Source organism: Natrinema sp. H-ect1, assembly GCF_041821105.1.
GTDB classification, from domain to species: Archaea; Halobacteriota; Halobacteria; order Halobacteriales; family Natrialbaceae; genus Natrinema; species Natrinema thermotolerans.
On record NZ_JBGUBA010000003.1, the window covers coordinates 1 to 54,385 of the forward strand.

The window sequence follows — 54,385 nt, forward strand, 5'->3', positions numbered from 1 at the left end:
CCGAACCGCTCACGGGTCGCTACGCTCCCCGTTCACGTTCTCGCGGTTCTCACTCGCTCCGCTCGTTCCGAACCGCGCACCGCTCACTCGCCGACGATACGAGTGGGGTTAGTTCCGCTTTCCGACACTATTCACTATCGCCGGCACCGATACCGCTCAAGGACGAGACAGATCGCTCCGACTGACTGTCGGCCGACACAGAAGACTTATTCGGTCGTTGTGCATCGACCCGCGCATGAAATGCAGCCGGCGGCGAGTACTCGGCGGTATCGGGGCCGGTGCTGTGGCCGGGCTGGTCGGCACGCCCGCGTCGGCTACGGAGTTCGAACCCGACACCGAGCGGGTGTTCGTCCACCCCGAAGCGGGGCTGCTCGACGGACTCGGCGACCTATTCGACCTCGTCGATGCCGTCGGCGGAACCACGCTCCTCGAGTTCGACAACTTCGAGTTCGTGGTCGCGGAGGTCCCGTCGGCCGGACTAGAGGAGTTGCGTCGCGACGACCGGGTAGCGTTCGTCGAAGACGACGACGAGACCGGAATCCCCGGTGACTGGTCGCCGTCCCTGCCGGACCTCCTGAATCCCCCTGACGGCTCCGACTGTGCCACCCACCCCGACCAGCGACCGTCGTGGGGGGTAGAACGCATCGGTGCCGACGGCGTCGACCCGAACGGAGCGGGCGTCGACGTGGGGATCCTCGACACGGGGATCCAGTCAGGACACTGCAGTCTGTCGGTCGCCGGCGGGCGGAACTTCACCGGCGACGGGCCGCCCGGGGACTACGAGGATCGCCACGGCCACGGGACACACGTCGCCGGGATCGTCGGCGCGCTGGACAACGACCGCGGCGTCGTCGGCGTCGCCCCCGACGTGAACCTGCACGCGGTGAAGGTCCTCAACGACGACGGCTCCGGCCGCTACAGCCAACTGGTCGCCGGGATCGACTGGTGCATGTCGAACGACATCGAACTGATCTCGATGAGCCTCGGCGGTGAGTCCGAGAGTTCCTCGCTGGCTCGGGCCATCGACAAAGCACACTCGGCGGGACACCTCCTGCTCTGTGCGGCCGGCAACGAGGGCAACGACGGGCCCAACTCCTGTGGCGCGGAGACGATGACCTTCCCGGCGACCCACGAGAACGTCGTCGCGGTTACCGCGATGGACGAGGACGACCGGCTGGCATCCTACAGTAGCGTCGGATCGGCCGTCGACCTGCTGGCACCGGGAACGAACGTCAACTCGACGACCGTCGACAACCGGTACGCGCAGGCGAGCGGGACGAGCATGGCCTGTCCGTTCGTCACCGGCGTCGCGGCGCTCGTCTGGGAGACCCGCGAGGAGGCGGGACCGGGACCGAACGCGTCAGTCAGCGCCGCCCTCACCGAGTCGGCGGAGACGGTACTCGGCACGTGTGCGGAGGGCGACGGACTCGTCAACGCCCCGCGGGCGCTCGGTGCCGACCCCACGGTCGCCGGCGACGGCGGCCTCCTCGGTGGCGGGGGGCCGCTGGCGATACTCGAGCGGATCGTGGACCTGATCGTGGGCTTTTTCGAGTGGCTCTGGGGGCTGTTTGCTTGACCCTCGCCTCCCTCGACGGAGAGAGACGAAATCGAAGTCGCGCGGACCGTTGTGCTGCGTGCCCCCTCGGCTCTCGAGGGACGGTCTCGTCCCCGAGACTGCGCGGTTCGTGGGACTCGAGCAGGTTTCCGCTACGTTTTGGGACCCCGTCCGTCTCTCGTCGATGCGTATCGGAAGCCCTCCGGTCGGGGCGTATCACGTCAATCGGGGCTCATTCGGTCATTTTCGGGGATAGCGGCAGCGAAACGCTTGATACCGTTCGTCGCCTCTAGTACTCGATGATCGACGAAGTGTACCGGACAGAAATCAGTGAGGAGTTGGCTACCGGAATCGTAAGCGCCGCGCACACCGGCCTCGGCGATACACTCCGGAGCATCGTGTATTTCACGCCGTTGGCGTTCGACGTTCTCTACCTCCGGCAAGATCTCTACGACTCGCGGGAGGCTGCTCGAGCTGTCAAGGGAACGCTGGTCGAACTCGAGCGGGTCGGGTTCGCGGAGGGTCCGGTCCGGACGAGGGTCACGGACCCGACGGACGGCTCGGGTATCGGACCGTACGAGTTCACCGTCCGGTTCCACGACGACGGGTTCGTCGTCAGGGTGCTACAGGGCGATGCCGGCACGCTCATGACGACTGACGGGATGGATGTCAACGCGTTCGAAGACGCGGCGACCGCGGTTCGACGGCTGCTCGCCGACGGCGAATAGGGACTGGGGGCGTGACGACCGTTCGAACGACGTTCCCGAATCGGGTTCAGAGCCCGGCGACGTCTTCGATCGCGTCGGTCAGCTCTTTGATCGACTCGAGGTCGTGTTCACCCATGTGGCCGATGCGGAAGGTCTGCTCGCCGAGTTGCGAGCCGTAGCCGTTCGAGAAGACGAAGTCGTACTCCTCGGAGACGGCCTCGATCGTCGCGGCGACGTCGATGTCCTGCGTGTTCTCGATGCAACTCACGGTCTGGGACTCGTACCCGTCCTCGGGGAACATATCGAAGTGGTCGCGCGCCCACTCGCGGGTGTACTCGGCCATCTCGCGGTGGCGCTCGTCACGGGCGTCGTGGCCCTCGGAGAGCATGTGTTTCATCTGTTTCCGGTACGCGAGCATGATCGGGATCGCCGGCGTCGAGTGGGTCTGGCCCTTCCGCTCGTAGTAGTCGATCGTCCGCTGGAAGCCACCGTACCACGACGCGGAGTCCTTCTCGAGTTCGCGCTCGTAGGCCTCGTCACTGACGACACAGACCGCCAGCCCCGGCGGCATCGCGAACGCCTTCTGGGTCGACGCGAAGATGACGTCGATATTGTGTTCGTCGATGTCGACGTAGTCCCCGCCCAGCGAGGAGACGGCGTCGACGACGAAGTAGGTGTCCGGATACTCGGCGACGACGTCGCCGATCTCCTCGATGGGGTTGCGCACGCCCGTCGAGGACTCGTTCATGACGGTCGCGACGACGTCGTAGTGTTTGTCGCTTGCCTCGAGTTCCTCGCGGATGTCCGCGGGTTTGATCGCTTGGCCCCAGTCGTACTCGAGGCGGTCGACGTTCTTGCCCAGTCGCTCGGCCACGTTGGCGTGGCGCTCGCTGAAGCTACCACAGGTCGGGACGAGGATGTTCTCGTCGACGAGGTTGAGCGTCGACGCCTCCCAGAACTCCGTGCCCGATCCCGTCAGGATGACGACCTCGTTGTCGGTACCGAGGAACTCCTTGGTGTCCTCGACGATGGTCGTATAGAGGTCGGTCATCCGGTCCATGCGATGGCCGAACATCGGCTCGCACATCGCCTCGATGACGTCCTCGCGCACCTCGGTCGGGCCCGGAATATACAGCGTCTTGTCGGGGTAGTCGCCCGTGTATTCGCGTTTTTCGGTCACGGATATCACCTGATACGGGCTACTGCGGAACGAGGCGGTATGGTACTTTTGATGCCCGATCGCCGCCGGCGTCACTGCTCGGGTCGGACCTCGGTACTACCCCGCATCCCGGCGCTGGAGGGGGATGACAGACATGTCGGGTTCGCTACCCCATCGATCGCGGACGGCTCGAGGCCGCCCCATTCGGTGGTCGCCCCGCTGAACAGGATCTCCGTTCCGGGTTGATCTCGTACTCGCAACCGGTCTCGGTCGGTTCAGTTTCTCCGGCCTCGGAATCAGTATCCGAATCGTCGTCGATGGTTCCGTCGTTGTCGTCCGACGCTGCGTCACCGTCAGCGCCGACTGCGCTCGACCTGTCATCGTCGTCAGCCCCGTCTCCGCTCCCAGAATCATCGTCGTCATCCTCGCCATCGGTCGGTCCGTCGGTACCAGCGTTGGTCGTACTCTCGTCCAGACAACCCGAAAGTGCGCCGGTCGCAACCGTCAGTCCGGCCGCTCGAAGCAGCCGGCGACGGGTGTGATCGCCATCAGTGTTCATACGCTAAAACGACAGTCAGTATACGAAGATTTTCCGACAGATCCAGACGAAAAACCCGTCGATGAGAGCGGCGAGATCCAAAGAGAAGCGGAGAACGACAAGAGTCGACCCAGATCGCGGTTACCGCCGACTGAGTCAAACGGCGGTATTCGCTGTCGGCGTCGCGATTATTCGACCTTAATTTCGCCTTCCATCCCAGCGTGGGGATTGCAGCGGTACACTGCCATCTCCGTGGAGGCCTCGAAGGTCAGCTTCTGGTCCTCGCCGGGCTCGGCAGTCAGTTCGGTCTTGAGGTCGTTGACGACGTTCCCGTCGCTGTCGCGGATCTCGATGTTGTGTTGTGTGCCGTTGCCCTCGCTCCAGCCGAACGTGTACTCCTCGCCCTCCGACAGAATGATCGTCGGGTTGGACTCGCCCTCGATGTCGGACGGCTTGACGCCCGTCCATTCGGTGGTCTCGCCGCTAAACATGATCTCCTCGCCGGCTTCGGCCTCGTATCCGTCGGAACCATCGCCGTTGCCGTTACCGTTGCCGCTGTCGTCGCCACCGCTACAACCGGCGAGGAGCGCGGTCGTCGCCGCCGCGCCCGTTACCTTCAGCGCTGTCCGCCGTGAAACCGGATTATCTCGTGCCATCACCGGGAATAGGGACTGAGAGCATAAAAGTTGATACCTTCTCCTACCACAATGATATGAGTATACATGCCACAATATATGTATTTTCGGATGGCGTAGGGCATCGGGCCTGCGCCGCCATCAGGTGTCGCCCCGGTCGCCGAATCTCAACCGCTCGGTCGGCTCGAGCGAGAGCCGGAGAAACGCCGGGATCGTGACGACGGCGATCGCGATCTCGAAGCCGCCGACGACGAGGAAGGCCAGGTCGTAGCCGTGGTTGCTGGCGACGGTGCCGCCGACAAGGAAGCCGCCGAGGAAGCCGAGGCTTCCGGCGAGGTTGAACCCGGCCATGGCGACGCCGCGTTCGCTCTCGTCGGCGAGGTCGGTAACCAGCGCCATCGTCGCGGGGGAGACGAGCGCACCGAGGATCCCGACGCCGATCATCGCGATGGCGGCGGTGGCGACCGACGGGGACGCCCCGACGAGGAGGATGCCGCCGCCGTAGCAGGCCGAGCCGACGACGATGGGGACGGTTCGTCCGATCCGGTCCGAGAGCGCGCCCATGGGGTACTGCAACAGAGCGAACGGACCGAAGAAACACGCCAGCATGAGACCGGTCGCCCCGGCGTCGAGTCCGAACGTCTCCTGGAAGTACAGCGTGCCGACGAGCGCGAAAAACCCCGCGGTGAGCCGGTCGACGAAGCCGAAGGCGTACGGGATCGACAGGACCGGTTGCCGTCGGAGACCGTCGACGAGGGCGCGAGCGCTCCGCCCACGGTCGGGCGTTCGGTCCTCGACGCGGGTCACGAGCGCCCCGACGCAGACGAGGAGCCCGGCGGCGACCAGCAGCGGCGCGAGCGGATCGACCTCGGTCAACTGGCCGCCGATCGGCGCACCCAGCGCCGCGCCGGTCCCGATGGCGATCCCCGCCGCGCCCATGTTTCGTCCGTGGCCCCCCTCGAGGTCCATCAGCATGGTCATCGTCAGCGAGAACGCGCCGATGGTCATCGCACCCTGGAGGACCCGGAGGGCGAGGATGCCTTCGAAGGGAATCGAACCGACCGCCGGCACCGCGGCGAGGGACGCGTAGCCGACCGCGCCGGCGAACGAGCCCGCGACGATGAACGGGACCCGTCGTCCGGTCGCGTCGCTCGCGACCCCCCAGACGCCGACGAAGCCGACGTAGGCGGCGAACTCGGCCACGAGGAACCACATGCTCGCGTCGAGTGGCGTCGCCGCGAACGCCGACGTCGCCGCGTCGGCCCCCAGCGCCTCGACGAGCGTCGCGACGCCCGGATAAAGCAGCAGCTGGGAGAACATCACTGCGAAGACGAGGGCTGCCAGCACGACCCGATCACGGTCACTCGAGTGCACGGGCGGCCCTTGGTACTACGGGGGTATCAAGTCGTCCGTCTCCGACGACGCCTTCGGCCGCGTCCCCCGTGTAGCCGAAACCGACGCGCTTTCGTCGGCGAACGACCTGTATCGATCGATGGCACTCACGCGTCGCCGACTGCTCGCCACGGGTATGACCGCCGGGACCGCGACCGTCGCCGGCTGTGCCGGGGTCCTCGAGGACGAACTGGCCTCGGAGGCGGCGACCGTCGCCCCGGCCGCGCTCGAGGAGACCGGGTACGAGGAACGCACCGTCGAGGAAGTGCCCGTCGAACGGACCGTGAGCCGGTTCGGGATCGAACGGACGATCGAGGCCCGGAACTGGTACGCCGAGTACGACCGCTCGATTTCACTCGCTGCCGTCGGACTGACGCGCGTCCAGGCGGCGGTCGTCGCCGTCCTCTCGACGCCGCAGGTGTCGGTCCTCGGGAAGACGTTCAACCCCGTCGGTGACTACTCGACGGACGAACTCGTCGCGTTGCTCCAGGACCGATACGACCGACTCGAGAACGTCGAGCGCGTCGGATCGGAGTCGGTGTCGGTCCTGGGGACCGAGACGACGCTCGCACGGTACGAGGCGCGCGCACGACTCGTCAGCGCCGGCGCATCGCTCGAGGTCTTCCTGCTGGTCGGCGAACCGGTGACCCACGGCGACGATTTCGTGATTCCCGTCGCGGTCTTCCCCCGGGTTCACGGGTTCGAGACCGAGTCCGGGGCCGTTCGGACGATGCTCGAGTCGCTCGAACACGCGTAGCGACGCCCGAGCCGAGGCCGTGCGGAGGCGGGCTACGGACGAATATAAGCGTAGCCTTCGTTCTGTAGTCGCGTGAGTTCGCCGCCGCCCGAGGGGACGGTCTCGACGCCCTCGACGAGGTCCGATTCCGCGAGGTCTTTCAGGTCCAGCGTGTTCCCGCAGGCCTTGACCGCGACACCCGTCTCGAGCAGCGATTCGACCATTCCGCTGCCGTCGCCGCCGGCCGTCAACGGTTCGATGCCGTCGGCCTGTGCGACGATAGCGATGTCGTCCACATCGACGGAGTCGTCCTCGGTGAGGTTCTGGGCGATCGTGAGTGCGGTCGCTCGCTGTGCCGACTCGTCGGCGATGAGGTGAAACACTGTCTGCACGGCTCGAGGGTAGCGGCCCCCGCGGATAGCGATTGAGCCTGCAGGTGACGTGGAGTCGTCGACGGAGCCCGTGCATGTGAATGTCTAGGCTGCTATTTTTGCCGTTACTGCGGTGCATATGAATGTGGAGAAGTATGCATATGAAACATGAGCGACGACGCCAGCGACGGGTACGACGCCGACGGTGAGACACCGGAGGTGTCCCGGGATGGAGGCGGTGACACCGCCGATGGCGAGGAGCGCGGGCTCGGCACCCGTAGCGTCCACGCCGGCCAGTCTCCCGATCCGGAAACCGGTGCGATGGCACCGCCGATCTACCAGACGACCTCCTACGTCTTCGAGGACGCCGACACCGCCGCCGACCGATACGCCCTCGAGGACGACGGCTACATCTACTCGCGGATGGCCAACCCCACGGTCACCACGCTCGAGGACCGCCTCGCCGACCTCGAGGGGGGTGCGGGCGCGGTCGCGACCGGCAGCGGCATGGCCGCCCTTGACGCCGCCGTCCTGATCCTCGCCGAGGCGGGCGACAACGTGGTCTGTTCGACCGACACCTACGGCGGGACGACGGCCTACTTCTCGAAAACCGCAACTCGGCGGGACATCGAACCGACGTTCGTCCCCACGCTCGAGTACGACGCCTACGCCGAGGCCATCGACGAGGACACCGCTTTCGTCCACGTCGAGACGATCGGCAACCCCTCGCTGGTGACGCCGGACTTCGAACGGGTCGCCGAGATCGCCCACGACAACGGCGTCCCCCTCGTCGTCGATAATACGTTCGCGACGCCGGCGCTGTGTCGCCCGCTGGAACACGGGGCCGACGTCGTCTGGGAGTCGACGACCAAGTGGCTCCACGGCTCCGGGACCACGGTCGGCGGCGTCCTCGTCGATGGCGGCTCGTTTCCCTGGGGCGACCACGGCTACGACGAGATCGCGGGCCAGAACCATGCCTATCACGACGTCGACTTCTCGCGGGACTTCCCCGAGGCTCCCTTCGCCGCCGCGGCCAGGTTCCGCTCGCTGCGCAGCCTCGGCAACCAGCAGTCGCCGTTCGACGCCTGGCAGACCCTGCAAGGACTGGAGTCGATGCCGCTGCGCGTCGGGAAACACTGCGAGAACGCCCGGATCGTCGCCGACTACCTCGACGATCACGAGGACGTGGCCTGGGTCACCCATCCCGGCCTCGCGGACCACCCGACCCACGACAACGCCGAGCGATATCTCGAGGACTACGGCGGGATGGTCGCGTTCGGCCTCGAGAAGGGGTACGAGGCGGGCAAGGCCTTCTGCGAGAACGTCGAGTTGGCCTCGTTCCTCGCGAACATCGGCGACGCGAAGACGCTGGTGATCCACCCAGCCAGCACCACCCACGGCCAACTCACGCCCGAAGAGCGCGAGGAGGCCGGCGTCACCGACGATCTGGTCCGAATGTCGGTGGGTATCGAGGACCCCGAAGACATCCTCGCGGACCTCGAGAGTGCGATCGCCGCCGCGACGCAAGCGGCGGGTGAGACGGCGTGACGACGAAAGAGACGGCCGACCTCGGGGAGTTCCAGTTCCTCTCGGGGGAGTCGATCCCGACCCTCGAGGTGGCCTACGAGACCTACGGCGAGTTCACCGGCGATAACGCGGTGCTGATCTGTCACGCGCTGACCGGCAGCGCCCACGTCGCCCGCCGGCCGGACGCCGGCGACGAGACCGCAGGACAGGCCCGAGCCTGGTGGGGCGACGTGGTCGGCCCCGGGAAGGCCATCGACACGACGGAGTACTACGTCGTCTGTGCGAACGTGCCGGGATCGTGCTACGGGACGACCGGCCCAGCCAGCGAGAACCCCGAGACGGGCAAACCCTACGGCACCGACTTCCCGCCGGTCACGGTCGGCGACTGGACCCGCGCCCAGCGGAAACTGCTCGACGAACTCGGCGTCGGCCGGCTCCGCGCAGTCGTCGGCGGCAGCGTCGGCGGGATGAACGTCCTGGACTGGCTCCGGCGCTATCCGGACGACGTCGAACGCGCCGGTGCGGTCGCGACCGCCGCCCGCCTCGATCCGCAGTGTCTCGCGCTCGATACCGTCGCCCGCCGGGCCATCACGAGCGATCCCAACTGGAACGGCGGCCACTACTACGGCGCCTCCGAGAGCGACGCGAACGGAGGGTCGTCGGACTCGTCCGACGGGAGGGCCGAACCCGAGGAGGGGCTGGCTCGAGCCCGCCAGATCGGCCACATCATGTACCTCTCGAAGGCCTCGATGGGCCGGAAGTTCGGCCGGCGGTCGGCGGGCCGGGAGACGGTCCGCGAGGAACAGCCAGACCCCGCGGCCGCCTTCTTCCCGTATCGGGAGGTCGAGTCCTATCTGGACTATCAGGCCGACAAGTTCGTCGACCGGTTCGACGCCAACAGCTACCTCTACATGACCCGCGCGATGGACGACTTCGATCTGTCGGCGGGCTACGAGGGAGACGCCGATGCGCTGGCGGCCTTCGAGGGCGAACTCCTCTTGCTCTCCTTTACCGGCGACTGGCACTTCACCACCGAGCAGGCCGAAGCGCTGGCCGAGGCCGCCCGCGCGGCCGACGTCGACGTCGCTCATCACGTCGTCGAATCCGATCACGGCCACGACGCCTTCCTCGTCGAACCCGAGAAGGTCGGCCCGCCGCTGTCGGACCTGCTCGCAAGCGGGCTCGAGGGGCGGGCGATCACCGACACCGAACCGGAATCCGAGTCCGACGACTCCGGTGAGTTCGCGCCGGTCCACACGAGCCTGTTTTCCGAGTGAGATCGTGCCAGCACCGATACCAGACGGAAAGTCGACAGGTAGTTGGGACGATTCACACGGTATTTCGCCAGCCAATATCGGTATCAGCGGGAAACAGTGCCGTAAATTATAATACCTGTCTGTCTGATGTATTGGTGATGTCAGACGGGAAGCAACTCGATTACGAGGATGAATCGGATGTACAGCGGCAGGTCCCGCAGGGCAGCGGGAACGAACTGCCGGTCAAAGAGGGGGCGGTGTTCGGGGCCATCGCCGTCGTCGCGACGTATCTCACGCACCTGCTCCTGACGATGATCGCGACGGCACAGTCATCGCCGATCGCCGAGGCGGTCGGAACGGGTGAGGACTCGTTGGTCATCACGGAGATGGTTCCTTCCTGGAAGGCTGCCGGGTGGAGTTACCTCAGCGTGTTCGGGACGGGATTCGAAGTCGACGGCGAAGCCGCGGCGCTCGGCGATGCCCCGAATCACGCTGCCGCGTTCGGCAGCGGCCCGGGTAGCCCATTTTTCCTGTCGGCGCTGTTTCTCTTCCTCGTGACGGTCGGGGGGATCGTTGCTGCCGGGTACGCGGTCGCCAAGTACACCAACGCCGACGATACCGTCGACGCCGCGAAGGCGGGTGTCACCGTCGCGCTCCCCTACGTTGCGTTCGCCGCCATCGCGGCGTTCCTGATGAGCCACAGCTACTCCGAAGTGCCCACCGTCGCGAGCCTCATCGGTTCCGAGGGCAGCGGTGTGCTGGGCCTTGAGGTCACCGAGTACCTCAACGACGCGGGCGATTCGGTCACCACTAACGCCAAATTCGGTCCGTCGATGACCGACGCGCTCCTCTTCGCTGGGATCATCGTGCCGGCGATCCTTGGTGCCGTCGGCGGCCTGCTCACCCAGCCCCGCGACGCCCTCGAAACGGTGATGGCGAAGATCCAGTAACGATCGGTCCGCATCGACGCACGGAGCCGACTCGCTCAATAGACCGAATCAATCGGTTTCTCACCCGGTCGAGACGAACACAAACGGACTGTCACGACCGTGGGATGGTAGAATGGCGGGTTCAGCACGAGACTATAGTCGAAGGAGTCAGTACTGTTGTTCGCGACCCTGCTCGAGCGCGAGGTACTGTTCAGCGTGAGAATCGGCCGATCGGCGGCGCGCGAGCCAGTACTGGAGATCGGAGACGAACAGCGCGAGGTTCTCCCGGGCGAACAACTTCATCGAGATGCCCTGGGGCGATCGGAACAGCGCGATCAGCGACCACATCGAGCCGGCGGCGAACGCGCCCATCGCCGAAAAAGTCATCCCGAGCGTGAAAAACGTCGTCGCGTAGACGAAGCCGATCCCCATCGACGGGAGACTCGTGCCCAGCGGAACCCGTGCGCTCGAGTCGCGCAGGGTGGGCGCGAGGAAGACGATCGAGAGGCCGCTGCCGAGCATGAATACGAGGTCTTGCCACATCATCATCAGTACTTACTCGGTCACGAGTTAATAACTTCCTCGGTGCGGAAATCGGCAGTTAGACCCGAGATTCACGCCGCACTAGAGGACGAGCGAAAACGGCGAACGGAGACGGCCAGTGGCGGAGATCGAATATCGACGAGTGATACAACCGGCGATTACGGGACGGTCACTCGTCGGCGAGGACGCCGTCCGCGACGAGCGTCTCGCGGGCCTCGGCCATCGTCGAGACAACGGTATCACAGTGGGGTTCGACCGCCGGCTTGGGTTCGAACCCGATCGCCAGCCCCGCGACCTCGAGCATCGGCAGGTCGTTGGCCCCGTCGCCGACCGCGACGGTGTCGGCGAGGTCGACGCCGACCTCGTCGGCGAGGTCCGCGAGGGCATCGTCCTTGGTGCCCTCGATCAGCGGCCCCTCGACCGCGCCGGTGAGTACTCGCGGCTGATCGCCGCTCGTACTGTCCGAGGCTGTCGCCTCGCTCTCGCCCGCTTTCATCGGCAGCCGGTTCGAGACGATGTGATCGACCGAGACGCCCTCGCGCTCCAACGCGGCCGCGACCCCGCGCTCGAACCCACCCGTGAGGATGGCGGTCGTGACGCCGGCGTCGTTCAACTCGGCGATGAGGTCGGCCGCGCCCTCGCGGAGGACGACCTCGTCGAAAGCGGCCTCGGCCTCGGCTTCGGGCAGTCCCTCGAGCAGGGCCGCGCGCTTGCGCAGGCTCTCGGCGTACTCGATCTCGTCGTTCATCGCACGCTCGGTGATCTCGTCCATGTCCGCGGCGACGCCACGGCGGTCACCCAGCAGGACCGTCATCTCGGAATCGGAAAGCGTCCCGTCGAAGTCGAAAGCGACGACTGTCATCGCTCGCCGGTTGACGGTCCCGGGATAAACCAGTTCAGGTTTCCCATCGCGAGAGTTGCCGTTCGTTCAGCCAGAGCCGAACCGAAACGTAGTATCGAGCCGCCCACAGTATCGCGCATGTGTCGGGGATACTATGTTTCGAGTACGAGAAGGGGCCGAGTCTCGAGGAAGGGGACCGGTCGGACGGCGACGCGGACACCAACGAGAGCGACGCCGACCCAGCGGAGAGCGGTCGGCCGACGGGAATCGCCGTCGCGCCTTGGAAAGGGGACTCGCCGCCGGCGTGAGCGCGTTCGCGGTCGTGGTCGGGGCCGCCGTCGCCGCCGTTTCGCGACTGGCCGGACCGGCTCGGTAACCGACGACGATCGTCTCACGTTTCCGCCCGGTGGCCGATGTTTATATAGGTTCAGCGCACTGTTTCCCTGGCGTGACCGACGGCGACCGGGCGCGTGAGCGGTCGAGTTCGACCGACGACCTCGAGTCGCCGCTGTTTCCCTTCGAGGAGGGCGAGTTCTTCCGGCAGTTGGTCGCCAACACTTCCGAGGGGTTGCTGACCATCGACGAAGAGAGTACCATCGTCTTCGCCAACCCCGCGATCGAGGAAATCCTCGGCTACAGCCCCGCGGAACTCATCGGCTCCTCGAAGATGACATTGATCCCCGAACGGCTGCAGGACGCCCACGCCGCCGGGTTGGAGAAGTATCTCCGAACCGGCGAGAAACACATCGACTGGGACGGGATCGAACTCCCCGCGTTACACAAGGACGGCCACGAAGTCCCCGTGCTGGTAAGCCTCCGGGAACACACCCACGAGGGCCAGCGGCTGTTCACCGGCCTCTTTCGTGATCTCTCCGACCGGAAGGCCCGACAGCGCCGCTTCGAGGCCGTCTTCAACAACACCTACCAGTTCACCGGTCTCCTCGAGCCCGACGGGACCGTCCTCGAAGTCAACCGGACGGCGCTTTCCTTCGCCGGGGTCGAACGAACCGACGTCGTCGGCAAGCCGGTCTGGGACACCTACTGGTTCCAACTGGACGACGCGGCGCGCGAAACCGCACTCGAGGCCGTCAAACGCGCCGGTGACGGAGAGCTGTTCCGGGACGAACTCCGGATCCGAGGTGCCGACCGAACCGCGATCATCGACTTTTCGATCCGGCCGATCACCGACGAACGGGGCGAGATTCAGCTGCTCGTCACCGAGGGACGGGACATCACGCCGCTGAAACTCCGGGAACAGCACCTACGAGTCCTCCACCGACTGCTCCGGCACAACCTCCGCAACGAACTCAACGTCATCAGCGGGTTCGCGGAGACACTGCTGGCGGAACTCGAGGACGAGACCCACCGCGAGTACGCGGCCGAAATCGCGGCGACGGCCGCGTCGTTGATCGATCTCAACGAGTCGGCGAAGGAACTCGCCGACGTGACCCTCGAGGACGGTCGCCCGCGGCGGCCGGTGGCCGTCGGTGACGTCCTCGAGACGGTCGTCGACGACCTCCGTGACCGACATCCCGCGAGTACGATCACGATCACCGGGGCGACGGCCGCCGTCGTCGCCGGCGACGATCGGCTCGCGACCGTTCTCGAGGAACTCGTCCACAACGCGATCGTCCACGCCGACGCGGCCGAGCCGGCCGTCGAAATCGGCGTCGACGAAAGCACCGAAACGGTCGCCGTTCGGATCGCCGACACCGGGCCCGGCATCCCCGCATCCGAGCGGGCCGGCATCTTCAACGACGAACCGATCACGCAGGTCAGACACGGCAACGGGCTGGGGCTGTGGCTCGCCAGCCTCATCGTCGACGACTACGGGGGCTATCTCGACTACACGTCCCGCGACGGCGCGGGGAGTTGCGTCGTCGTCCGCCTCCCGCGAGCGAAATAACGAACGATCCTACTCGCCGTCCTCGACCGGGGTCTTGACGATCGTCACCGGACGGGAGGCCAATCGCGCGACGCGATCGGTGACGCTCCCGAGCAGCTGGCGGTAGTCGCCGGACCGTTCCTTCGACCCCATTACGAGCATGTCGACGTCGGCCTCGTCGGCGTACTCGAGGATCTGTTCGTGGGGGCGGCCGTGTCTGACGACCGTCGTGGGCTCGAGACCCGCGTCTCGGGCCGCTTCGGCGGCCGACTCGAGGGCCTCCTCGCCGACGTGTTCCAGCGCGGCCTCGAGGCTCTCGAACTCGTGGACGTACTCGTCCCCGCTGTAGGAGTTATAGACGTCGCTGTCGACGACGTACAGCAGGTGGAGGTCCGCACCGGTGTCCTCGGCGACGGCGACGGCGTGTTCGATCGCGAGTTCCGTTCCTTCCGCAGCGTCGGTCGGCAGCAGAATTTTGTCGTACATACGTACATACTGTCGTCCGTCGATTGATAACTCTTGGCCGTAATTCTCGGTCGGTGGGACGACGAGGGCGGACAGACAGCGGTATTTTTTGCCGGCCCCGACCACAACGGAAGGGTTTACGTGTTCCGCCCGGTTGTCTCGCGCATGAAGGTTCTCGTCACGGATCCGATCGCGGACGCGGGTCTGGACGTACTCAGAGACGCCGGCCACGAGGTCGAAACGGGCTACGAACTCGAGGGCGAGGCACTCCTCGAGGCGGTTTCGGACGCCAACGGCATGATCGTTCGCTCCGGGACCGAGGTCACCGAGGAGGTCCTCGAGGCCGCCGAGGAGCTGGCCATCGTCGGCCGGGCCGGCATCGGCGTCGACAACATCGACATCGACGCCGCAACGGACAACGGCGTCATCGTCGCCAACGCCCCCGAGGGCAACGTTCGAGCGGCCGCCGAACACACCGTCGCGATGACGTTCGCGACCGCTCGCTCGATTCCCCAGGCACACATCCGACTGAAAAACGGCGAGTGGGCCAAAAGCGACTATCTCGGAGCCGAACTCGACGGCAAGACCTTGGGCGTCGTCGGCCTCGGCCGCGTCGGCCAGGAGGTCGCCAAGAAACTCGACTCGCTGGGCATGGACATCGTCGCCTACGATCCCTACATCAGCGAGGAGCGCGCCGACCGCATCGGTGCCGAACTCGTCGAGTTCGAGGACTGTCTCGAGGCCGCCGACTTCGTGACCGTCCACACGCCGCTGACCCCCGAGACGGAGGGGCTGATCGGCGAGGTCGAACTCGATCTGCTGGGCGACGGCTACCTCGTCAACTGCGCCCGCGGGGGCGTCGTCGACGAGGATGCGCTGGCCGCCAAGGTCGAGGACGGAACGCTGGCCGGCGCGGCGATCGACGTCTTCGCCGAGGAGCCCCTGTCCGCTGACTCACCGCTTCTAGAACACGACGAGATCATCGTCACGCCCCACCTGGGTGCCTCGACGGAGGCCGCTCAGGAGAACGTCGCCACCTCGACCGCCAGTCAGGTCAACGCTGCACTGGCCGAGGAACCCGTCGCGAACGCCCTGAACGCCCCCTCGATCGACGAGAGCGCGTTCCCCCGCGTCGAGCCCTACATCGAGATCGCCGAGACCGCGGGCAAGGTCGCCGCGCAACTGCTCGAGGGCCGCATCGAGGACGTCGAAGTCGTCTACGAGGGCGAGATCGCCGACGAGGACGTCGAGTTCGTCACCGCCTCGGCGCTCAAGGGCGTCTTCCAGCCCCTCGAGTGGCAGGTCAACGCCGTCAACGCACCCCAGATCGCCGAGGATCGGGGCGTCGATGTGACGGAATCGAAAACGCGACAGGCCGAGGACTTCCAGAGCCTGATCTCCGTGACCGTCAGCAACGACGACGACGAGGTCTCCGTCGACGGAACCCTGTTCGCCGGCAACGATCCCCGGATCGTCCGCGTGGACGGCTACCGCGTCGACGCCATCCCCCACGGCCGGATGGTCATCGCCCGCAACACCGACGAACCCGGCGTCATCGGCCAGATCGGCTCCGTGATGGGCGAGTACGACGTCAACATCGCCGGCATGTTCAACGCCCGCGAGACCATCGGCGGCGAGGCACTGACCGTCTACAACGTCGACAGCGAGGTCCCGGTCGAGGCCAAGGAGGAACTCGAGTCCGACGAGCGGATCATCGGGATCAACGACATCACGCTGAACGGCCAGAACTGATCGGACAAAGCGTAGAACCGATTCTGACCGGCGGAGCGTTCCTCCCGATCCGATCTAGTAGGGCTATACGCCGTGGTCACGGAACCGCTCGCACGACACCTCGAGCGGGAGATCGTCGAAATCGTCATCGCCACCGACGACGAGCGTCGCGTCGCGTTCGGACGCGAGTGCAACGGCGGCCGCGTCGGCCAGCGAAATGCGTCCGTCGCCCTTTACTTCCCCGACGAGTCGCCAGTCGGGAGTTGCGACGGCCACTCCGCGTCGCTCGAGGGCACGGAGATCGCGGTCGGCGACGCGAAACGAATGGGTGGTCGGCGTTCCGTCGTTGGCCCCCTCGAACCGAGCGACGAGATAGAACACTTCGCTGGCGTTCGCGTCCGCGAGAAAGCCGTCCGCGTCACCGGCGAAAACGTCCAAAAGGAGGTCTGCAACGACTTCGTGTCCGGGTTCGCCGTAGAAGTATGCGATGATGGCTTCGGTGTCGAAAACGTAGCACTCGGTCATTCGTCGCTATCGGGCCGTAGTCGTTCGAAGCGCTCTGCCTCACGGCGGCGGTCTTCGTCTTTGAGTTCGTGCATCCGTTCGGTAATCGAGCCGGATTCGTGTGCGTCGGCGTGGATTCCGTGAAGTTCGTCCGGTGACGGAACCGGTTCGATGACGATTCGATCACTCTCCTCGTAGACGAACACCTCGCCAGGCGTCTCGATACCGAATTTCTCACGTAACGCCTTCGGGATGGTTGCCTGCCCCTTCTGCGAAACGCGTACTACCTCTGGACTAGTTGTATTACCACTCATTCTTAGTTGTACTCTTAGTGCCGTATCTTACTAAAAGCACCGTAGTAGCAGTACCGTCCGCTACTAGAGGCCGGACACTCACGCTCGAGCGAACCTGATCCCTCCACCACACGGACAGTCCAGCCGCTCGTGAACGCGCTTTATCCCCGTCGGGAGCCTCAGTTCTAGCGGAGGCGAACGACATGACAATTCAGGATCGCGGGACCGTACAGCAGCCGACCGACAGCGCCCGCGAGGACGCTGCCGACACGAGATGGGGTATCCGGGAGGGGATCGGCGTCTCGCTGGTCTCGATCTTCGGGCTGTTGTTCCTGGTGGTCGGCCTGCTGCTGGCTCCAGGACTGGCCGAAGCGGCGTCGACGGTCGCCATCACGGTCGGCCTGCTGGCGGTCGCGGTCGCGCTTGTCGTCGTCGGCCGCTGGAGTTGGCAGGGACGCTAGGGGATCATTTTTCGACGCGCTTGCGACGACCGAGTCGCGGCAAAAGACCTATCGCTCGGACGACCGATACCGCGAGTATGGACGAGGCAGTTTCGGTCGACTTCGGCGAGGACGGACTCGTCCCCGCCGTGGCACAGGACGCCGACTCCGGTGAGGTACTCATGCTCGCGTACGTCTCGCCGGAGGCCTTAGAGCGGACCCGCGAGACGGGCCGGGCCCACTACTACTCGCGGAGCCGCGAGGAGTTGTGGGAAAAGGGCGCAACCAGCGGCCACGTCCAGTCCGTCAGGGAGGTCCGCGTCGACTGCGACGCCGACACGCTGCTCTATCTGGTCGACCAGGAGGGCGGGGCGTGTCACACCGGCCACCGGTCGTGCTTCTACCGGACGATCGAGGGGAAAAACGTCGGCGAACAAGTGTTCGACCCCGATGCCGTCTACGAATAGGATGAGCGAACGCGCTCCGCCCTCCGACGCGCGCGCAGGCGCTACCGCAGGGAGCGACGACGGGCCGACCCCGCTCGAGGAACTCGAGGCCGCCCGGAACCGTCTCGAGACGATCGAGGACCGCATCGCCGACCACGACGAAGAAACGGTCGACGAGGTCGCGACGGCCTATCGGCGGGCCGAGACCCTGCTCGAGGACTACGTCGACCGCGCGACCGGCACCGGCAAGGAGAACTTCCAGGCCTACATCGAACTCGAGGGGAAGTTCGACGGGCTCGTCTCCGGACTCTCCGAGGACCTGCCCGAACACGAGGCCTTCGAGGACGCCCTCGAGGCGATCGACAAGCGCCGGCTCAGCGAGTCGGACTTCGAACGGGCCCGCGAGGCCCTCGAACCCGCCGCCGAGTACGCCGATTTGCTCGACGACCGCGAGAGCGCTCGCGCGGAGTTGGCCGAGGCTCGGAAGACCGCGAGCAAGCGCCTCCGGACCGTCGAGGACGAGATCGACGACCGCAAGCGCCTGCTCGAACTCGCGACCGCCGACTTAGACGCCCCCGTCGAGCGACTCCGCGAGCCGATCGAGCGCTACAATGAGGCCGTCCGCGAGGCGTTCCGCGAGTACCGGCTCGAGGCGAGCGCTCGCGAGGTGTTCGACCTGCTCGAGCGGAGTCGGTGGTACCCGTTCGTGGGCTACGAGCGGCCACCGGCGGACCTGTCGCGGTACGTCCGCGGGAACGACGCCGGCGAGTACACGATCCCCGAACTGCTCGAGTACGCCGACTACTCCCGGTCGAAGCTCTCTCATTACGTCGACAGCGCGGACGAACTCAAGCGCAACGTGGCGACCCAGCAGACGTTTCTCGACGGGATCGACGCCGAACCGCTGACGGTCGACTGGCCGCCCGAACCGGCCGGCGCACTGCGCCGCCGGGCGCGGGAGTATCGCCCCTTCGTCGCCCGGATCGCCGACGAGGACGTCGTGGCGAACCTCCGCGAGGTCCGGCTGCTCGCGACCGATCCCGACTACGATCGGCTCCAGACGGCCGCCCAGGCGGTCACACAGCTCTCGGCCGACCAGCGCCGACGGCTGACCGACGGCCGCGTCGAAGCCGAACTCGAGGAGTTGCGGGACGAACGCGAGCGGCTCGAGGACGCGCTCGAAACCGAGGACCCGGTCTGAGGCGTCGACCGGACGCGAGTCTCCGCGTCGGCGCGCCCCCCTCGAGCCGCCCCCCGTACTTTAGCCGCCGCCAGCCGAACGACGCGTATGGGCAGACACGTCCTCGTTCCGATGGACGACTCCGAACCCGCGCGGGCGGCGCTGGACCACGCCCTCGAGTGGGTGCCGGCCGACCGCGTGACGGTCGTCCACGCGGTCGACGACCTCACGGCCGACTACGAGGGCATCGTTTCGGGGGCCGACGAGCCGGATTTCTTCGCCGACGCGCGGGCGATCGCCGACGACCGCGGCCGGTCGCTCGAGACGGCCGTCGTCGAGGGTGGTGGGACGGCCGAGGCGATCCTCGAGTACGTCGACGAGGCCGGCGTCGACGCGATCGTGATGGGCAGCGAGGGGAAGGCGGGCGTCTCGCGGCTGTTGTTGGGCAGCGTCGCGGAGGCGGTCACGCGGCGGGCCGAGGTTCCGGTAACGATTGTTCCCTGAGTCGGTCGCGCTGTTCAGTACAGATGCGTATGGAACACGATAGATTGAGCTACGAATTATCAGCAGTTTGCAGGAAAGAATACAGACAAATAGCGATACTAATGAAAATCAGATATACTGTCCACGATTTGTCTCCACTTATAATAGTCACAACAGCAAGAACTGCAAACGCTAAGGCAACGATAGCCGAACGAATCGAACGGAGATGTGCTGTTAACAGCAAATACTGATCATCATTCATAGATAATGTATAGTATTTCTATAATATATGCCTTCTGTTAATAGAGGGTGGAGCTAATTACTACTTCGAGACCTGCGTGGCCTGTACTGAACAGTTAGGCCGCTCGAGCGGACGATAGAAACCGGGTTCAGGCGTCGGCCTTCGCGTCGGCCAGCGCGTCGTACATGTCCGCGACGAGTTCCTCGGCGCGGTCGCCCTCGCGGGCCTCGGCGTAGATCCGGACGAGCGGCTCGGTGCCGGAGGGGCGGGCCAGCACCCACGCGTCGCCGTAATCCAGCCGGTAGCCGTCTCGAGTGTTGAGGTCCGCGTCGGCCGCTTTGGCCTGGTTGGCGGCCGCATCGAGCATCGCGTCGCGTTCCGCCGTCGACTCGTACTCGAGGTTGCGCCGGACGTTGACGTAGCCGTCGTAGGGTGCGACGATTTCGCTGACCGGCCGCTCGGCGACTAACTCGAGGAATCGGGCCGCGGTGAAGGCCCCGTCCCGCGAGAGCCGGTAGTTCGGGAAGAAGATCCCGCCGTTGCCCTCGCCGGCGATCGGGACCCGCTCGCCCGACTCCTCGAGTTCGCGGATGCGGGTGATGATGTTCGTCGAACCGATCGGGGTGAGTTCGAGGTCGGCCCCGACCTCGTTCACGACGTCGACGAGCCGCTGGGAGACGTTGACCGCCGAGACGGTCGTGTCGCCGGCCTCGAGTTCGGCGGCGGCAAGCGCCGCGAGGGTGGCGTCGCCCTCGACGTACTCGCCGTCCTCGTCGAAGAAGATGGCCCGGTCGGCGTCGCCATCGTGGGCGATCCCGACGTCGGCGTCGGTCGATCGGACGAGCCGGCCCAGGTCGGCGAGGTTGTCGGGGACGGGTTCGGGGTCACGACCGGGGAAGTGGCCGTCCGGCTGGCCGTTGACGGTAACGACCCGACAGCCCAGTTCCCGGAAGAACTCGGGGCTGGTCAGCGCGCCCGCGCCGTGGCCGGGATCCAACGCGACGGTCAGGTCCGCGTCGGCGATCGGCTGGCGGTCGGCGGCCGCGAGCAACCCCTCGACGTAGGCCCGGCGAACGCCGTCGATCTCGCGGACCCGGCCCGTCTCGTCCCAGGCGGCCGCGGTGAACGATTCGGTCAGCAGTCGGTCCTCGATGGTCTCGAGGGTCGCGACCGAGAGTTCGACGCCGTCGGCCCCGACGAGTTTGATCCCGTTGTACTGGGGCGGGTTGTGCGAGGCCGTGACGACGATCACCGGGACCGCCTCGTGTTCGGCGTAGGTCTGTGCGCCAGGGGTAGGAACGATCCCCAGTCGGTCGACGTCGATGCCGATGCTCGCTAACCCACTGGCGGCCGCATCGGCCAGCATGCGGCCGGTGTAGCGGGTGTCGCGAGCGATCCCGACCCGCTCCGCGCCGGCGTCCTCGGCCCAGATCGTCCCCGCCGCCTTCGCGACGCGGAGGACGAACGCGGGCGTCAACTCCTCGTTGGCGACGCCCCGCGTCCCGCTCGATCCGAATATCTCCATTACGCGTTAATCGGCGGGGCCGCCCCATAGTGATTCCGCAAACCGCTCCCGAAGACGGCCCCGGGACGGAACGTTTTCGGCCCGTCCCGTCCACGGTCACGTATGCACTCGATCGAGGAGAAACGCGTCTACGGCGACCGAGAGGGCGCGATCACCGCCTATGTCGCGAGCGCGTTCGGTGTCGTTCGGGTCCGCGTCGCCGGCGACACCGTCGGCGAGTTCGGTCTCTGCGAACGCTGCGAGGCTCGAGGCGTCGCGACGACCGACGAGAGCGTCGCGATCGCGACCGACGAGGACGTCCGGGTGGCCCCGCTCGAGGACGGAGACGGGGGCGAGGAGTCGTTCGCCGAAACCGGGTTCGGCCCGGCGGTCGCCGTCGGTGCCGACGGCGGCGAGCTGCTCGCGGCCAGTCCCGATGGTCGGGTCGCCCGCCGGCCGGCAGGGGCCACGGAGTGGACCACGCTCACGGACGAGACCGTCGCGTCGGTACGGGCGATCGACGGCGATCTCGTCGGAACGGAAGACGGCGTCTATCGGATCCACGACGGCGGACTCGACCACGCCGGTCTGACCGACGTACGAGACGTCTCGGCCGCCGGCGTCCCGCTCGCGGCCACCGCCGAGGGCCTATACAAACTGGGCAACGGGTGGATGGCGATCCGCGAGGGACCGTTCGATGCCGTCTCGGCGGACCCCCGATCGGAACAGGGGACGCTGACGCGCGCACACGCAGTCGCGAGCGAGGAAGTATACGGCTACGCCGGCGACGACAAGTGGGACGCGCTCCCGGACGCGAGCGAACCGATCGTCGACGTCGGCTACGGCGAGACGGTCTACGCCGTGACCGAGGACGGAACCTTCCTAGCGGCCGCCGAGGACGGGTGGCGACCGCACCCGATCGGGGTCCGAGACGTGACCGGGCTGGCCGTGCGATAGCGGGAGACCGCCGATCCGCGTCTGACGGAGGTTTAATTACGTGGGCTGCTACCCACGGGATATATGGGAGAGCTACCACGACGGAAACTGCTAGCCGTAAGCGGTACTACCCTCACCGGCGCGGTCGCCGGCTGCATGGGCGGTGACGACGGCGACGACGGGAACGGTGACGGATCCGGGGACGGCGGGACCGACGACCCCGTCGACGGGGAAACCGAAAGCGAAACCGTCGACGGAACGATCCTCGGCGAGATCACCGTCGACAACCTAGACGGCGATGCCCACACGGTCGACATCATCGTCGAATTCGACCGGGAAATCGAGGACTGGGCGACCGAGGAACTCGAGGCCGGCGGCGGGACGACCCTCGATCGAAACTGGCCGACCGAGTCGGGGCAGTTCCGCGTGACGACGCGGCTCGATCAGGGCGAGCCGGTCGAAGTCACGCCGGCGGACTGGAACGACCCGTCGTGTCTGAACCTCTTCGTTCGGATCGATCGGAACGGGGAACTGACGCTCCTGAGCGATACGACCGGCGGACCGTGTGGCACCGGCGATCCGAGCGTCGACGACACCGACGCGTGACAGGCCCCGCCGGCCGCGCTCACGCCTGCCCGAGCAAGGGTGTGGGTCCAGAACGAAAACTGGTTTAGCCCCCGCGCTGTCGAACCGACTATGATCGTCAGCGGATCCGCGTCGCAGGCCCTGGCCGCGGCGCTGGCACGCGAACTCGAGGAACCGCTCGCCGCCGTCGAGTACGACCGCTTTCCCGACGGCGAACTGCTCGCGGCCGCCCCCGGCGTTGCCGAGGCCGACCCCGATCGAGCCGTGATCGTCGCCTCGACCGTCTCGAGCGACGCCCACCTCGAGCTGCTCCAGTTACAGGACGCCGTCCGCGAGGCCGGCGTCGAAGAGGTCGTCACCGTCCTGCCGTACATGGGATACGGCCGTCAGGACGCGGCCTTCGAGCCGGGCCATCCCGTCTCCGCGCGAGCGGTCGCCCGCGCGATTTCGACCGGGAGCGACCGCGTCCTGACCGTCAACCCCCACGAGACCGCCGTCTGCGAGTTCTTCGAGCCGACCGCGACGGCCGTCGATGCGGCGGGCCGGCTGGCCGATCCCCTTCCCGACGACCTCACCGAACCCGTCTTTCTCTCGCCCGATGCCGGCGCGATCGAGTTGGCCGAGACGGCCCGCGACGCCTACGGGACGGGCGAAACCGACTACTTCGAGAAGACCCGCCACTCCGGCACCGAGGTCGAAATCTCGCCAAGCGACGTCGACGTGGCCGGCCGCGACGTCGTCGTCGTCGACGACATCATCGCGACGGGATCGACGATGAGCGAGGCCGTCAGCGTCCTCTGCGATCGCGACGCCGGCCGCCTGTTCGTCACCTGCGTTCACCCGCTGTTGGCCCGCGATGCCGTCACGAAGCTCTCTCGAGCCGGTGTCGAAGCGATCTACGGCACCGACACCATCGAGCGGGGCGTCGATACCGTCTCGATCGCCCCCACGCTCGCCGAACACCTGTAAGTAAACGATTAAGTAGCCGCCGGACACGGGTCTAGGTGGTATCGCGTCGCACGACTGCGGTCGGATCGACCGCTCGGCGACGCGGGGGAGCCCGATGCACGGAATCGTCCACAAGACCCTCGAGGAGTACGTCGTCGAACGGACCGACGACGACACCTGGGACACGATCGTCGAGCGCTCGGAACTGGAGCCGCAGCTGTACCTGCCCGTCTCGCATTACGACGACGACGAGATCGACGCCATCCTCGAGACGCTCTCGGGGATGGCGTCGCAGGACAGGGCCGCGATCGAACGCGATTTCGGCCGGCGGCTGGCCCCGGAACTACTCTCGACGTTCAGCGCACACGTCGGCAGCGACTGGGACCTCCCCGAGTTGCTGGTCGGTCTCGAAGACGTCTACGACGACATCGAAACCGCAACCGACGAGACGTCGCTGCCGAAGTTGTCCTGTACTCGCGAGTCCGATCACGCGATCGTCACGTACGACACTCACCGAGATCGCCAGTACTGCGGGCTCGCCCACGGAATTCTCGACGGGCTCGTCGCTGCGTTCGACGCCGACGCGACGGTCACGAAAACCGACTGCGTCGCGGACGGGGCCGACGCCTGTCGGTTCCGGGTCGACTTCGAGTGAGTGCCGGCACGGGAATTATCGTCGCCGAGCCGCCAGAACGGTCACGACCAGCAGAAGGAACGCGCCGAGCGTCGCCAAAACCCCGAAGCCGGGGACGTCGTCGATCGCCGCGGCCGGCCCCGTCTCGCCGACGCTGACCGTCGCCGTTCGCTCGCCGACGCCGACCTCGTACCGACTCGCCTCGTCGAACCGGAGTTCGGCTTCGACCGTCGCCGTCCCGTCGGGACGAACCGCTACCGGTCGCTTGGCGGCGACGCCGTCGACGGTTCGGAACGCGAGAACGGCAGCCCCGGACCCGTCGCCGGCGGCTTCGACGGTGGCGGTCGCCGTCACCGGCTCGCCGGGGTCGACCGCCTCGGGCTCGAGCCGGAGGTCGGTGACGGTCACGCTCGGCGACGAGCGGACGACGGCCGTCAGCCGCTCCGAACCGACGCGCAGGACGTACGTCCCGGGGTCTTCGGGCGTCCACGAGAGCCGGTGAGAGCGCTCCCCGCCGGGTGCGAGCGTCCCCTGCCGATGAGCGACGGTTCGGCCGTCGGCCCCCAGCGTCAAATCGTACGTCCCCTCGTGCTCGCCGACGTTGGTGACCGTCGCCGGGAGCGTCACCGACTCGCCGGCGGGCACGACGATCACCTCGTCAGTGCCGGCGTCGACGCCCGCCTCGGACGCCGACCACCGCGGCCACTCCTCGCCGGCGACCTCGGTCGGACCCGTCCCGAACCCGTACTCGAAGCTCGCGACCGACTGGTCGAACGCGGCCCGGTGGTCCGCTCGACTCCACACGTCGGGCGTCGCGTCCGTGCGAGTGTAGCGCTCGGCGTCGGTCCGGACGGCCGTCCCGCCGTAGGCCTCGATCGAGCCCAGGAGGTCTGCCTCGGTCGCCGCATCGTCGTCGGCGTTCAGGTCCCGGACGATGTCCGCCAGCGTTCGATCACCGTCGGTCGCAACGCGTAACTGGCGGTCGATCTCGCCGGCCACGAGCGCGCCTTTGACGTAATCGGTCCGTTCGTGCTCCCACGTCCCGGGGTCGGCGAGCGCGCCGTCGGCGTAGGGCGACTCCGTCCCGCGCTCGAGCAGTCGGCTGAACCCCTCGAAATCGGTATAACCGGCCTCGAGAGCCAGCAGTCCAGCGTGGTAATCGGCCTGTCCCTCGACGACCCACTCCGTCTCGGTCGTCGTCCCGTCGGCGGTGTTGGCAAAGCGCTGGCGGACGTGGACGTACTCGTGGAGCCAGGCCGGGTTCGGACTGTCGAGCGGTTCGTCCGCGACGACCCAGGCGTCGGACTCGCCGTACTGGATGCCCCGGGGACCCCAGTCGACGGTGTCGGGGACCGCGACGACGAACGTCTCGTCGGGTCGCGCTCCGACCTCGAGCCGGTCGCTCGCGTCGGCCAGCGCCGTGAGGATCGCGTCGGGCGACTCCTCGAGCGTCGCGGCCTCGGGGACGGCCAGCCGGAACCGCTCCCCATCGACGGTCCGTTCGCGTTCGGTCACCGCGCCGAAGAAGGCGATATCGCCGCCGGTCGCGCCGGGGCCGTCCACCCGAACCGTCTCCTCGATGCCGACCGGATCCGTCCGACGCAGCGAGATCGCCACGTCCGGGACCGGGACGACCGCCCACTCGCCAGTGTCGACGAAGGAATACCCTTCGCCGGTCGCGCCGGCACCCTGCGAACCCGTTCGGTCGGCCGGCATCGTATATCGGACCGTCGGCTCGTCGGTCGTCTCCGTCCACTCGAGGGTCCGCTCGCCGGTCCGCTCGAACCCCGTCATCGACTCGACGGTCGCACCTCGCTCGAGTTCGATCTCGAGTTCAGTCACCGAGTCGGGCACCCGAAACGTCGTTTCCGTCTCGAAGACGTCGGTGTCGGTCGGCCGATGGCGGAGCGTCGTCGTTCGATGGAGGACGTCCGACGAACTCCCAGTCGCTGCCGCGCCGACGGACGGACTCCCGAGATCGGCGCTCGCGGGCGCTCGATCGGTCGGTGTCCCGGCGGCGATGCCGGCCGGGAGGCTACAGGCGAGCAAGACGACGAACGCGAGGGTCACGAACCGGGAGGTCACTACCCCCCACTGGTGAATCAGCGGACAAGACTTTTATGGCAGCCGTAGTGTCACTCGACGACGAAAGAGCGGCCATCGCGAGTTTCTCGAGATTCCAAAACGCAGACCGGTCGGCTTCGCCTCCCGGTCTCAGTCCGACGGCTCGGCGGCCGCCAGCGGCTCGAGCGCGATCTCGGCATCCACCTTTTTACGCGTCGGGTTCGGTCGCTGCTCACGGTTCCCGTTGGTCACCGCTCGCTGTCCGAGGACTCACTCTGTTCGCCCTCGCTTTCCTCCCTCACCACTCGCGTAAAAATCTGGACCAAAAAAGCCGTCTCGCTACGCTCGGCGGAACTTAATCGGAGGCTTCAGCAGCCGCCAGCGGCTCGAGCGCGATCTCGGCATCCACCTTTTTACGCGTCGGGTTCGGTCGTTCCACTCCCTCACCACTCGCGTAAAAATCTGGACCAAAAAAGCCGTCTCGCTACGCTCGACGGGACTTAATCGGAGGCTTCAGCAGCCGCCAGCGGCTCGAGCGCGATTTCCATCGTCACACCTTCGACCTCCCACTCCTTGCGGTGGCCGTCCTCGACCTCGCGGCGCTCGTCGGCACGGACTTCCTCGCTGATGAGGTCCGTGCGCTCGGCGACGAGATCGGCCACGCGGTCGTCCTCGATCGTGAGATCCAGCGCGATCCGTTCCTCGACGTCGAGGTCGAGGTCCTTACGCATCTCCTGGACCCGGCGAATGACCTCGCGAGCGTAGCCCTCGCTCTCGATGTCGTCGGTCAGCGAGGCGTCGACGTAGACGACGCCGCGGTCGTCGCCGTCGAGGCCGAAGGCGGTGCCGGCGACGCCGTCGGGGGTCTGGGTGACGAAGGAAACCATCTCGTCGGTGATCCCCTCGTCGTCCTCGAGGACATCGGACACGGCGTCTTCGATCGCCTCGAGGCCGGGCTCGTCGATGCGGGCCTCGTTGAGCGCGTTCATGACCTGCCCGGCGCGGTCGCCGAAGGCCGGCCCGAGTTCGCTCATGTCGGCCTCGGCGCTGTAGGAGAGTTCGCCCCAGCGTTCGTCGGGCGAGACGAGTTCGATCTCACGGGCGTTGAGTCGCTCCTCGAGCAGGCCAGGGTGGCGGGACACGGCCTCGACGACCCGCTCGTCGTCGGCGGCGACGACGACGCGCGGAACGGGCCAGCGCAGCTTCCGGCCAGCCTGCTGACGGGCGTTCGCGCCGGCCTCCTCGATCGCGCGGAGGAGCGCGACGTCGGTCTCGAGTTGCTCGTCGGCCCAGTACTCCTCGACGGCGGGCCAGTCCTCCATGTGGACGGTCGGGTGGCCGTCGTCGCCGGTCAGCGTCCCGTAGATCTCCTCGCTGATGAACGGCGCATAGGGAGCAAGTAGCGCGACCGTCTCCCGCAGCACGCGGTAGAGCGTCGCGTAGGCGGCCTGCTTCGAGTCGCTGTCGGCCTCGTCCCACATGCGCTCGCGGACCGCCTGCACGTAGAACCGCGAGACGTCCTCGACGACGAACTCGAGGAGGGCATCGATCGCCTTGTCCTGGCGGAACTCCTCGAACGCCGCGGTCATCTCGGCTTTCGTGGACTGCAGTCGAGCAAGGACCCACTCGTCGAGGGGCTCGAGGTGGTCGTCGACCGACTCGAGGGTCGTCTCGGTGGGATCGAACTCGTCCAACCGCATGTACGGCAGCGGGAACCGGAAGACGTTCCACAGCGTCCGGAGGTGGTTCTCCATCGTCTGCATCCCGTCCCAGTCGAAGCGCATGTCCTCGCCCTGTGGGTTGTTCGACAGCAGGAACAGCCGCATCACGTCCCGGCCGTGGCGGTCGATCGCCTCGTGGGGATCGATCAGGATGTCCTTGGACTTGCTCATCGCGCGGCCGTCGGGCATCAGCGCGTGGCCGTGCATCAGGACCTCCTGATAGGGACTCTCGCCGAGCGCGGCGGTGCCCATCCCCAGCTGGGACCAGAACCAGCCCCGGGTCTGGTCGTGGGCCTCGAGGATGAAGTCGGCGGGCCAGAGTTCGTCGAACCGGCTGTCGTCCTCGGGGTAGTTCAGGGTGCCCCACGAGGCGACCGAGGAGTCGAGCCAGACGTCGAAGACGTCGGGGACGCGGGTGTAGGTGGTGCCGTCCTCGGTGATCGTCAACTCGTCGACGGTGTCCTTGTGGAGGTCCACGGTTTGGGAATCGATCTCCTGATCGACCCGCTCGGCGAGTTCCTCGCGGTCGCTGATGACGATTCGGTCCTCGTCGTCGTCGCGGTCCTCGGGGGTCCAGACGGGCAGCGGGATGCCCCAGTAGCGCTGGCGGGAGACGTTCCAGTCCGGCGCTTCCTCGACGAAGTCCCGGAAGCGGTTGTCGCGGGCCCACTCGGGGTGCCACTCGCTGTCCTCGATGTTCTCGAGCAGCTCGTCTTTCACGTCGGTGATCGTGATGAACCACTGGTCGGTGACGATCTGGACGATCCCCGTGTCACAGCGCCAGCAGTGGCCGTAGCTGTGGGAGATCGTCTCCGACGCGAGCAGGTCGCCGTCGGCCTCGAGGTCGGCGATGATCTCCTCGTTGGCGTCGCGGACGAACTGACCCTCGTACGCCCCGCCGTCGTCGGTGTAGACGCCGTCGCTGCCGACTGGACAGAAGATCGGGAAGTCCAGTTCGCGACCGCGCTCGAAGTCCTCCTCACCGTGGCCGGGCGCGGAGTGGACGAGGCCGGTACCGTCGCCGTGCGTGTCGACGTAGTCGGCGGCATAGACCTGACAGGCCCCCTCGTGGTCGGGATGGTCCGGAACGCGGTCGGCCATCGGGTGGTCGTAGGCCCAGCCCAGCAGGTCCTCGCCGGTGTGTTCTTCGACGACCTCGTAGTCGTCGTAGCGGCCCGCTTTCAGCACGTCCTCGAACTTCGGTTCGGCGACGTACAGCAGTTCCTCCTCGCCGTCCTTCTCCGCGCGGACACCGACGTAGTCGCCCGCCTCGTCGACGGCGACGAAGGTGTTGGCGGGGATGGTCCACGGGGTCGTCGTCCAGATGACGAGTTTCCCGTCCCGATCCTCGAGGTCGAACTTGACGTAGATCGAGGGGTCCTCGACGTCCTCGTACTCGACCTCGTTGTTCGCGATCGCGGTCTCACACCGGGGACACTGCGAGATCGAGCGGTGGCCCTTCTCGACGAGTCCGCGGTCGGCGGCGTTCGAAAAGCCCCACCAGGCGGCCTCCATGTACTCCGGTTCGACCGTCCGGTAGGGGTCGTCCCAGTCCATCCAGACGCCGAAGTCCTGGAAGTCCGCCTGCAGGCCCTCGAGTTGCTCGTCGGCGTAGTCCTTGCACTCCTGGATGAAGTTCTCCTCGCCGAACTCCTCGATGTCCTTCTTGTTCTCGAAACCCAGCCGCTCCTCGACGCGGGTCTCGATCGGGAGCCCGTGCATGTCGTAGCCCGGACGGTCGGTGACGTCGTACCCCTGCATTCGGAAGAAGCGGAGGTAGACGTCCTTCAGCGACTTGTTCCAGGTCGTCCCCATGTGGGCCGAACCCGACGTGTACGGCGGGCCGTCGACGAAGAAGAAGGACTCACCGTCCGACCGATGCTCGACCGTCTGCTCGTAGGCGTCGACGTCGTCCCAGTACTCGAAGACCCGCTGCTCGAGTTCGTGGGGGTCGTACTGGTCGTCGACCTCGGCGAACCTGCTCATACCCGACCTAATCGCCTCCGGCAGTAAAGAGGAATCGATATCGCGGGTCCCGCGCTAGCCGCAGTGTCGGCTCGGCGTCGTGGCGGGCAGCTCAGTCCGTGACGACGACGACCCGCTCGGCCGCCAGATCGACCTGCGCTTCGTATCGTACCTCATTCGAGTCGGGATCGCTGATCTCGACGGTGACGTCGTCCTCGGCGTACGTCTGCTCGGCCGGCGAAACCACGACGGCGTCGTCTCCGCGCTCGACGGTGAAGTCCCCGGATTCGCCGGTGAACGTCCGGGCCGTGGTCCCGTTTTCCGCCTCGACGGTCGTCGTCTCCGAGAGGGAGATCGACATCCGGTGCATCGAGTCGGCGTGGATCCCCTTGATGGGTTCGACCGCGAGTTCGTACTCGTCCATCGATTCGAGCCGCCGCGTGACGGTCTCGTTGGCGCGCGCGATCTCGAGCGCGCGGTCTCGTTCCGCGTCCGTCAGCGGATCGGCCGGCTCGGAATCGACGGTCAGCCGACCGTCGGCCGCCGCGATCTCGATCGATTCGGTTCCGGAGACGTTCTCGAGGACGGTGACCTCGCTGTCGCCGTCCGAAAACGTCACCCCGTTCTCGGAGACGCTGAACTCGCCGCCGGAGCCGGTCGCGATCGGGTCGCCGAGTCCGACGGCGGCCCCCGCCCACGCCGTTCCGACGCCGAACGACGCGAGAGCGAGCAGCGCGATCAGCCGGACGGCGACGGGACGGTTCATACGTTCTCCGTTGTCCGGAAGCCCTCATCAACGTTGTGTCGAAACTCGTTTGAAACGCGTTTCAAGCGCGTTTCAGTGGTGTTTCACGGCGGTTCTCCCGGTCAGAATCGGTGGTCATTAGGAGACGTGTTCGAATGGCGAACTATGGATCTGCGGGCCCTCCACACGAGACAACTCTTTGCGGCGGTCCTCTTTCTCGCATCGACGGTCGTACTGGCGATCCAGCTGATCAACCCGTCGCCGGTCATGGTCACGGTCGGCGAAAACGGGACCGAAGTCGCCGAGCTGGGCGGTTACTTCGAATACACCGACGTTGCAGTAATCGCGATCGCGGCGTGTTCGCTCGGTGCGAGCGGCACGTACGTCCTCCTCGGCGGGTCTGTCGGGGACCCGGCGAGCGCACGGGAACGGCGAACCAGCGACGGGGACGTAGCGGGGCCGGCTCCCGTCGAGACGGAACCCAACGGCGAACCGAGCGACGAACTCCTCGAGGCCCGCCGCCGGGAGTGGGAGGAGACGGCCGAGCGGCTCGCGAACAACGAGCGGACGATCTACGAGACGCTGCTCGAGGCCGACGGCGTGTTGCCCCAGAGCGAGATCGTCGAGCGGACCGACCTCTCGAAAGCGACCGTCAGTCGGGGATTGGACGGCCTCGAGACCAAGAACCTCGTCGAGCGGAAGCGCCGCGGGATGGGGAACACGGTCTTGCTGTTGTAGCCACAACCGGCGTATCGGCCGAAATTCGGCCCGTAACCGTTCCGAAACACGTTTTCAACGGGTGACTAAGGGGGCTTTCAAACGACCCGTAACCGGGCGGCGCGAACGACCGACCCGACGAACGACCGACGCTCGTCGACGGCCGGTCGACGCGCTCGCCCGAGAGAGACATCATGCAAACGAAAACGAAACTGACCGCACTCGCGCTCGCAGTGTTGCTTGCCATCGGGACCGGTGGCATCGCCGCCGCGACCGGCGCGAGTTCCGGGACTGACGAACTGGCCGACGAACCGCACCACCAGTCGACGGTCGACGTCGACGGATACGAGTTCACGGTTTCGACCGAAGACGACGGGTTCGGCGCGGATCGAACCGCCGACCTCGAGGCGATACCGGCGATGGTACTGAACGACGACGAAGCCGGGGACTGGCTCCGCGATCACGTCGGAACGGACGACGACCTCGTCCTCGAAGTCTACGGCTCGCTACAGCGAGACGACGACAGCGCACACGTCCGTATCCATCCGGACCGAACGGCCGAACACGGGGACGCGCGTCCCCTGCTGGAGGCGACGGTCGACACCGAGACCGGCACCGTCGACGTCGTCGGCACCGACACCGAGCCCGTCGAGTCGGCTCACCGACTCGAGGCCACCGAATCGACCGATATCGACATGTCCGATCGGCGGGTCACACTCGTCGACGACGGCGCAGTCGTGGACGAACTGACGACCGACGTGGTGTCCACCGTGGAGTCCATCACCCGGTTCGACATCCGATCGGTAGCGACCGTCGACGACGGGGAGACGTTCACCGTCGATACCGACGCCGACGACACCGATCGAGCGACGACCGACGCCGACCTCGCGGTCCGCGATCCGAACGATGAACTGACCGACGCCGAACTCGAGACGGTTCGAACGCTCGTGACGAACGACGAAGCGGCGACGGAGCGGTTACGGGATCGGTTCCCGACCGCCGAGACGATCACGCTGACCGTCCACGGCGTCGAGCCAAGCGGAGACGTACACGTCGACGCTACTGCACCGGGTGACAACCCCGAGACGGCAGTCGTCGTCTCCCCGTCCAGCGGCAACGTGTCGGTCGATGCGGCTACGCTGCTCGAAGCCAGTGAGAGTAGCCGGATCGACACCGACGGCTCGACGGTCGTCTGGAAAACCAACGCAGCGTAACTGACCGGCGTCCACTGACGACCGGCAAGCGGAATTCGAAGCGGCGCTCACGACGATCGCACGACGGACGTGCGATCGGCCGTGACGTACTGTCAGCGGCTGGTCGGTAGAGCAGGTGCGACGCGGGGTTCAAAATAGACCGGCGAACGGACGACTCAGACGTACTCCGAGAGGACCTTCTGGTAGCCGACGCCGTACGCACCGGCATACAGCATGAGGCCGCCGAGCGCGCCGAGCCACAGGGCGATCATCGCCTCGCCGGTACCGAGGTGTTGGAGACTCGCCTGCTCGACGAGGACGCCACCGACCGTCAAGACGCCGGCGACGACGGTATACAGGACCAGTTGCAGTGATTCCGCGAGCAGTTCCGGGCCGAGGGATGTCATTAGGACTTCTCTACCCACCCACCCAACGTAAACCTGTCCCCTCGAGTGCGACGCATCCACACGGTCGGCGACGACTACTCGACCGGCAGCCGCGGCCGGGAACCGACTCGGCTAAACCGCTGGGAACGTAGTCCGGACCGTGCCCGCGTCCGATTCCGAGACCGACGCCGACGACGGGTCGGCGACCGGCGACGATCCCGCCGTTCCGACCGAGCGCAACGTCCTCGAGACCGACTGTACGCGCTGTCCGAAACTGGCCGAGAGCCGCGAGTGCATCTCGTGGGGGACCGGCCCGCTCGACGCGAGCGTCGTGGTCGTCGGCGAAGCACCCGGCTACGGGACCCCCGACGCGGACCGCTGGCAGGGCGGCAACTGGACCGGGAAGGCCTACACCTCGCGTCACTCCGGCCGCCGGATCCGGCGCATGCTCGAGCGAGTCGGCTACGGCGACGACGCCTACTACACGAACGCGGTGAAGTGTTTTCCAGCCGATCCGGACGACCCCACCACCAACCGCGAGCCGACGCCCGAGGAACGAACGAACTGCCGATCGCATCTGCTGACCGAACTCGAGGAGATCGATCCGACGGTCGTCCTCGCGACCGGCAAACACGCGACGGAGACGGTACTCGCGGCCGAGAGCCGTGACCTCGAGGGGTTTCTCGACAGCGTCCTCGAGCCGGTGTGGTGTGACCGCCTCGGCGTGTGGCTCGTACCGATCCTCCATCCCTCGTATCAGGACGTCTGGATCGGCCGGCTGGGATACGAACCCGAAGAGTATCTCGCGGCGATCGCCGAGACGCTCGACGACCTGTGTCGTGGCCGGGACAGCGGTAGCGGCAAGTAAACTTCTTACGACGAGACGACACATACCCGCGTATGAGTACGATCTTCAGCCAGATCGTGGCGGGGGAGATCCCCGCACGGATCGTGTACGAGGACGAGACGACGATCGCCTTCCTGGATGCCAATCCGCTCGCGCCGGGCCACACGCTCGTCATCCCGAAAGACGAGTACGAGCGGCTGAACGACGTCCCCGACGACGTCGCCACGGACCTCTACGAGACCGTCCACCACATGGTCCCCGTCGTCGAGGACGCGGTCGACGCCGACGCGACCACCGTCGCGTTCAACAACGGCGAAGAAGCCGGCCAGGAAGTACCCCACGTCCACTGTCACATCGTCCCCCGGTTCGAGGGCGACGGCGGCGGCCCGATCCACGCCGTCGCGGGCGACCGCCCGGATCTCGACGACGACGAACTCGACGACATCGCCGCCGACATCGAGGCCAGCGCCTGAGATCGGCGGCTCAGTTCTCGCCGTCGCTCGAGCGGCCCACCCGCTCGAGCGCGCCGGCCACGTTCCGTGAGCGAAGCGCTCGTCCCTCGGTCGTCCGCCGCCGGCGAATATATTCGTCCCGAGGGCTTTGCACCGTCGCCCCGAGGTCGGGAACGAATGAGCGATCGGGAGGAGACCCTGCGGGAGCTGGCGGCGCGGCTGTGCGAGAAGGAGGCCGTCGCCGACGCGTTCGTCGCGAAGAGTTTCACCGACCACCACCTGCTGGTCGACCTCGAGGACGGGGAGTCGATGCCGACGGAGATCCGCGAGCTGCTTGCGGCCCACGACCTTCGTGGGGCGAACGCGGAGTACGACACCGACGCGGATGATCCCTCGTTCGCGGGCGATTTAGAAGACGGAACGCGTCACCAGTTCGTCGATACCGAAACACGGGGCGACCACCAGTCCTACGTCGTGGACTGACGGCGGTGCCGTCGGTGGACGACCCGTTGGCTGCCACGGTATGGCTGTCGTGACGTTTTTGCCGTCCGCACGCGACGCTGGCGTATGGCCTTCGCCGGCATCGTCGCCCAGTTTCGCGCCCACCCCGTTGCCACCGTCCTCGAACTCGGCAGCGTCCTCGTCTGCTGTCTGCTGTTTGCCGGTACCTTCGTCCTGCTCTCGACTGGCGTGCCGACCGGGCGGGGCGACCCGTGGCTCGTCCTGATCGGGCTCGGTGTCGCGTTCGTCCTCTTCTGGACGGCGCTGGTGCCGCTCTACGAGCGGACCCTAGAGTAGGGTCCCGAGCAGCAGGTCGCCGTAGACCAGTGCGATCACCAACCCGGCGAAGATCGGCACCAGGAACGGCGTTCCCGGTGAGATCCAGACCGTCTCGTTTTCGCTTAGCACCTCGAGTCCCTCCCGGAGCGTCTCGGGCGTCGTCCCGTAGGCCGAGCCCTCGATGTCGTCGAGGAACGCCTCGGCACCCCACGGATCGTCAGCGGGCACTCCCTGCGAGTCGGTCGCCGCAGTCGCGGCCGTCTCGGTTTCGGCCCCCTCGAGCGCGCCGCCGTCGCCCCGGATATCGGCGTCGGCAGTCACCGCACCGTCGGTCGGCGGGTTCGGCTCGTCGGGGAGGGTGGCGGGGTCGCGGTACCGCTCGGGGGCTTCGCGCAACTGCGCCAGCGAGAGTCCCCGCCAGCGCAGGTACATCCGCAGGGCGTCGAGGTCGAGGCCGCCCCGCGAGAGCCCCGTCGGCGTCTCGAGCAGGCGGCCGTGGGTCTCCGGAATCCGCTCCCACGGGACCGGCCAGCCGACGAGCATCACGGGCGCGATCCGGCCCGCGGCGGCGTTGCGGATCGCCAGCACGACCGGGAGCGCGACCGCGACGAGGACGGCGTTGGTCAGGATCGTAAACGAGAAAGCACCGATCCGGGTCGGCTCGAGCGGCAGTGTCACCGGCCCCAGCGCGTACTCGGGGAAGGTCGGGAAAAGGACCGCGAGGACGAGTAAGGCCTTCGCGTCGGCCCCGCCGAAGCCGCCGACCCACCAGAACAGGTAGGCGATTGGGACGACCAGTCCCAGGCTGATCGCCGTCGGGACGAGGAAGTCGTAGCTCCAGGCGGTCCCGCCGGCAGCCCACGCCAGTCGGGCGTCCCAGAGCAGCAGGACGGCCCCGAGGAGCGCGAGGGGGATCCAGACGGTACTCGAGACGCGCCTGGTCTCGATGTCGCGGTAGGCGGTCCAGGCGAAGACGGGGACGGCGACGAGTCGAAGGAGGTCCGGCCCGGTCGCAACGGTACCAGCGAGCGTCACGGGCGTCCCTGCGAAGCGCGGTGCCGTTACGTTTTCGGCCTCCGGGCGGCATCGGGGGCGACCGCGACCGTACCGGTTTCCCCGGGTGTGCCAGTATCGGACAGCGAACCGGCCGGGAACTGAACGCAAGAGCAGCGGTGGTCGCTCACGGTCGAATTCCGACACCGGCTCGCGCGTTCGGCCGGTGATCGTCACAGCAAACGGCATATCCGTCCGTCCCCCGAACGCCTCGAGCATGAGGGACGGCGCGGCCTTCTCGACCCTGTACACCGGCGTCTTACTCGCGGTACCGGGCCTGCTGGCGTGGGTGACCGGGCAGGCGCTGCTCTTTCCGAGCCTGGGGCCCACGGCGTTCCTGCTGGCGACAGTTCGGGAGGGAGAGGTGACCGCGCCGCGGCGGGTCATCGGCGGCCACGTCGTCGGGATCGTCGCCGGGCTCGTCGCCTACCACACCATCGCGCCCGGCCTCGCGGTCACGACGGCTGCACCGATGTTCGCGGTCGGCCAGCTACGGCTGGTCACGAGCGGCGTCGCCGCCGTCGCACTGACCGCGGGTGGGATGCTCGCGACCGAGACGGTCCACCCGCCCGCCTGCGCGACGACGCTGATCGTCTCGCTGGGGCTGCTGGCGTCGCCGCTCGAGGGCACACTCATCGCGCTGGCCGTCGTCGTCCTCGTCGGCGTCCACGAACTGGTCACCCACGACCGTCCGTTCCGCGAAGACCTCCCGATCGGGCGCTAAGGGCGCCCTCAGGGTGCGTCGCTGAACTCGTCGAACAGCGCGGCCACTCGGCGCTCGATCTCGTCGCGGATCTCCCGTACCTCCTCGGGGTCGCCGCCGTCCGGATCGGGCAGCGCCCAGTCGCGGACGTCGACGCCGTCGACGTCGCCCAGCTCGAGCGTCGAACAACCCATCGTCGCGACGTAGTCACACGAGCGGAGTTCCGCGGTGGTGACCTCCCGCGGCGTTCGGTCGGACAGGTCGAACTCGAGTTCGGCCATGGCGTCGATCACGCCCGCGTGAACCTCGTCGGCCGGGTCCGTGCCGCCGGTCAGAATCTCGAGGGAGTCCGCGAGGCCGCGACGCTCGCGTTCGCGCTCGGCGAAGGCGGTCGACATCTGGGAGCGGCCGGCGTTTTGCACGCAGACGAAAGCGATGCGGATCGGGTCGTCGGAGTCGGTATCGGTGGTCATGGTGTGTTCTCGTGATCAGTCGTCGGTCGGTGTCTCTCGCGGTGTCGGCTCGAGGCTCCCCGTATCGCGCTCGCCCCAGTCGAACCGGCGCTGGAAGTACAGCGCGACGTTGACCAGCGCGAGCAGGACGGGGACCTCGATGAGTGGGCCGACGACGGTGGCGAAGGCGACGCCGGAGCCGACGCCGAAGACGGCGACGGCGACGGCGATCGCGAGTTCGAAGTTGTTCGAGGCCGCGGTGAAGCCGATCGCGGTCGTCGTCGAGTAGTCCGCGCCGATCCCCCGGCCCATCCCGAAGCTGATGAGGAACATGACGACGAAGTAGATCGTCAGCGGGACGGCGATCAGCAACACGTCGGCAGGCGCGGCGACGATGTTCGCGCCCTGCGTGGCGAACATCACGACGATGGTGAACAGCAGGGCGACCAGCGTGAGCGGATCGATCGTCGGGACGAACTCGTCGTCGTACCACTCCTCGCCTTTGGTTCGGGTCCCGACGTAGCGAGTGAGGATCCCGCCGGCGAAGGGGATGCCGAGGAAGACGACGATCGCCCAGAACACCTGTTCGGGCGAGACGTTGAACGTCGTGATCTCGGCCGCGAGCGCCTCCATTCCGAGCAGCGGCGGGAGGACGAGCGCGAAGAACCAGACGTACACCCCGTAGGTGACGATCTGGAAGAGGCTGTTAAAGGCCACGAGACCGGTGACGTACTCGGTCGAACCCTCGGCGAGTTCGTTCCAGACCAGCACCATCGCGATACACCGGGCCATCCCGATGAAGACGAGCCCGAGGAAGTACTCCGGACGGGCGGGTAGGCCGGGCACGAGCCCGCTGAAGAAGAAGACCGCCAGTCCGAACATCAGCGTCGGCCCGATGAGCCAGTTCTGGACGAGGCTCAGACCCAGCACCCGCCAGTTGCTGAAGACCGTCGGGAGCCGCGAGTAGTCGGCCTTCGCCAGGGGAGGATACATCATCGCGACGAGTCCGATCTCCACGAGGTGCAGGTCTCGAATCGGCTCGGTCACCGACGGCGCGACCTGCCCCAGGCCGACGCCGACGATCATCGCCGCGAAGATCCACACGGTGAGATACTTGTCGAGGAAATCCATCGACCGCGGATCCCCACAGCCCTCACAGTCGCAGTTCGGTCCGTGGTCGTGTGACCCGCTACTCATCCACGCTCCCCTCGAGGACGGTCACGAGCGCTACGGCGCGGTTGGTCGCCCGGTACTTCTTCCAGCGGCCGTCCTTGCGGCCCTCGACGAGGCCGGCCTCGACCAGCCCCGAGAGCGCGTGACTGAGCCCGCTCTCGGTAACGTCGACGACCGCGTGGAGTTCGCAGACACAGAGTTCTGCCTCTGCAGCGACGAGAACGCGAACGAGCGTATAGCGCGTCTCGTTGGCCAGTGCGGAAAGAACGTCGAGTTCGGTGTTGACCTGTTCCGGCCCGATCGCTGCCTCGAGCGTACTGAGTTCGTCGAGCCGTTCTTCGACATCTTCGCTGCGACATTCCCCGAGTTCGTCCTCGAGATATCGTTGGAGTCGCTCCGTCGCTCGTGCCATCGCTAGTTGGTTGAGTAGTAGCTCAATTAATGCTTCCGGTAGAAATCCATGCTAGTGGAAAGAGCCCTATATAGCGGACATAGGACTAGAGTGTTGGAATCAGCCGAATACTTTTAGTTGAGCATTTTCTAAACTGTCGTATGGAGAATCAGCAGAGAGGCGAGTCTCGTCTCGATCGTGTCAGTGAAAGCAGTCGGAAGCAACGGGACGGAGCAGAATTCGTCGGTGCGTTCGGGAAGAAAACCGGGAGTTCCGATCTCGTCTTTCTCGAGGGGTTGCTCCCAGAACGGGACGGTGAGGTCGCTCGTAGGGAACCGCCGTCACGGCAGCTAGAAATCTGTCTCCAAACGCTCAAAGCGGAACTGGACCGGTATGGCAAAGACCCGTCAGACGTTCTTCAATTAACGGTGTATCTCACAGACATGGATGCGTACGGGGAAATCAATGACACGTACGAGCAGTTCTTCGAGACGACATGCCCCGCACGTACGACGGTGGGCGTCTGTGAACTCCTCGGAGGGGCAGCAGTGACCGTTGACGGTGTTATCGCCATCGAATGAACGCGACGTTCGCGTACGCCCGTACCGAATCACCCCGTTACGTTCGACGCGGTAAACAGTGGGAGACTACTGATACCGTAGCGGTCGCCGTCGAAGCGGTAAATCGGTGATGGAATCGTGGAATTCGCCGAAGATGGGGATACTCTCGGGCGGAATCTCGTCCGTACCTGACTGAGAACGGCTGCCGGCAGTTCCTGTCGTTGGCGGACACACGGTAGAAAAGAGTCGAGACTACCCGCGGGTTGGGCGGCACTTGTCGGTTCGAAAAAACGTTGTTGTGGCCACGATGTGGCCCGCTCAAATTTTAAATGACGCGGTTCTGCAGGTAGTCGAGGTGCTTGGCGTTGTAGACGATCTTGACCTCGTCGGTCTCGGGCGAGCCGATGCAGGTCAGGCGGACGTTCTTCTCTTCGACTTCCTCGTCGGAGAGGATCTGCTGCATGTCCATGTCGATCTCGCCCTCCTTGACGATCGCCGCACAGTTCGCACAGGCACCCGCACGACACGAGAACGGCCAGTCGTAGCCCTGGGCCTCGGCCGCCTCGAGGATGTATTCGCCCTCGGCGACGTCGAGCGAGCCGTAGTCCTCGTCGTCGAGGCCGGCGTCTGCGGCCTCGTCGAAGAGGTCCTCGTCGTCCATGTCCCAGCCGTGGTCGTCCAGTACTTCGTAGTTGAGGTATTCTACCGTGGGCATCAGTCTTCGGTTCGGGTCCCGCACTGGTATAGCTTGCTGTTCAGTCCTAAATTGTCTATGAGTCAGAGTCGACTAATTCGAAGGAAAGAATCCCCGTGTTCGTTATAGAATGGGTGGATAGGAACGAGAAGAAAAAGAAATGTCGGAAAGAACCCGTCAAATGGTGGTGGTATTTGCCGAATCCGAAACCCGCCGCTGTACGGACATGAATCGGTGCTGGTCGCCGTCAGCGACGGCTCCGGATCGCGTACGGTCCGGTCACAGCGGGACGACGGAACGAACGTATCGAACAATCCGGCCAAAACGGAGAGACCAATGAGACGGGACGCGACGAACCGACCGGGACCCGCGGGCGGTCAGAACCCGAAGATCGGGACGAACCGGAAGGTGAAGTAGGCCCCGATCGTCGAGATGGCCGGGACGACGTTTTGCATCAGGATCACGCGGGCGGTCGTCGAGGGATCGAATAGATCCGACGCCTTCGGGATGTCCTCGACGTCTTCCTCGCCGATTTCGGGGGAGCGTTCGCCCTCCGCTTCCGCGGTCAGCGCGCCGACGGAGACGCGGGTTTCCTCGCCGCGGGCGGCGTCGGACAGCGTCGTCGTCCGGGTGGCTCGCCCCCAGCCCAGCCCGACGATGCTCATCGTCGCGATGACGACGAAGCTCGCGGGGATCCCGATCCACGAGAGGCTGACGACGATCCCCGAACTGATGACCGCGACGACGATCGCCGCGGTCAGCGGGAGGTTCGTGATGTCGCTCCCGAGCGTGTCGAGGGTCCGGCGAGCGATCGTGAAGCAGCCGACCGCGACCGCCGCACAGCCGATCAGGATCAGCGGCACCATGTCGACGTCGCCGGTGCCGTAGATCGGCGCGATCGCGTTGGCGATGTTGCTCGTCCCGGACGCAAAGCCCATCAGACACCCGATGGCGACGACAGTCAGTGCGCCAGTGATTTCCCGGCGGTCGGCATCGGCGCCGAACTGGAGCCGCGGGACGAGCCCCGACCGGTCGATCGAGACCATCGGCCGGCCCTCGTCTTTGGATTCGATGGCGATCCAGGCGTTGATCTGCGGATAGAAGTATCGTCCGACCACGCCGGCCACCCAGAACCCGATGATCGGCGCGACGATCCACCAGACGGCGATTTCGCCGAGTTCGTTCCAGTTGAGTTCGCCGGTCGCCATCCCCAGCGCGGCGATAGCGCCGACCGCGGTCATCGACGTCGAGGCGGGGACGCCGGCGTAGTTGCCGACGAACAGTGCGCCGCCGATAAAGAAGAGGACGGCGACGTTCGAGCGCAGCGTGAAGATCGAGGTGTCGGTAACGAGTTCCTCGCCGAGCGTCGTAACGACCTGCGGACCGATGGTGTAGGCCCCGACGAAGAAGAAGATCGACATCAGGCCGGCGGCCATCACCTTCGTGATCACGTTCGCGCCGACGGCCGGCCCGAACGCGGGGCCGGTCGTCGAGCCGCCGATGTTGTAGCCGACGAAGATGGCGGTGAGGATCCCGACGATAAGCAGCGGTTCCGCGTTCACGGTCAGTAGTCATGCGATCGGATATTAAAAATACGCCTATTCGTAGCTCTGGTCGTCCGCTCGTGTCGGCAGGGAAGGAACTCGCAGCTGACGGAATCGGCGCGCGTCTGCTACAGTCACGACGGTGGATCACACCACGGGACCGCGCGCTCGAGCGAGTCGCGGAAGGCGGCGAGCGGGTCGTGATCGATCGCCGTGCCGACCGGCGGGTCGTCGGCCCGTCGGCCCGCGGCTTACCGGACGACGACGACCGGAACCGGGGAACTCCGGAAGACCTTCTCGGCGACGTTGCCAACGAAGATACGATCCGCGATGGATCCACTGTGAGTCCCGATGACGACCGTCTCGTAGTCGTCCGCCCGGTTGATGATCGCACGCGCGGGATGGCCGAATTCGATCGCGGTCTCGAGTCCGGCGTCGCCGTCGGCGTCCGCGACGATGTCGCGTGCGCGATCGAACACCTCTTTCGCGTGTTCCTCCGCCGCTTCCTCGAGATCGTCGGCGAGCGCGAGCCCCGTCGCGTGTCCCCACATCTGTGACGGCTCGCCGACGACGTGTAAGGCGGTTATCTCGGCGTTCGGGAAGACCTCGAGGGCGTACTCGAGGGCACGGTCGCTCATTTCCGAGTCCTCCATCGGGACCAGGACACGTGAGACCATACGTCCCCTTCACCGTTGGGACGAATAAACACGCGGGGGCCGGGTCGAGCTGAGCGGGCACGTCGAGTCAGAGGCCGAAGACTGGAACGAACCGGAAGGTGGCGTACGCGCCGACCGTCGCGATGACCGGGACGATGTTCTGCATGAGGACCACGCGGGCCGTCGTTGCCGGATCGAAGAGATCGGACGCACGTGGGATCCGTTCCGGGTCCTCGTCGCCGATCGGCGGCAGCGTTTCGCCCTCCGCATCGGCGGTCAAGGCGTCGACGGAGATCGGGACCGATTCCTCGCCCCGGACGGCATCGGCCACGGTTATCGGGCGCGTCGCCCGTCCCCAGCCGAGGCCGATGATACACATCGTCGCGATGATGACGAAACTCGCGGGAATGCCGATCGCGGAGAGAAAGATGACGAGCGAGGCACTTACCGTCGCGGTGACGATCGCCGCCGTCAACGGCAGCTCCGTGAGATCGTTCCCCATCGTCTCGAGGGTGCGGCGCGCGATCGTGACCGTGCCGATCCCGACCGCGGCACAGCCGATGACGATCGCGGGGTTCATCGCGAGTTCGCCGCTGCCGACGAGCGGGGCGACCGCGTTCGCGATGTTCGAGGTCCCCGAGGAGAACGCCATCAGACAGCCGATGACGATCACCATCGCGATGCCCCCCAGCTCGCGCCGATTCGTGGTCTCGGTCGGGACCGGAACCGGAACCCGACGGGACCGATCGATCCGGTAGAGGGGCCCCTCACTGCGCACCATCGCGAGCCGTCGATTGAGCGACGAGTAGAAGTAGCGGCCGATGATCAGCGAGACCCAGAACCCGATAAACGGCGAGACGACCCACCAGATAGCGATCTCACCCATGACCGCGACGTTGAGTTCGCCGGCGGCGAGGCCGAGTCCCGCGATCGAGCCGACGGCCGTCATCGACGTCGAGGCGGGGACGCCGAAGAAGTTCCCGACGAACAACGCAGCGCCGATAAAGAAGAGGACGCCGATACTCGCCTCGAGCGTGAAGACGCCGGGATCCCGGACGAGTTCGCGGCCGAGGGTATCGACGACGCGGCGACCGATCGTCCACGCTCCGACGAAGAAAAACACCGTCATCAACACGCCGGCCGCGGTCTTCGAGATCGCATCGGCACCGACGGCCGGGCCGAACGCCGGTCCTGTCGTCGCACCGCCGACGTTGTATCCGACGAAAACGGCCACGAGGATCCCGACGAGAAGCAACGCGGACACCATACTGAGAGGTAGCTATCACGTCGATTCGGATATTCGTTGTGCCGTCTCGTACGCAGAGAGGATCGACGGCCGTCGGACACGGATTTCGATCGTCGACGAGGGACTATCGGGCGGGGTCGTCGGTCTCGTCCGATTCGTCGGTGTCGACGACAGTCTCCTCGAGGAGATTCTCGATTTCGTCCTCGCGTGGCCGACGATCGATGCGTTCGTCGACGGTTTCGATCCGTTGCTGGACCGTATCGACTTGCTCACCGATCGTCTGTTCGACGGCCTCTTCGACCGTCTCCTCCATCTCCGTCGTCATCCATTCCGGATCGAAGCGTGCCATCTTCCAGATGACGTGTAGTGCGTACGAGACGAGGACGCCTAACCCGAGCGCTAACCCGACTCGTGTTCCCTCGACGACGATCAAAACGACCGACACGAAAATCAGACCGCCGTAGGCGAGATCGATGATCGCGTCGATATAGCGTGGCTTCATCGCTCGGTCAGCCCCTTCAGCGCAGTTGCGGGTCGGTTTCGAACTCGAGCCATACGGGATCGCATCACATACCGTCATTTCAGGACAACGTGTGAAAGCACTTTGGGGAATCTGCATCGAACGGCCCGGAAGGACGCGATCGCAAACACTGTCCCGAGCGACGGAAGCAGCTGTAAGGTACACCGATCTGGCCGACGGTACCGAACCGGTAGCTGCCGGGGTCGGAATCAGGTGGACGTCGCCGAGTCGATAGGAACCCCGTCGGCTGGACGACCAGCCAATGCCCCGCCACCGGCCTCCTCGAGCCCGATCCCACGCGAAATCGCACCGCCCAACAGGAAGTTGATCTCCCACTCGGCGGTCTCATCGAAGGCGATAGGCGCTAAGACGCCGATTGTGATCACCGCGACGACGCCCACAACGCGGCGACGGCAGTCGACGAAACCGTCGCCTTTACTCGCGCCGGCCTCGCGCACTCGAGTATGGGTACTGATGGCAACGACGGAAGCGGGACGTTCGAGGTGATCCCGGCGGTCGACGTACAGGACGGCGAAGTCGTCCAACTCGTCCAGGGAGAACGCGGCACGGAAAAGAGCTACGGCGAGCCGATCGAGGCCGCTCAGCGGTGGCTCGACGCCGGTGCGGAGTCGCTGCACCTGGTCGATCTCGACGGGGCGTTCGAGGGCGAACGGGGGAACGCCGACGCCATCGACGCGGTGATCGACGCCGTCGACGTCCCCACGCAACTGGGCGGGGGCATCCGCACCGTCGACGACGCCGTCGACCTGCTCGAGCGGGGCGTCGACCGGGTGATCCTCGGGACGGCGGCGGTCGAGAACCCCGAGATCGTCGGCGAGATCAGCGAGCGCCACCCCGAGAGCGTCGTCGTCAGCCTCGACGCGAAAGACGGCGAGGTCGTCGTCGAGGGCTGGACCGAAGGCGCGGGGATCAGCCCCGTTGAGGCAGCCAAACGGTACGAGGATCTCGGTGCCGCCGGGATCCTCTTTACCAACGTCGACGTCGAGGGGCGACTCGAGGGGGTCGCGACCGAACCGGTCCGCGAACTGGTCGCGGCGACGGACATCCCCGTGATCGCCAGCGGCGGCGTCGCGACCCTCGCGGACGTCCGCGACCTCGCGGACGCCGGCGCAGCGGCCGTCGTCGTCGGGAGCGCGCTCTACGAGGGGCAGTTCACGCTCGAGGAAGCACAGGCGGCGGTCGACGCCGCCGAGTAGCGTCGCGGATCGGTAGTGGCGGCCAGTCGCGGGAGAACGACGGACCGGTTCGGACGGCGGGCGGCGACCGACCGGTCGAACCGGGTGCGAAACCGCCTCACGATGCAGCGTTACTGGTTGTAGCCGTGACCGAGGTAGAGTGCGAGGACGTTGATCGCGAGCAGGGCGAGGAAGGCCAGCGTCACGTGGGGATCGCCCAGTCCCTGCATGAGAAGCGGCACATGGACGAAGGGCAACGCGATAGCGCCCCAGAACGACAGGAACTGTGCGGGGCGTTTGACCGACCGGCGGAGTCGGCCGCGGTCACGCTCCGTCTCGGGGTTCGACGGAGCGATCGATTCGTTCGACAGTGGGGAGGGGTTTGACATCGGATCGGGGCACCTCGTCTCGACTGTGAGATTCACTGCAAACGTCATATAACGGGTCGACGGTTGGCGTCGTTTCGGCCCGTTTCAGCCCGTACGTGGCGAGTGAATGACTTTTTTATGGCGGCTGAAATCCCTTTAGACGTTTTATTATAGCATCTCCTCCGCTATCGGGAGTGCAGAGCTGAGTCGCCGAATTCGGCGGTCGATTCGGGAGGCGGTGCGATGCGGGCACCGACGAGCGGAACCGCCTTGTATCGGGGGCGGCATGGGTTCGACATGAGCGAGCGAACGGCAACGGTCACGCGCGAGACGGCCGAGACGTCGATCGAGTGTACTCTCGAGATCGACGGGAGCGGGACGGCCGCGGTCGACACCGGCATCGGCTTCTTCGATCACATGCTGACGTCGTTCGCGAAACACGGCCTGTTCGACCTCGAGGTCGACTGCGACGGCGACCTCGAGATCGACGACCACCACACGGTCGAGGACGTCGCGATCGTCCTCGGCGAGGCATTTGACGCGGCGCTTGGCGATCGATCGGGTATCGTCCGGTACGCCGACCGACGCGTTCCGTTGGACGAGGCGGTCGCGGGGGCCGTCGTCGACGTCAGCGGCCGCCCACGCTTTTACTTCGAGGGGACGTTCTCTCAGGCGTCGATCGGCGGGTTCACCAGCGACATGGCCCGTCATTTCGGGGAATCGCTGGCGATGAACGGCGGCCTGACGCTCCATCTCGAGGTCGACGGCGAGAACGCCCACCACGAGGTCGAGGCGCTGTTCAAGGCGCTGGCGCGGACGCTCGACGACGCGACCCGAATCGACGAGCGCCGGGAGGGGACGCCCAGTACGAAAGGGACGCTCTAGTCACGGTCGCCGAAGCGTCTCCCCCTTCTCGACGAACTCCCCGTCTTCGATCGCGTAATCGACGATCGCCTCGGCCTCGCGTGGCTCGAGGTCGTAGGCCCCGGCAGCCAGTTCCTCGACGGCGCTGCGGTCCATGGGAAACTCGCGGTTGCGCAGGAGCCGAACGACCTTGGCGTAGGCCGCCGGTCGGCCGGTCGCGGTCCCGTCCCGATCGTCGCCTCGGTCGGGCTCGCCATCGGCGGCGTCGGCCGCACCGGCACCGTCGTCGCCGGCGGTATCGGCCGCCGTCTCGTCGGCCGACTCGGTGGCGGCACCGCGTTCGTCGCGTTCGAACGTGATCCCGTCCTCGAGCGACGCGTCGGCGGCATCGGCGTCGGCCGTCGCGGTGGCGGCGTCGTTGGAGCCACTATCGGAGCCTGAATCGGCTTCTGCCGCGTCGGCAGTCGTCGGAACCGTCGCGGCCGAACTGCCCCCGTCGGATCGGTCGTCGCCGGTCGCATCGGTGTCCGTCCCACCGGCAGCCGCGCCGTCGCGGGCCCGGGCGAGCAACGGTTCGAGCAGCCCCTCGAGTCGCTCCCGACAGTCGGGACAGAGAACGACCCGTCGCTGTTCGGCTTCGGTCGGCTCGAGTTCGGGCGGGACGATCTCGAAGGTCCCGGCGGCGTCGCCCTCACAGAAGTCGCAGGTCCGGAGTTGGCGCATACGGACGGTATCGGACGGGGCGTACAAAAGCACACGTCAGACGGGTATCGGGGACGCCGTCGTCGAACGAGGTCAATCACCGGACATTATACCACCCCGGCCGTAGGGACGACAACGAATGTTCGACGAGATCATGGAGAAGTTCGAGGGATCACCGAGCCAGCAGGCGGTCATCAGGCTGCTGCTCGAGCGGGGCTTTTCGGTCAACGACGACGGCCGGGTCGTCTCCGGCGGGATCGAGATCCCGAACACCGGCATCGCCCGCGAGATCGGCGTCGATCGGCGGGTCGTCGACTCGACGACCGACGTCATCCTCGAGGACCCCGAACTGCGGCGTATCTTCCAGAACATCTCGCAGGTACCGAGCCTGATGGATCTCGCCCCGGTGTTGGATCTGACCGTCCTGTCGGTCGCGGTTCAGAACGCCGAACAGGAGGGGATCGTCGCCGAGGTCACGGGAACGCTCGCTGACAACGGCATCTCGATCCGACAGACGATCAGCGAGGACCCCGAGTTCACCGACGAGCCGAAACTCTACCTGATCGCCGACGGCGACCTGCCGGGCGAGGTGATCACCGAGATCCGCGATCTCGAGTTCGTCCGGAAGATCGAACTCCAGTAACGGGTCAGGCGGCGTCGGTCCCGTCGGGGGTCGGCGCGTCGACGCTGTCGGCGTACTCGTCTAACACCGACGCGAGCGCGCTCGTTAGTTCCTCGAAGCGCTCGATCGACATGTCGTCGGTCGTCACCCAGACGCCGTGGGGCCCCCGGATGACTCGCGAGAGGAACCCGTTCTCGAACATTCGAATCGTCGCCTCGTACTCGCCGAGTTGGGTGTTCCGGTAGGCCGACTGCGAGTGGAACCCGAGCCGTTCGTGTTCGGCGAAGCCGATCAGATCGGCCGTCTGCTCCAAGTCCGACCGGAGATACAACTGTTCGACGTCGTCCTCGGTGAAGTAGGTGATACTGCGGAGTTCGTCGCCGACCGTCGTTCGGCAGACGCTGTGGATCTCATCTGCGAGGTCGGAATGGATTGCATCGCCGTCCATGTGTCCACATTGGGCATGGGGGAATAATAGCGTATGGGAGCCAGCGACATACCCCGTGAGAAGCGACGAACCGCGGCGCGTGACACCGGGCAAACGCTTGCGAGCCGGTCGAGGCGGTCCCGACGAGCGCCAACCGACGGGCTCTTTTCGCCGACCGTTGTAGCGGCAAATATGACACGCGTCCGGACTCGATCGCGGAGGGAACGCCCGTGAGCGACACCTACCGGACCGTCGCGGCGTCGGCCACCGCCGAGTTCGTCGTCCAGGGATCGGAGTTTCTCGGCCACGTCCGTCCCGTGGACTCCGTCTCAGCGGCCGAGGCGTTCGTCGAGACCGTCCGCGAGGAGTACGCCGATGCGACCCACAACGTGCCCGCGTACCGGGTCCGGGCCGGCGACGACGGCGAGTTCCTCCGGGAGTACTCGAGCGACGACGGCGAACCCTCCGGGTCGGCCGGCAAGCCGGCGCTGAACGTCCTCACCCAGCAGGAGATCGAGAACTGTGCGGTCGTCGTGACGCGGTATTACGGCGGGACGAACCTCGGCGTCGGCGGGCTCGTCCGGGCCTACTCGCGGGCGGTGAAAGACGCGCTCGACCGGGCCGGCGTCGTCGAGGAACGCCCCCACGAACGGCTCGAGATCACCGTCGATTACGACGACTCGGGGACCGTCCGCTCGATCCTGGAGAGCGAGGGCCACGAGTTCGACGCCGACTACGAGGCCACGGTCACCTTCGACGTCCGCGTCCCGCTCGCGGAAAGCGAAGCGCTACGGGATCGGCTCCGAAGCGCGACGAGCGGCCGAGCCGACCTCGAGTAAACCTATCCCGCCGTGCCGTTCGGGAGCCGCCCCTCGATCTCGGCCCGGAGCGCCTCGAGGTCCGGGAGTTCCTCGCGGTCGAAACGCACGTCGAAGAGTCCCCGATCGAGGACGAGTTCGTCTTTGCGGAGTCGGACGTGAGCGACATCGTCCCAGGGAACGAACTCCCGGGTGTAGGGCCGACGCTTGACGAGACCGTCCGCGTAGACCCGTATCTCGGGCGTGGCTCCGAACGCGCCGAGCCGCCAGCGACCCTCGACGAGTCCGCTGGCAACCCACGCGATCGCCAGCCCGGTCCAGACGAGCGTGCCCACCCAGTTCCCGGTGAGTGCGTCGCCGATTCCCAACAGGAGCCACATCGCAAGGAGGAGGGCGTCCAGCTTGGGGCTACTCGGCGGATTCCATCGCCACGTTGCGATGGGGTCACTGGGCGTGTACGCGTCGGTATAGCGGGTCGCGACCAGCCAGCGGAGGACCAGACCCGCGACGGCGGCGGCGATCGACGCCGCGAGCGCCACGACGCCGACGGGCGACTCGAGCGGCGTCACCAGCGAGACGCCGGCCGCGATCCCGACTGGAACTGGCAAGAGGACGAGCGCGGCCCGTCGACCCCACGTTCGGCCGAGCCGGACCGCCAACCCGCGGACGCGACTCGCGAGGGCGACGCCGACGAGACAGCCGCCGCCCAGTCCAGCGGCGTACGTTCCCGCCACGCCGTTCGAAGTCGTCTCCGGACGGACCAGCACGACCAGTACCGTCACGAGACCCGCAACGAGAACGCCGACGTAGCCGCCGAACGCGAGTCGAAACACGCGGTCCGGTGAGGGAACGTCGTTAGGAACGAGCGAGCGATCAGACTCTCGAGCAGTCACGAACGACTCTTGGGCAGATTATGTTAAAACAGTAATGGGTCGACGGTTCGATTACACGTCGTTCGGCGTCGGTGTGGCGGCCCCCAACTCGGCACCGGATGCACGGGCGGAGTTGCGGTAGGAAAGCGAGACGAGAATCGCCAGTCCGAGCGCCCGGAGCGGGAGCGTGACGAGGAGGTCGGTGAGGCCGACGGACAGTCCGGCCAGCGAGAGGACGCCCTCGAGGACGAGGAGCGGCACCTCGGGGACCATCAGGAAGATCGATGCGGCCGCGTACAGCGTCCGGCGACCGGAGTCGACCGGGGAGTACTGACAGCCGATGATCGTGACGCCGAGTGCGTACACGCCGAGGAACATTCCGAGGACGGGAACGACGACCTCGGGGAGGAAGAAGCCGAGGTCCGAGATATCGGCCCAGCCGATGAGTCCCCATTCACCACCGGTCTCTCGGACGAGCAGGATACCCGGCGAGAAGACGAACGCGAACGGGACGAGGATCTTGTTCAGCGAGAGGAGGAACGCAGTGATCGCGGTTTTGAGTTCGTCGGCTTTCGCGACGCCTGCACCGGCGAACGCGGCGACTGCGACGGGTGGCGTGACGTCCGCCATCAGCCCGAAGTAGAGGATAAAGAGGTGGGCGGCGACGACCCAAACGCCGAGGTCCTCCATCGGTCCGCCGAGCATCGCGACCAGGATGATGTACATCGCGGTCGTCGGCATCCCCATTCCGAAGATGATCGCCGCGACGCCCGTCAAGGCGAGCAGGATCAGGATCGACCCACCGCTGACGGCCTCGATGAGCGCGGCGAGGTTCGGGCCGAGCCCGGAGACGCTGATCACGCCGGGGACGACGCCCGCCGCTGCGACGGCGATGACGACCGTCGTTGCGGTCCGCGCGCCCGAATCCATCGATTTCACGACGAACGTGCCGAAGCGGTAGCCGGCGTTACCGGCGATCGACGGACGGCCGATCGCTTCCGCGCTCCGGCGTGCGGAGTCGTCGACCGCACTGTCGAGTTCGAGCAGCGGTGCGTCCGACCGCGGCCGAGCGAGCAGGAAGCCGACGCTGACGAGGATCGCGATCGTCCCGAGGTCCGACGCGGCGGCGGTCGCCGCAGCACCGAGCGCGTACGGATCGGCCGCCGACTCGAGGCCGATCGGGACCTGAATCGCGGTCCCGAGCCCGACGCCGTAGGTCGCGAACGCCGCGGCGTGGGCGAGCGTAATCGCGGCGATCGATCCGAACAGCGGGCCGCGACTGCGTTCGTCGTAGGCGGCCACGACGGCGATCAACGCGACGATAGCGATGATCGTATACCAGCCGGCGCGGTTGATCGACAGTCGAGCGATGACCAGGAAGTGAATCAGGAGGACAAGCGGGATCAGATAGAACCATCCGGTGCGGAAGTTCTCGAGACCGTTCGGAAGCTCACCGCGTGCGATCCCGCCGATCCCGCCACGAACCGCCTCGAAATGGACCATGACCCACATCCCGAAGAAGAAGGCGATCGCGGGCAGAGTCGCCGCCACGATCACGTCCGAATACGCCGTCCCGGTGAACTCGACGATGAGGAACGCGGCCGCACCCATCACCGGCGGGAGGACCTGCCCGCCCGACGACGCCGAGGCCTCCACCGCGCCGGAGAACGATGGCGAGTAACCCGACCGTTTCATCAGCGGGATCGTGAACGCGCCCGTCGTCACCGTGTTGGCGATCGACGAGCCACTGAGCATTCCCATGAAGCCGCTCGAGACGACGCTCGCTTTCGCCGGGCCGCCCTTTCTGGTGCCGGTCAGCGAGTACGCGAGGTCGATGAACCACTTGCCGGCACCGCTCATCTCGAGGAAGGCACCGAAGAGAATAAAGATGTAGATGAAACGAACGCTGACCGCGACGGGCGTACTCATGATGCCCGCTTCGGTGGTGTACCAGAGGTCGTAGACGATACTCGCCCAGGTATCGGGCTGAATCGACAGCGCCCCGATCGCCGAGTCGTGCGGGATGAAATACCCCCAGCGAGCGTAGGCGATGAACGACGCGATCAGCGACATGAGGACGACGCCGAGGGTCCGGCGCGTCGCCTCAAGCACCAGCAGGATACCGAGCGCGCCAAGCAGGAACGCACCGGACTGCTCGTCGATCGGCACGCCGAGCGTGGCCAGTGCGACCACGAACGGCTCGAGTAGCGGGATGGCCTCGCCGAGCGGCTCGCCCGACTGGATACCGAAGGTCGCCAGCCGCTTGATCTCGTCGTACGAGGTGACGACGTAGTACATCGGGAACAGCGAGAGGACGGCGAGGACGGCGTCGAGCGGCGTAATCCGTCGCAGGTTCGGATCGACGGCCGCCCAACGGAGCCCGTCTCCGAGCCGTTCGACGGCCCGGGTAACGGAGCTGTCCGGACCGAATCGGCGTCGGGCAGCGGGAACGATCGCGCCGAGTCGACGGGCGATGCGCCCGTCGCCGCCGCTCGCCGGGAACAACAGGAACGCGAGGACGAGCGCGAACGTCACGTGGATCGAGTACACCTGCAGTGGCTGTAGCGAGGCGATCTCGACGGATCCGACGACCGGTAGCGTCACGCTGAACTGATAGCTCCGGGCCGCGATCCACATCTGGAACGCCGAAAACGTGATCCCGATCAGGGCGACGAGCGCAGCCGAGAGTCCCTGATGGGTTCGGCTTCGATCGACCTCCTGTAGTACGTCGTCCTGTTCCTCAGTCGAAAGCGCGTCTTCGTCTCGTGTGTCCGTACTCATGGTTGCATGTGTAGTGATCTCGGATCGTCTATCGGCGCGAAGCGAGCCTCGGCCCGGAGGAGATCGTCGACGAACGTCGGCTCGAGTATGGAGAGGGAAACTGCCCCATCGGAGAGCGAGACCAGATCGTAGCGTTCACCGTCGACGATGAGTTCGTGTCCGGCGATCGATCCCGGAACGACCCCGACTTCGTCGTACGATTCGTTGAGGTCGAGGACGAGCCCCTCGTCGGTCGTCTCGATCGGCGCGTCCGAGGGCAGCCCAGCACCGTGTGAGTGAAAGACCATCCGATCCATTCGGAGCTGGGTGCCGTCGACGACGTAGATATCCTCGACGGGCGTCTTCTCGACGCTGTGCGTATACGAGAGCGTAACGACGTCGCCGTCGTCTACCGGCACCGAAAGCAGTTGCTCGTCGGTTTCCGTGTCGGTAACGACGAGCGTCCGATCCGCTGACGCCGTCGGCGCGACGGTCGCTGCCGCTCCGAGCAGGACGAGAAGAGCCAGTATACCGGCCAAGTAGCGCGACATTGAGCGGGTCACGGTCAGTGAGTGCGTATCAAGAACGGCGGAGCCGATCAGTCGAAGTACGCTGCAGCGCCCGAGTGGAGATCGATCGACATCCCGTTCTGTGCCGACTCGACATCGATGAACTCCGCCTTCTGATCGATGTCGCCGGTGTGGTCGAAGATCGCCGTCGTAACGGCCTCGACGGTCTCCTCGTCGACCCCCTCGTGGGTCGCGATCATCGCCTGGACCGACACCGTCTCGACGGCCTCACTGACCCCGTCGTAGGTGTCGGCAGGGATCGTGTCCTCGGCGAACCAGTCGGCCTCGTTCATCACGTTCTCGCGGGTCTCGCCGCCGATCTCGACGATGGAAATACCCGCACTGGTCGCGAGGTTCTCGATGGAGCCGACCGGCCAGCCGCCGACGACGAACGCCGCGTCGACGTCGCCGTCGCGGATCTGGTCGGTCGCCGTATCGAAGTCGGTGTTTTGCTCGGTGAAGTCGCCCTGTTCGATGCCGGCAGTTTCGAGAATCTGCAACGCGTTGACCTGCGTCCCGCTGCCTGCATCGCCGGTGTTGACCGTTTTGCCGTCGAGGTCCGCGACCGTCTCGATGTCCGAATCGGCCTGCGTGATGACGTGAATCGTCTCAGGGTACAGCGTCGCGACGCCCCGGATGTTCTCCATCGCGTTGCCTTCGAGGTCCTTGTGACCCGTGCCGTTGACCGCGAAGTAAGCGATGTCGTTTTGAATCAGTGCGAACTCGGCGTCCTCACGGTTGAGGCTTCCGACGTTCTCGAGACTCGCGCCCGTCGACTGGACCTGCAGGGAGTACTCCGTGTTGTCTTCGACGATCGTTTTGAAGTTATTCGAGAGCGGGTAGTACGTGCCGCCAGTACCG

Annotated in this window: 61 protein-coding genes (1 of these 61 cut by a window edge); 29 read left to right on the forward strand and 32 right to left on the reverse strand. The window is 66.3% G+C overall.

The window, feature by feature from the left end; all coding sequences use genetic code 11:
• Window positions 1-235 precede the first annotated feature (235 nt).
• Both ACERIM_RS08300 and ACERIM_RS08305 read left to right on the forward strand, forming a co-directional pair.
• Window positions 236-1,576, forward strand: a complete 1,341-nt coding sequence (locus ACERIM_RS08300) for a S8 family peptidase (protein WP_373632030.1) — start codon at window positions 236-238, stop codon at window positions 1,574-1,576.
• Window positions 1,577-1,854: 278 nt separating this feature from the next.
• Window positions 1,855-2,283, forward strand: coding sequence for a hypothetical protein (locus tag ACERIM_RS08305; RefSeq protein WP_373632031.1), 429 nt, complete (start codon window positions 1,855-1,857; stop codon window positions 2,281-2,283).
• A gap of 46 nt (window positions 2,284-2,329) precedes the next feature.
• Here the strand turns inward: ACERIM_RS08305 and ACERIM_RS08310 are convergent, their stop codons facing one another.
• The 4 genes from ACERIM_RS08310 to ACERIM_RS08325 all read right to left on the reverse strand — a co-directional run bounded on the left by ACERIM_RS08310 (window position 2,330) and on the right by ACERIM_RS08325 (window position 5,968).
• On the reverse strand, window positions 2,330-3,442 hold the full coding sequence (locus ACERIM_RS08310; RefSeq protein ID WP_373632033.1) for an alanine--glyoxylate aminotransferase family protein: 1,113 nt from the start codon (window positions 3,440-3,442) through the stop codon (window positions 2,330-2,332).
• Between the two features lie 145 nt (window positions 3,443-3,587).
• Window positions 3,588-3,980 (reverse strand): hypothetical protein, encoded by a 393-nt coding sequence (locus tag ACERIM_RS08315; protein ID WP_373632035.1) that lies wholly within the window; start codon window positions 3,978-3,980, stop codon window positions 3,588-3,590.
• A gap of 167 nt (window positions 3,981-4,147) precedes the next feature.
• The gene (locus ACERIM_RS08320) at window positions 4,148-4,615 is read right to left on the reverse strand and encodes a plastocyanin/azurin family copper-binding protein (RefSeq protein WP_373632037.1); all 468 of its coding nucleotides are present in this window, start codon (window positions 4,613-4,615) and stop codon (window positions 4,148-4,150) included.
• Between the two features lie 120 nt (window positions 4,616-4,735).
• The gene (locus ACERIM_RS08325) at window positions 4,736-5,968 is read right to left on the reverse strand and encodes an MFS transporter (RefSeq protein ID WP_373632038.1); all 1,233 of its coding nucleotides are present in this window, start codon (window positions 5,966-5,968) and stop codon (window positions 4,736-4,738) included.
• 118 nt (window positions 5,969-6,086) lie between these two features.
• Between ACERIM_RS08325 and ACERIM_RS08330 the strand changes: the two genes are divergently transcribed.
• A complete protein-coding gene (locus ACERIM_RS08330) occupies window positions 6,087-6,743 on the forward strand; it encodes a DUF6517 family protein (protein WP_006648548.1) in 657 nt (218 codons plus the stop codon).
• A 32-nt stretch (window positions 6,744-6,775) separates the two neighbouring features.
• On the opposite strand, the gene ACERIM_RS08335 is transcribed toward ACERIM_RS08330, so the two are convergent.
• Window positions 6,776-7,114, reverse strand: a complete 339-nt coding sequence (locus tag ACERIM_RS08335) for a DsrE family protein (RefSeq protein WP_049905497.1) — start codon at window positions 7,112-7,114, stop codon at window positions 6,776-6,778.
• A gap of 147 nt (window positions 7,115-7,261) precedes the next feature.
• Here ACERIM_RS08335 and ACERIM_RS08340 point away from each other — a divergent pair, with 147 nt between their 5' ends.
• The 3 genes from ACERIM_RS08340 to ACERIM_RS08350 all read left to right on the forward strand — a co-directional run bounded on the left by ACERIM_RS08340 (window position 7,262) and on the right by ACERIM_RS08350 (window position 10,826).
• Window positions 7,262-8,641, forward strand: coding sequence for an O-acetylhomoserine aminocarboxypropyltransferase/cysteine synthase family protein (locus ACERIM_RS08340; RefSeq protein WP_373632041.1), 1,380 nt, complete (start codon window positions 7,262-7,264; stop codon window positions 8,639-8,641).
• Window positions 8,638-9,897, forward strand: coding sequence for a homoserine O-acetyltransferase (gene metX / locus ACERIM_RS08345; RefSeq protein ID WP_373632043.1), 1,260 nt, complete (start codon window positions 8,638-8,640; stop codon window positions 9,895-9,897). The genes ACERIM_RS08340 and metX overlap by 4 nt, the downstream gene beginning before the upstream one ends.
• 137 nt (window positions 9,898-10,034) lie before the next feature.
• Entirely contained in the window at window positions 10,035-10,826 is a 792-nt protein-coding gene (locus tag ACERIM_RS08350) for a hypothetical protein (protein WP_373632045.1), read from the forward strand.
• 147 nt (window positions 10,827-10,973) lie between these two features.
• Here ACERIM_RS08350 and ACERIM_RS08355 read toward each other — a convergent pair whose 3' ends face one another.
• Entirely contained in the window at window positions 10,974-11,351 is a 378-nt protein-coding gene (locus ACERIM_RS08355; protein WP_049905506.1) for a hypothetical protein, read from the reverse strand.
• Window positions 11,352-11,517: 166 nt separating this feature from the next.
• Window positions 11,518-12,210 carry an HAD family phosphatase gene (locus ACERIM_RS08360; protein WP_049965194.1) on the reverse strand — a complete coding sequence of 231 codons (693 nt, stop codon included), beginning with the start codon at window positions 12,208-12,210 and terminating at the stop codon, window positions 11,518-11,520.
• 119 nt (window positions 12,211-12,329) lie between these two features.
• Between ACERIM_RS08360 and ACERIM_RS08365 the strand changes: the two genes are divergently transcribed.
• Window positions 12,330-12,497 (forward strand): hypothetical protein, encoded by a 168-nt coding sequence (locus ACERIM_RS08365; RefSeq protein ID WP_373632046.1) that lies wholly within the window; start codon window positions 12,330-12,332, stop codon window positions 12,495-12,497.
• A gap of 140 nt (window positions 12,498-12,637) precedes the next feature.
• Complete coding sequence (locus tag ACERIM_RS08370) at window positions 12,638-14,095, forward strand: PAS domain S-box protein (RefSeq protein WP_373632047.1); 1,458 nt, start codon at window positions 12,638-12,640, stop codon at window positions 14,093-14,095.
• Window positions 14,096-14,104: 9 nt separating this feature from the next.
• Here ACERIM_RS08370 and ACERIM_RS08375 read toward each other — a convergent pair whose 3' ends face one another.
• Entirely contained in the window at window positions 14,105-14,560 is a 456-nt protein-coding gene (locus ACERIM_RS08375; RefSeq protein WP_006183188.1) for a universal stress protein, read from the reverse strand.
• A gap of 144 nt (window positions 14,561-14,704) precedes the next feature.
• Here ACERIM_RS08375 and serA point away from each other — a divergent pair, with 144 nt between their 5' ends.
• Window positions 14,705-16,291, forward strand: a complete 1,587-nt coding sequence (serA, locus tag ACERIM_RS08380) for a phosphoglycerate dehydrogenase (protein WP_373632050.1) — start codon at window positions 14,705-14,707, stop codon at window positions 16,289-16,291.
• A gap of 63 nt (window positions 16,292-16,354) precedes the next feature.
• On the opposite strand, the gene ACERIM_RS08385 is transcribed toward serA, so the two are convergent.
• Together ACERIM_RS08385 and ACERIM_RS08390 are read right to left on the reverse strand one after the other, a co-directional pair.
• Window positions 16,355-16,795 carry a PIN domain-containing protein gene (locus tag ACERIM_RS08385; RefSeq protein ID WP_373632052.1) on the reverse strand — a complete coding sequence of 147 codons (441 nt, stop codon included), beginning with the start codon at window positions 16,793-16,795 and terminating at the stop codon, window positions 16,355-16,357.
• Entirely contained in the window at window positions 16,792-17,088 is a 297-nt protein-coding gene (locus tag ACERIM_RS08390; protein ID WP_373632053.1) for an AbrB/MazE/SpoVT family DNA-binding domain-containing protein, read from the reverse strand. Before ACERIM_RS08390 ends, ACERIM_RS08385 begins: the two co-directional genes overlap by 4 nt.
• Window positions 17,089-17,270: 182 nt before the next feature.
• On the opposite strand from ACERIM_RS08390, the gene ACERIM_RS08395 reads away from it, so the two are divergent.
• From ACERIM_RS08395 to ACERIM_RS08410, 4 genes are all read left to right on the forward strand, one after another.
• Window positions 17,271-17,528, forward strand: coding sequence for a hypothetical protein (locus tag ACERIM_RS08395; protein ID WP_066300240.1), 258 nt, complete (start codon window positions 17,271-17,273; stop codon window positions 17,526-17,528).
• A gap of 77 nt (window positions 17,529-17,605) precedes the next feature.
• Window positions 17,606-17,974 (forward strand): phosphoribosyl-AMP cyclohydrolase, encoded by a 369-nt coding sequence (gene hisI, locus ACERIM_RS08400; RefSeq protein WP_373632055.1) that lies wholly within the window; start codon window positions 17,606-17,608, stop codon window positions 17,972-17,974.
• Between the two features lies 1 nt (window position 17,975).
• Entirely contained in the window at window positions 17,976-19,154 is a 1,179-nt protein-coding gene (locus ACERIM_RS08405; RefSeq protein ID WP_373632057.1) for a hypothetical protein, read from the forward strand.
• Between the two features lie 87 nt (window positions 19,155-19,241).
• Complete coding sequence (locus ACERIM_RS08410; RefSeq protein ID WP_373632059.1) at window positions 19,242-19,637, forward strand: universal stress protein; 396 nt, start codon at window positions 19,242-19,244, stop codon at window positions 19,635-19,637.
• Window positions 19,638-20,005: 368 nt separating this feature from the next.
• Here the strand turns inward: ACERIM_RS08410 and glmM are convergent, their stop codons facing one another.
• Window positions 20,006-21,382, reverse strand: coding sequence for a phosphoglucosamine mutase (gene glmM, locus ACERIM_RS08415; RefSeq protein WP_373632061.1), 1,377 nt, complete (start codon window positions 21,380-21,382; stop codon window positions 20,006-20,008).
• A 102-nt stretch (window positions 21,383-21,484) separates the two neighbouring features.
• Between glmM and ACERIM_RS08420 the strand changes: the two genes are divergently transcribed.
• The 4 genes from ACERIM_RS08420 (at window position 21,485) to ACERIM_RS08435 (ending at window position 24,485) form a co-directional block, all read left to right on the forward strand.
• Entirely contained in the window at window positions 21,485-22,318 is an 834-nt protein-coding gene (locus ACERIM_RS08420; protein WP_373632063.1) for a hypothetical protein, read from the forward strand.
• A 63-nt stretch (window positions 22,319-22,381) separates the two neighbouring features.
• Window positions 22,382-22,903, forward strand: a complete 522-nt coding sequence (locus tag ACERIM_RS08425) for a hypothetical protein (RefSeq protein WP_373632065.1) — start codon at window positions 22,382-22,384, stop codon at window positions 22,901-22,903.
• A gap of 90 nt (window positions 22,904-22,993) precedes the next feature.
• Window positions 22,994-23,851 (forward strand): ribose-phosphate diphosphokinase, encoded by an 858-nt coding sequence (locus ACERIM_RS08430; RefSeq protein ID WP_373632066.1) that lies wholly within the window; start codon window positions 22,994-22,996, stop codon window positions 23,849-23,851.
• Between the two features lie 94 nt (window positions 23,852-23,945).
• Window positions 23,946-24,485 carry a heme NO-binding domain-containing protein gene (locus tag ACERIM_RS08435; protein ID WP_373632068.1) on the forward strand — a complete coding sequence of 180 codons (540 nt, stop codon included), beginning with the start codon at window positions 23,946-23,948 and terminating at the stop codon, window positions 24,483-24,485.
• A gap of 15 nt (window positions 24,486-24,500) precedes the next feature.
• Here ACERIM_RS08435 and ACERIM_RS08440 read toward each other — a convergent pair whose 3' ends face one another.
• From ACERIM_RS08440 to ACERIM_RS08450, 3 genes are all read right to left on the reverse strand, one after another.
• Window positions 24,501-26,549 carry a hypothetical protein gene (locus tag ACERIM_RS08440; protein ID WP_373632070.1) on the reverse strand — a complete coding sequence of 683 codons (2,049 nt, stop codon included), beginning with the start codon at window positions 26,547-26,549 and terminating at the stop codon, window positions 24,501-24,503.
• 479 nt (window positions 26,550-27,028) lie between these two features.
• A complete protein-coding gene (ileS, locus tag ACERIM_RS08445) occupies window positions 27,029-30,235 on the reverse strand; it encodes an isoleucine--tRNA ligase (protein ID WP_373632073.1) in 3,207 nt (1,068 codons plus the stop codon).
• A 91-nt stretch (window positions 30,236-30,326) separates the two neighbouring features.
• Window positions 30,327-30,980: a hypothetical protein gene (locus ACERIM_RS08450; RefSeq protein WP_373632074.1), complete on the reverse strand. Its 654-nt coding sequence runs from the start codon at window positions 30,978-30,980 to the stop codon at window positions 30,327-30,329.
• Window positions 30,981-31,124: 144 nt separating this feature from the next.
• Here ACERIM_RS08450 and ACERIM_RS08455 point away from each other — a divergent pair, with 144 nt between their 5' ends.
• Both ACERIM_RS08455 and ACERIM_RS08460 read left to right on the forward strand, forming a co-directional pair.
• Window positions 31,125-31,697 carry a helix-turn-helix transcriptional regulator gene (locus tag ACERIM_RS08455; RefSeq protein WP_373632075.1) on the forward strand — a complete coding sequence of 191 codons (573 nt, stop codon included), beginning with the start codon at window positions 31,125-31,127 and terminating at the stop codon, window positions 31,695-31,697.
• A 173-nt stretch (window positions 31,698-31,870) separates the two neighbouring features.
• Complete coding sequence (locus tag ACERIM_RS08460) at window positions 31,871-32,890, forward strand: hypothetical protein (RefSeq protein WP_373632077.1); 1,020 nt, start codon at window positions 31,871-31,873, stop codon at window positions 32,888-32,890.
• Window positions 32,891-33,045: 155 nt separating this feature from the next.
• Here the strand turns inward: ACERIM_RS08460 and ACERIM_RS08465 are convergent, their stop codons facing one another.
• Entirely contained in the window at window positions 33,046-33,276 is a 231-nt protein-coding gene (locus ACERIM_RS08465) for a hypothetical protein (protein WP_006648523.1), read from the reverse strand.
• Window positions 33,277-33,415: 139 nt separating this feature from the next.
• Between ACERIM_RS08465 and ACERIM_RS08470 the strand changes: the two genes are divergently transcribed.
• The 4 genes from ACERIM_RS08470 to ACERIM_RS08485 all read left to right on the forward strand — a co-directional run bounded on the left by ACERIM_RS08470 (window position 33,416) and on the right by ACERIM_RS08485 (window position 35,352).
• Window positions 33,416-34,123, forward strand: a complete 708-nt coding sequence (locus ACERIM_RS08470; protein WP_373632079.1) for a uracil-DNA glycosylase family protein — start codon at window positions 33,416-33,418, stop codon at window positions 34,121-34,123.
• Window positions 34,124-34,155: 32 nt separating this feature from the next.
• Window positions 34,156-34,575, forward strand: a complete 420-nt coding sequence (locus ACERIM_RS08475; protein WP_373632081.1) for an HIT family protein — start codon at window positions 34,156-34,158, stop codon at window positions 34,573-34,575.
• Window positions 34,576-34,731: 156 nt separating this feature from the next.
• Window positions 34,732-35,037 carry a hypothetical protein gene (locus tag ACERIM_RS08480; RefSeq protein WP_006648520.1) on the forward strand — a complete coding sequence of 102 codons (306 nt, stop codon included), beginning with the start codon at window positions 34,732-34,734 and terminating at the stop codon, window positions 35,035-35,037.
• A gap of 84 nt (window positions 35,038-35,121) precedes the next feature.
• Window positions 35,122-35,352 (forward strand): hypothetical protein, encoded by a 231-nt coding sequence (locus ACERIM_RS08485; RefSeq protein ID WP_006648519.1) that lies wholly within the window; start codon window positions 35,122-35,124, stop codon window positions 35,350-35,352.
• Here ACERIM_RS08485 and ACERIM_RS08490 read toward each other — a convergent pair.
• A complete protein-coding gene (locus ACERIM_RS08490) occupies window positions 35,344-36,369 on the reverse strand; it encodes an A24 family peptidase (protein WP_049905494.1) in 1,026 nt (341 codons plus the stop codon). The two genes, ACERIM_RS08485 and ACERIM_RS08490, sit on opposite strands and share 9 nt — an antisense overlap.
• Before the next feature lie 235 nt (window positions 36,370-36,604).
• Here ACERIM_RS08490 and ACERIM_RS08495 point away from each other — a divergent pair, with 235 nt between their 5' ends.
• Window positions 36,605-37,111: an HPP family protein gene (locus tag ACERIM_RS08495; RefSeq protein WP_006648517.1), complete on the forward strand. Its 507-nt coding sequence runs from the start codon at window positions 36,605-36,607 to the stop codon at window positions 37,109-37,111.
• Between the two features lie 8 nt (window positions 37,112-37,119).
• Here ACERIM_RS08495 and ACERIM_RS08500 read toward each other — a convergent pair whose 3' ends face one another.
• From ACERIM_RS08500 to ACERIM_RS08510, 3 genes are read right to left on the reverse strand one after another with little or no spacing between them, the layout of a single operon-like run.
• Entirely contained in the window at window positions 37,120-37,563 is a 444-nt protein-coding gene (locus tag ACERIM_RS08500; protein WP_373632083.1) for a low molecular weight phosphatase family protein, read from the reverse strand.
• A 15-nt stretch (window positions 37,564-37,578) separates the two neighbouring features.
• A complete protein-coding gene (arsB, locus tag ACERIM_RS08505) occupies window positions 37,579-38,739 on the reverse strand; it encodes an ACR3 family arsenite efflux transporter (protein ID WP_006648515.1) in 1,161 nt (386 codons plus the stop codon).
• Window positions 38,732-39,127 carry a metalloregulator ArsR/SmtB family transcription factor gene (locus ACERIM_RS08510; protein ID WP_006648514.1) on the reverse strand — a complete coding sequence of 132 codons (396 nt, stop codon included), beginning with the start codon at window positions 39,125-39,127 and terminating at the stop codon, window positions 38,732-38,734. The genes arsB and ACERIM_RS08510 overlap by 8 nt, the downstream gene beginning before the upstream one ends.
• A gap of 140 nt (window positions 39,128-39,267) precedes the next feature.
• On the opposite strand from ACERIM_RS08510, the gene ACERIM_RS08515 reads away from it, so the two are divergent.
• Entirely contained in the window at window positions 39,268-39,687 is a 420-nt protein-coding gene (locus tag ACERIM_RS08515) for a RidA family protein (RefSeq protein ID WP_006648513.1), read from the forward strand.
• 304 nt (window positions 39,688-39,991) lie between these two features.
• On the opposite strand, the gene fer is transcribed toward ACERIM_RS08515, so the two are convergent.
• The 6 genes from fer to ACERIM_RS08545 form a co-directional block, all read right to left on the reverse strand.
• Window positions 39,992-40,381: a ferredoxin Fer gene (gene fer / locus ACERIM_RS08520; protein ID WP_006183160.1), complete on the reverse strand. Its 390-nt coding sequence runs from the start codon at window positions 40,379-40,381 to the stop codon at window positions 39,992-39,994.
• A 356-nt stretch (window positions 40,382-40,737) separates the two neighbouring features.
• Complete coding sequence (locus ACERIM_RS08525; protein ID WP_049965222.1) at window positions 40,738-41,922, reverse strand: inorganic phosphate transporter; 1,185 nt, start codon at window positions 41,920-41,922, stop codon at window positions 40,738-40,740.
• Window positions 41,923-42,155: 233 nt separating this feature from the next.
• Window positions 42,156-42,581 carry a universal stress protein gene (locus ACERIM_RS08530; protein ID WP_373632087.1) on the reverse strand — a complete coding sequence of 142 codons (426 nt, stop codon included), beginning with the start codon at window positions 42,579-42,581 and terminating at the stop codon, window positions 42,156-42,158.
• Between the two features lie 67 nt (window positions 42,582-42,648).
• The gene (locus tag ACERIM_RS08535) at window positions 42,649-43,827 is read right to left on the reverse strand and encodes an anion permease (protein WP_373632088.1); all 1,179 of its coding nucleotides are present in this window, start codon (window positions 43,825-43,827) and stop codon (window positions 42,649-42,651) included.
• 103 nt (window positions 43,828-43,930) lie between these two features.
• On the reverse strand, window positions 43,931-44,308 hold the full coding sequence (locus ACERIM_RS08540; RefSeq protein WP_373632090.1) for a hypothetical protein: 378 nt from the start codon (window positions 44,306-44,308) through the stop codon (window positions 43,931-43,933).
• A 227-nt stretch (window positions 44,309-44,535) separates the two neighbouring features.
• Window positions 44,536-44,784, reverse strand: coding sequence for an arsenite transport protein (locus ACERIM_RS08545; protein ID WP_373632092.1), 249 nt, complete (start codon window positions 44,782-44,784; stop codon window positions 44,536-44,538).
• Window positions 44,785-44,790: 6 nt separating this feature from the next.
• Here ACERIM_RS08545 and hisA point away from each other — a divergent pair, with 6 nt between their 5' ends.
• Complete coding sequence (gene hisA / locus ACERIM_RS08550) at window positions 44,791-45,543, forward strand: 1-(5-phosphoribosyl)-5-[(5-phosphoribosylamino)methylideneamino]imidazole-4-carboxamide isomerase (RefSeq protein ID WP_006648507.1); 753 nt, start codon at window positions 44,791-44,793, stop codon at window positions 45,541-45,543.
• Between the two features lie 110 nt (window positions 45,544-45,653).
• On the opposite strand, the gene ACERIM_RS08555 is transcribed toward hisA, so the two are convergent.
• Window positions 45,654-45,911 (reverse strand): hypothetical protein, encoded by a 258-nt coding sequence (locus tag ACERIM_RS08555; protein WP_006648506.1) that lies wholly within the window; start codon window positions 45,909-45,911, stop codon window positions 45,654-45,656.
• A gap of 276 nt (window positions 45,912-46,187) precedes the next feature.
• Between ACERIM_RS08555 and hisB the strand changes: the two genes are divergently transcribed.
• Entirely contained in the window at window positions 46,188-46,775 is a 588-nt protein-coding gene (hisB, locus tag ACERIM_RS08560; protein ID WP_006183152.1) for an imidazoleglycerol-phosphate dehydratase HisB, read from the forward strand.
• On the opposite strand, the gene ACERIM_RS08565 is transcribed toward hisB, so the two are convergent.
• The gene (locus tag ACERIM_RS08565) at window positions 46,776-47,477 is read right to left on the reverse strand and encodes a hypothetical protein (RefSeq protein WP_373632095.1); all 702 of its coding nucleotides are present in this window, start codon (window positions 47,475-47,477) and stop codon (window positions 46,776-46,778) included.
• Between the two features lie 118 nt (window positions 47,478-47,595).
• Here ACERIM_RS08565 and ACERIM_RS08570 point away from each other — a divergent pair, with 118 nt between their 5' ends.
• Window positions 47,596-48,099, forward strand: a complete 504-nt coding sequence (locus tag ACERIM_RS08570) for a hypothetical protein (RefSeq protein WP_006183149.1) — start codon at window positions 47,596-47,598, stop codon at window positions 48,097-48,099.
• Window positions 48,100-48,103: 4 nt separating this feature from the next.
• On the opposite strand, the gene ACERIM_RS08575 is transcribed toward ACERIM_RS08570, so the two are convergent.
• Window positions 48,104-48,526 (reverse strand): hypothetical protein, encoded by a 423-nt coding sequence (locus ACERIM_RS08575; protein ID WP_006183148.1) that lies wholly within the window; start codon window positions 48,524-48,526, stop codon window positions 48,104-48,106.
• 209 nt (window positions 48,527-48,735) lie between these two features.
• On the opposite strand from ACERIM_RS08575, the gene ACERIM_RS08580 reads away from it, so the two are divergent.
• The gene (locus ACERIM_RS08580) at window positions 48,736-49,344 is read left to right on the forward strand and encodes a YigZ family protein (RefSeq protein WP_373632098.1); all 609 of its coding nucleotides are present in this window, start codon (window positions 48,736-48,738) and stop codon (window positions 49,342-49,344) included.
• A gap of 2 nt (window positions 49,345-49,346) precedes the next feature.
• On the opposite strand, the gene ACERIM_RS08585 is transcribed toward ACERIM_RS08580, so the two are convergent.
• The 4 genes in view from ACERIM_RS08585 to ACERIM_RS08600 are tightly spaced (at most 51 nt apart) and all read right to left on the reverse strand, a layout consistent with a single transcriptional unit that may run on beyond the window.
• Window positions 49,347-50,216: a hypothetical protein gene (locus ACERIM_RS08585; protein WP_373632100.1), complete on the reverse strand. Its 870-nt coding sequence runs from the start codon at window positions 50,214-50,216 to the stop codon at window positions 49,347-49,349.
• Window positions 50,217-50,267: 51 nt separating this feature from the next.
• A complete protein-coding gene (locus ACERIM_RS08590) occupies window positions 50,268-52,976 on the reverse strand; it encodes a TRAP transporter permease (protein ID WP_373632102.1) in 2,709 nt (902 codons plus the stop codon).
• Window positions 52,973-53,506: a DUF1850 domain-containing protein gene (locus ACERIM_RS08595; RefSeq protein WP_373632104.1), complete on the reverse strand. Its 534-nt coding sequence runs from the start codon at window positions 53,504-53,506 to the stop codon at window positions 52,973-52,975. The genes ACERIM_RS08590 and ACERIM_RS08595 overlap by 4 nt, the downstream gene beginning before the upstream one ends.
• 47 nt (window positions 53,507-53,553) lie before the next feature.
• On the reverse strand, window positions 53,554-54,385 hold the 3' portion of the coding sequence (locus ACERIM_RS08600; RefSeq protein WP_006648500.1) for a TAXI family TRAP transporter solute-binding subunit. The gene runs 119 nt beyond the window's last position; the window shows 832 of its 951 coding nt (coding positions 120-951); the start codon falls outside the window, past its right edge; it ends in the stop codon at window positions 53,554-53,556.

What these genes read in the sequence shown, in the direction of transcription:
- ACERIM_RS08300 (WP_373632030.1), top strand. Translation starts at nt 236, where the DNA reads ATGAAATGCAGCCGGCGGCGAGTACTCGGCGGTATCGGGGCCGGTGCT.
- ACERIM_RS08305 (WP_373632031.1), top strand. Translation starts at nt 1,855, where the DNA reads ATGATCGACGAAGTGTACCGGACAGAAATCAGTGAGGAGTTGGCTACC.
- ACERIM_RS08315 (WP_373632035.1), bottom strand. Translation starts at nt 3,980, where the DNA reads ATGAACACTGATGGCGATCACACCCGTCGCCGGCTGCTTCGAGCGGCC.
- ACERIM_RS08320 (WP_373632037.1), bottom strand. Translation starts at nt 4,615, where the DNA reads ATGGCACGAGATAATCCGGTTTCACGGCGGACAGCGCTGAAGGTAACG.
- ACERIM_RS08330 (WP_006648548.1), top strand. Translation starts at nt 6,087, where the DNA reads ATGGCACTCACGCGTCGCCGACTGCTCGCCACGGGTATGACCGCCGGG.
- ACERIM_RS08340 (WP_373632041.1), top strand. Translation starts at nt 7,262, where the DNA reads ATGAGCGACGACGCCAGCGACGGGTACGACGCCGACGGTGAGACACCG.
- ACERIM_RS08350 (WP_373632045.1), top strand. Translation starts at nt 10,035, where the DNA reads ATGTCAGACGGGAAGCAACTCGATTACGAGGATGAATCGGATGTACAG.
- ACERIM_RS08355 (WP_049905506.1), bottom strand. Translation starts at nt 11,351, where the DNA reads ATGATGTGGCAAGACCTCGTATTCATGCTCGGCAGCGGCCTCTCGATC.
- ACERIM_RS08360 (WP_049965194.1), bottom strand. Translation starts at nt 12,210, where the DNA reads ATGACAGTCGTCGCTTTCGACTTCGACGGGACGCTTTCCGATTCCGAG.
- ACERIM_RS08375 (WP_006183188.1), bottom strand. Translation starts at nt 14,560, where the DNA reads ATGTACGACAAAATTCTGCTGCCGACCGACGCTGCGGAAGGAACGGAA.
- serA (WP_373632050.1), top strand. Translation starts at nt 14,705, where the DNA reads ATGAAGGTTCTCGTCACGGATCCGATCGCGGACGCGGGTCTGGACGTA.
- ACERIM_RS08385 (WP_373632052.1), bottom strand. Translation starts at nt 16,795, where the DNA reads ATGACCGAGTGCTACGTTTTCGACACCGAAGCCATCATCGCATACTTC.
- ACERIM_RS08390 (WP_373632053.1), bottom strand. Translation starts at nt 17,088, where the DNA reads ATGAGTGGTAATACAACTAGTCCAGAGGTAGTACGCGTTTCGCAGAAG.
- ACERIM_RS08395 (WP_066300240.1), top strand. Translation starts at nt 17,271, where the DNA reads ATGACAATTCAGGATCGCGGGACCGTACAGCAGCCGACCGACAGCGCC.
- hisI (WP_373632055.1), top strand. Translation starts at nt 17,606, where the DNA reads ATGGACGAGGCAGTTTCGGTCGACTTCGGCGAGGACGGACTCGTCCCC.
- ACERIM_RS08405 (WP_373632057.1), top strand. Translation starts at nt 17,976, where the DNA reads ATGAGCGAACGCGCTCCGCCCTCCGACGCGCGCGCAGGCGCTACCGCA.
- ACERIM_RS08410 (WP_373632059.1), top strand. Translation starts at nt 19,242, where the DNA reads ATGGGCAGACACGTCCTCGTTCCGATGGACGACTCCGAACCCGCGCGG.
- glmM (WP_373632061.1), bottom strand. Translation starts at nt 21,382, where the DNA reads ATGGAGATATTCGGATCGAGCGGGACGCGGGGCGTCGCCAACGAGGAG.
- ACERIM_RS08420 (WP_373632063.1), top strand. Translation starts at nt 21,485, where the DNA reads ATGCACTCGATCGAGGAGAAACGCGTCTACGGCGACCGAGAGGGCGCG.
- ACERIM_RS08425 (WP_373632065.1), top strand. Translation starts at nt 22,382, where the DNA reads ATGGGAGAGCTACCACGACGGAAACTGCTAGCCGTAAGCGGTACTACC.
- ACERIM_RS08430 (WP_373632066.1), top strand. Translation starts at nt 22,994, where the DNA reads ATGATCGTCAGCGGATCCGCGTCGCAGGCCCTGGCCGCGGCGCTGGCA.
- ACERIM_RS08435 (WP_373632068.1), top strand. Translation starts at nt 23,946, where the DNA reads ATGCACGGAATCGTCCACAAGACCCTCGAGGAGTACGTCGTCGAACGG.
- ileS (WP_373632073.1), bottom strand. Translation starts at nt 30,235, where the DNA reads ATGAGCAGGTTCGCCGAGGTCGACGACCAGTACGACCCCCACGAACTC.
- ACERIM_RS08450 (WP_373632074.1), bottom strand. Translation starts at nt 30,980, where the DNA reads ATGAACCGTCCCGTCGCCGTCCGGCTGATCGCGCTGCTCGCTCTCGCG.
- ACERIM_RS08455 (WP_373632075.1), top strand. Translation starts at nt 31,125, where the DNA reads ATGGATCTGCGGGCCCTCCACACGAGACAACTCTTTGCGGCGGTCCTC.
- ACERIM_RS08460 (WP_373632077.1), top strand. Translation starts at nt 31,871, where the DNA reads ATGCAAACGAAAACGAAACTGACCGCACTCGCGCTCGCAGTGTTGCTT.
- ACERIM_RS08465 (WP_006648523.1), bottom strand. Translation starts at nt 33,276, where the DNA reads ATGACATCCCTCGGCCCGGAACTGCTCGCGGAATCACTGCAACTGGTC.
- ACERIM_RS08475 (WP_373632081.1), top strand. Translation starts at nt 34,156, where the DNA reads ATGAGTACGATCTTCAGCCAGATCGTGGCGGGGGAGATCCCCGCACGG.
- ACERIM_RS08480 (WP_006648520.1), top strand. Translation starts at nt 34,732, where the DNA reads ATGAGCGATCGGGAGGAGACCCTGCGGGAGCTGGCGGCGCGGCTGTGC.
- ACERIM_RS08485 (WP_006648519.1), top strand. Translation starts at nt 35,122, where the DNA reads ATGGCCTTCGCCGGCATCGTCGCCCAGTTTCGCGCCCACCCCGTTGCC.
- ACERIM_RS08495 (WP_006648517.1), top strand. Translation starts at nt 36,605, where the DNA reads ATGAGGGACGGCGCGGCCTTCTCGACCCTGTACACCGGCGTCTTACTC.
- ACERIM_RS08500 (WP_373632083.1), bottom strand. Translation starts at nt 37,563, where the DNA reads ATGACCACCGATACCGACTCCGACGACCCGATCCGCATCGCTTTCGTC.
- arsB (WP_006648515.1), bottom strand. Translation starts at nt 38,739, where the DNA reads ATGAGTAGCGGGTCACACGACCACGGACCGAACTGCGACTGTGAGGGC.
- ACERIM_RS08510 (WP_006648514.1), bottom strand. Translation starts at nt 39,127, where the DNA reads ATGGCACGAGCGACGGAGCGACTCCAACGATATCTCGAGGACGAACTC.
- ACERIM_RS08515 (WP_006648513.1), top strand. Translation starts at nt 39,268, where the DNA reads ATGGAGAATCAGCAGAGAGGCGAGTCTCGTCTCGATCGTGTCAGTGAA.
- fer (WP_006183160.1), bottom strand. Translation starts at nt 40,381, where the DNA reads ATGCCCACGGTAGAATACCTCAACTACGAAGTACTGGACGACCACGGC.
- ACERIM_RS08530 (WP_373632087.1), bottom strand. Translation starts at nt 42,581, where the DNA reads ATGGTCTCACGTGTCCTGGTCCCGATGGAGGACTCGGAAATGAGCGAC.
- ACERIM_RS08535 (WP_373632088.1), bottom strand. Translation starts at nt 43,827, where the DNA reads ATGGTGTCCGCGTTGCTTCTCGTCGGGATCCTCGTGGCCGTTTTCGTC.
- ACERIM_RS08540 (WP_373632090.1), bottom strand. Translation starts at nt 44,308, where the DNA reads ATGAAGCCACGCTATATCGACGCGATCATCGATCTCGCCTACGGCGGT.
- hisA (WP_006648507.1), top strand. Translation starts at nt 44,791, where the DNA reads ATGGGTACTGATGGCAACGACGGAAGCGGGACGTTCGAGGTGATCCCG.
- ACERIM_RS08555 (WP_006648506.1), bottom strand. Translation starts at nt 45,911, where the DNA reads ATGTCAAACCCCTCCCCACTGTCGAACGAATCGATCGCTCCGTCGAAC.
- hisB (WP_006183152.1), top strand. Translation starts at nt 46,188, where the DNA reads ATGAGCGAGCGAACGGCAACGGTCACGCGCGAGACGGCCGAGACGTCG.
- ACERIM_RS08565 (WP_373632095.1), bottom strand. Translation starts at nt 47,477, where the DNA reads ATGCGCCAACTCCGGACCTGCGACTTCTGTGAGGGCGACGCCGCCGGG.
- ACERIM_RS08570 (WP_006183149.1), top strand. Translation starts at nt 47,596, where the DNA reads ATGTTCGACGAGATCATGGAGAAGTTCGAGGGATCACCGAGCCAGCAG.
- ACERIM_RS08575 (WP_006183148.1), bottom strand. Translation starts at nt 48,526, where the DNA reads ATGGACGGCGATGCAATCCATTCCGACCTCGCAGATGAGATCCACAGC.
- ACERIM_RS08590 (WP_373632102.1), bottom strand. Translation starts at nt 52,976, where the DNA reads ATGAGTACGGACACACGAGACGAAGACGCGCTTTCGACTGAGGAACAG.
- ACERIM_RS08595 (WP_373632104.1), bottom strand. Translation starts at nt 53,506, where the DNA reads ATGTCGCGCTACTTGGCCGGTATACTGGCTCTTCTCGTCCTGCTCGGA.